The sequence below is a fragment of the Nostoc sp. TCL26-01 genome (genome assembly GCF_013393945.1).
Classification (GTDB): domain Bacteria; phylum Cyanobacteriota; class Cyanobacteriia; order Cyanobacteriales; family Nostocaceae; genus Trichormus.
In genome coordinates this window covers 576,715-634,385 of the sequence record NZ_CP040297.1, presented here as the reverse complement: position 1 = coordinate 634,385, position 57,671 = coordinate 576,715, and the positions used below count along the sequence as shown (strand labels likewise).

50 protein-coding genes and 1 pseudogene (1 of these 51 running past the window's edge) are annotated in these 57,671 nt (G+C 40.7%); 27 read left to right on the top strand and 24 right to left on the bottom strand.

Annotated features, from left to right (window positions below; all coding sequences use genetic code 11):
• Window positions 1-207: 207 nt before the first annotated feature.
• Window positions 208-1,104 (top strand): DUF2382 domain-containing protein, encoded by an 897-nt coding sequence (locus FD725_RS02640; protein WP_179046687.1) that lies wholly within the window; start codon window positions 208-210, stop codon window positions 1,102-1,104.
• Between the two features lie 94 nt (window positions 1,105-1,198).
• Complete coding sequence (locus tag FD725_RS02635; protein ID WP_179046686.1) at window positions 1,199-1,729, top strand: YsnF/AvaK domain-containing protein; 531 nt, start codon at window positions 1,199-1,201, stop codon at window positions 1,727-1,729.
• Window positions 1,730-1,731: 2 nt separating this feature from the next.
• On the opposite strand, the gene FD725_RS02630 is transcribed toward FD725_RS02635, so the two are convergent.
• On the bottom strand, window positions 1,732-2,754 hold the full coding sequence (locus FD725_RS02630; RefSeq protein WP_179046685.1) for a glutathione S-transferase family protein: 1,023 nt from the start codon (window positions 2,752-2,754) through the stop codon (window positions 1,732-1,734).
• Window positions 2,755-3,102: 348 nt separating this feature from the next.
• Here FD725_RS02630 and FD725_RS02625 point away from each other — a divergent pair, with 348 nt between their 5' ends.
• Window positions 3,103-3,318 (top strand): hypothetical protein, encoded by a 216-nt coding sequence (locus FD725_RS02625; protein ID WP_179046684.1) that lies wholly within the window; start codon window positions 3,103-3,105, stop codon window positions 3,316-3,318.
• Between the two features lie 514 nt (window positions 3,319-3,832).
• Here FD725_RS02625 and FD725_RS02620 read toward each other — a convergent pair.
• The 5 genes from FD725_RS02620 to FD725_RS02600 form a co-directional block, all read right to left on the bottom strand.
• Window positions 3,833-4,606, bottom strand: coding sequence for a HEAT repeat domain-containing protein (locus FD725_RS02620; RefSeq protein WP_179046683.1), 774 nt, complete (start codon window positions 4,604-4,606; stop codon window positions 3,833-3,835).
• 105 nt (window positions 4,607-4,711) lie between these two features.
• The gene (locus FD725_RS02615) at window positions 4,712-5,545 is read right to left on the bottom strand and encodes a phycobilisome linker polypeptide (protein WP_179046682.1); all 834 of its coding nucleotides are present in this window, start codon (window positions 5,543-5,545) and stop codon (window positions 4,712-4,714) included.
• 345 nt (window positions 5,546-5,890) lie between these two features.
• Window positions 5,891-6,379: a phycocyanin alpha subunit gene (locus FD725_RS02610; protein WP_179046681.1), complete on the bottom strand. Its 489-nt coding sequence runs from the start codon at window positions 6,377-6,379 to the stop codon at window positions 5,891-5,893.
• Window positions 6,380-6,451: 72 nt separating this feature from the next.
• Window positions 6,452-6,970, bottom strand: coding sequence for a phycocyanin subunit beta (locus tag FD725_RS02605; protein WP_179046680.1), 519 nt, complete (start codon window positions 6,968-6,970; stop codon window positions 6,452-6,454).
• A gap of 670 nt (window positions 6,971-7,640) precedes the next feature.
• On the bottom strand, window positions 7,641-8,591 hold the full coding sequence (locus FD725_RS02600; RefSeq protein WP_372726716.1) for an RluA family pseudouridine synthase: 951 nt from the start codon (window positions 8,589-8,591) through the stop codon (window positions 7,641-7,643).
• A gap of 215 nt (window positions 8,592-8,806) precedes the next feature.
• Between FD725_RS02600 and FD725_RS02595 the strand changes: the two genes are divergently transcribed.
• The 3 genes from FD725_RS02595 to FD725_RS02585 all read left to right on the top strand — a co-directional run bounded on the left by FD725_RS02595 (window position 8,807) and on the right by FD725_RS02585 (window position 11,842).
• Window positions 8,807-9,628 (top strand): Uma2 family endonuclease, encoded by an 822-nt coding sequence (locus FD725_RS02595; RefSeq protein WP_179046678.1) that lies wholly within the window; start codon window positions 8,807-8,809, stop codon window positions 9,626-9,628.
• A 605-nt stretch (window positions 9,629-10,233) separates the two neighbouring features.
• Window positions 10,234-11,379 (top strand): response regulator, encoded by a 1,146-nt coding sequence (locus FD725_RS02590; RefSeq protein ID WP_179046677.1) that lies wholly within the window; start codon window positions 10,234-10,236, stop codon window positions 11,377-11,379.
• Between the two features lie 73 nt (window positions 11,380-11,452).
• Complete coding sequence (locus FD725_RS02585) at window positions 11,453-11,842, top strand: PleD family two-component system response regulator (protein WP_179046676.1); 390 nt, start codon at window positions 11,453-11,455, stop codon at window positions 11,840-11,842.
• Window positions 11,843-12,144: 302 nt separating this feature from the next.
• Here FD725_RS02585 and cobA read toward each other — a convergent pair whose 3' ends face one another.
• Both cobA and FD725_RS02575 read right to left on the bottom strand, forming a co-directional pair.
• Window positions 12,145-12,930, bottom strand: a complete 786-nt coding sequence (gene cobA, locus FD725_RS02580; protein WP_179046675.1) for a uroporphyrinogen-III C-methyltransferase — start codon at window positions 12,928-12,930, stop codon at window positions 12,145-12,147.
• Window positions 12,927-13,640, bottom strand: a complete 714-nt coding sequence (locus tag FD725_RS02575) for a sirohydrochlorin chelatase (RefSeq protein ID WP_179051390.1) — start codon at window positions 13,638-13,640, stop codon at window positions 12,927-12,929. Before FD725_RS02575 ends, cobA begins: the two co-directional genes overlap by 4 nt.
• A gap of 594 nt (window positions 13,641-14,234) precedes the next feature.
• Between FD725_RS02575 and cysE the strand changes: the two genes are divergently transcribed.
• The 7 genes from cysE to FD725_RS02540 all read left to right on the top strand — a co-directional run bounded on the left by cysE (window position 14,235) and on the right by FD725_RS02540 (window position 18,369).
• Window positions 14,235-14,990, top strand: coding sequence for a serine O-acetyltransferase (gene cysE, locus FD725_RS02570; protein ID WP_179046674.1), 756 nt, complete (start codon window positions 14,235-14,237; stop codon window positions 14,988-14,990).
• A 2-nt stretch (window positions 14,991-14,992) separates the two neighbouring features.
• Window positions 14,993-15,232: an Asr1405/Asl0597 family protein gene (locus FD725_RS02565; protein WP_179046673.1), complete on the top strand. Its 240-nt coding sequence runs from the start codon at window positions 14,993-14,995 to the stop codon at window positions 15,230-15,232.
• A gap of 200 nt (window positions 15,233-15,432) precedes the next feature.
• Window positions 15,433-15,630 carry a DUF2949 domain-containing protein gene (locus tag FD725_RS02560; protein WP_179046672.1) on the top strand — a complete coding sequence of 66 codons (198 nt, stop codon included), beginning with the start codon at window positions 15,433-15,435 and terminating at the stop codon, window positions 15,628-15,630.
• Window positions 15,631-16,014: 384 nt separating this feature from the next.
• A complete protein-coding gene (gene nifV / locus FD725_RS02555) occupies window positions 16,015-17,148 on the top strand; it encodes a homocitrate synthase (RefSeq protein ID WP_179046671.1) in 1,134 nt (377 codons plus the stop codon).
• Window positions 17,135-17,422, top strand: a complete 288-nt coding sequence (locus FD725_RS02550; RefSeq protein ID WP_179046670.1) for a nitrogen fixation protein NifZ — start codon at window positions 17,135-17,137, stop codon at window positions 17,420-17,422. The genes nifV and FD725_RS02550 overlap by 14 nt, the downstream gene beginning before the upstream one ends.
• On the top strand, window positions 17,397-17,600 hold the full coding sequence (gene nifT, locus FD725_RS02545; RefSeq protein ID WP_179046669.1) for a putative nitrogen fixation protein NifT: 204 nt from the start codon (window positions 17,397-17,399) through the stop codon (window positions 17,598-17,600). The genes FD725_RS02550 and nifT overlap by 26 nt, the downstream gene beginning before the upstream one ends.
• Before the next feature lie 205 nt (window positions 17,601-17,805).
• Window positions 17,806-18,369 carry a (2Fe-2S) ferredoxin domain-containing protein gene (locus FD725_RS02540; protein WP_179046668.1) on the top strand — a complete coding sequence of 188 codons (564 nt, stop codon included), beginning with the start codon at window positions 17,806-17,808 and terminating at the stop codon, window positions 18,367-18,369.
• 68 nt (window positions 18,370-18,437) lie between these two features.
• Here FD725_RS02540 and FD725_RS02535 read toward each other — a convergent pair whose 3' ends face one another.
• Window positions 18,438-18,701 carry a hypothetical protein gene (locus tag FD725_RS02535; protein ID WP_179046667.1) on the bottom strand — a complete coding sequence of 88 codons (264 nt, stop codon included), beginning with the start codon at window positions 18,699-18,701 and terminating at the stop codon, window positions 18,438-18,440.
• 138 nt (window positions 18,702-18,839) lie between these two features.
• Here FD725_RS02535 and FD725_RS02530 point away from each other — a divergent pair, with 138 nt between their 5' ends.
• Window positions 18,840-19,031, top strand: a complete 192-nt coding sequence (locus FD725_RS02530; RefSeq protein ID WP_179046666.1) for an RNA-binding S4 domain-containing protein — start codon at window positions 18,840-18,842, stop codon at window positions 19,029-19,031.
• A gap of 147 nt (window positions 19,032-19,178) precedes the next feature.
• Window positions 19,179-21,389 carry an aminodeoxychorismate synthase component I gene (pabB, locus tag FD725_RS02525; RefSeq protein ID WP_256871835.1) on the top strand — a complete coding sequence of 737 codons (2,211 nt, stop codon included), beginning with the start codon at window positions 19,179-19,181 and terminating at the stop codon, window positions 21,387-21,389.
• Here the strand turns inward: pabB and FD725_RS02520 are convergent.
• Both FD725_RS02520 and FD725_RS02515 read right to left on the bottom strand, forming a co-directional pair.
• Window positions 21,360-22,742 carry an aldehyde dehydrogenase gene (locus tag FD725_RS02520; RefSeq protein WP_179046665.1) on the bottom strand — a complete coding sequence of 461 codons (1,383 nt, stop codon included), beginning with the start codon at window positions 22,740-22,742 and terminating at the stop codon, window positions 21,360-21,362. The genes pabB and FD725_RS02520 overlap by 30 nt on opposite strands.
• Window positions 22,743-22,766: 24 nt before the next feature.
• On the bottom strand, window positions 22,767-23,906 hold the full coding sequence (locus FD725_RS02515) for a hybrid sensor histidine kinase/response regulator (protein ID WP_179046664.1): 1,140 nt from the start codon (window positions 23,904-23,906) through the stop codon (window positions 22,767-22,769).
• 334 nt (window positions 23,907-24,240) lie between these two features.
• On the opposite strand from FD725_RS02515, the gene FD725_RS02510 reads away from it, so the two are divergent.
• The gene (locus FD725_RS02510; protein ID WP_179046663.1) at window positions 24,241-25,851 is read left to right on the top strand and encodes a peptidoglycan-binding protein; all 1,611 of its coding nucleotides are present in this window, start codon (window positions 24,241-24,243) and stop codon (window positions 25,849-25,851) included.
• Window positions 25,852-25,974: 123 nt separating this feature from the next.
• Here FD725_RS02510 and FD725_RS02505 read toward each other — a convergent pair whose 3' ends face one another.
• Window positions 25,975-26,712 carry a cadmium resistance transporter gene (locus FD725_RS02505; RefSeq protein WP_179046662.1) on the bottom strand — a complete coding sequence of 246 codons (738 nt, stop codon included), beginning with the start codon at window positions 26,710-26,712 and terminating at the stop codon, window positions 25,975-25,977.
• A gap of 310 nt (window positions 26,713-27,022) precedes the next feature.
• Here FD725_RS02505 and FD725_RS02500 point away from each other — a divergent pair, with 310 nt between their 5' ends.
• A complete protein-coding gene (locus tag FD725_RS02500; protein WP_179046661.1) occupies window positions 27,023-27,679 on the top strand; it encodes a cadmium resistance transporter in 657 nt (218 codons plus the stop codon).
• Window positions 27,680-27,695: 16 nt separating this feature from the next.
• On the opposite strand, the gene FD725_RS02495 is transcribed toward FD725_RS02500, so the two are convergent.
• Window positions 27,696-28,493: a sulfite exporter TauE/SafE family protein gene (locus FD725_RS02495; protein WP_179046660.1), complete on the bottom strand. Its 798-nt coding sequence runs from the start codon at window positions 28,491-28,493 to the stop codon at window positions 27,696-27,698.
• A 498-nt stretch (window positions 28,494-28,991) separates the two neighbouring features.
• Between FD725_RS02495 and FD725_RS02490 the strand changes: the two genes are divergently transcribed.
• Both FD725_RS02490 and FD725_RS02485 read left to right on the top strand, forming a co-directional pair.
• Window positions 28,992-29,543, top strand: coding sequence for an N-acetyltransferase (locus FD725_RS02490; protein ID WP_179046659.1), 552 nt, complete (start codon window positions 28,992-28,994; stop codon window positions 29,541-29,543).
• A gap of 200 nt (window positions 29,544-29,743) precedes the next feature.
• Window positions 29,744-30,493, top strand: a complete 750-nt coding sequence (locus FD725_RS02485; RefSeq protein ID WP_179046658.1) for a phosphatase PAP2 family protein — start codon at window positions 29,744-29,746, stop codon at window positions 30,491-30,493.
• Between the two features lie 211 nt (window positions 30,494-30,704).
• On the opposite strand, the gene hemH is transcribed toward FD725_RS02485, so the two are convergent.
• Window positions 30,705-31,871, bottom strand: a complete 1,167-nt coding sequence (hemH, locus tag FD725_RS02480; RefSeq protein ID WP_179046657.1) for a ferrochelatase — start codon at window positions 31,869-31,871, stop codon at window positions 30,705-30,707.
• A 93-nt stretch (window positions 31,872-31,964) separates the two neighbouring features.
• Here hemH and FD725_RS02475 point away from each other — a divergent pair, with 93 nt between their 5' ends.
• A complete protein-coding gene (locus FD725_RS02475) occupies window positions 31,965-32,588 on the top strand; it encodes a class I SAM-dependent methyltransferase (RefSeq protein ID WP_179046656.1) in 624 nt (207 codons plus the stop codon).
• A 257-nt stretch (window positions 32,589-32,845) separates the two neighbouring features.
• On the opposite strand, the gene FD725_RS02470 is transcribed toward FD725_RS02475, so the two are convergent.
• Both FD725_RS02470 and FD725_RS02465 read right to left on the bottom strand, forming a co-directional pair.
• The gene (locus FD725_RS02470; RefSeq protein WP_179046655.1) at window positions 32,846-33,247 is read right to left on the bottom strand and encodes a TIGR02588 family protein; all 402 of its coding nucleotides are present in this window, start codon (window positions 33,245-33,247) and stop codon (window positions 32,846-32,848) included.
• Window positions 33,244-34,128 (bottom strand): TIGR02587 family membrane protein, encoded by an 885-nt coding sequence (locus FD725_RS02465; RefSeq protein ID WP_179046654.1) that lies wholly within the window; start codon window positions 34,126-34,128, stop codon window positions 33,244-33,246. The genes FD725_RS02470 and FD725_RS02465 overlap by 4 nt, the downstream gene beginning before the upstream one ends.
• A 185-nt stretch (window positions 34,129-34,313) precedes the next feature.
• Between FD725_RS02465 and FD725_RS02460 the strand changes: the two genes are divergently transcribed.
• From FD725_RS02460 to FD725_RS02450, 3 genes are all read left to right on the top strand, one after another.
• Window positions 34,314-34,496 carry a CsbD family protein gene (locus tag FD725_RS02460; protein WP_179046653.1) on the top strand — a complete coding sequence of 61 codons (183 nt, stop codon included), beginning with the start codon at window positions 34,314-34,316 and terminating at the stop codon, window positions 34,494-34,496.
• Between the two features lie 629 nt (window positions 34,497-35,125).
• Entirely contained in the window at window positions 35,126-36,763 is a 1,638-nt protein-coding gene (locus FD725_RS02455) for a hypothetical protein (protein ID WP_179046652.1), read from the top strand.
• Window positions 36,764-37,152: 389 nt separating this feature from the next.
• Complete coding sequence (locus tag FD725_RS02450) at window positions 37,153-38,202, top strand: hypothetical protein (RefSeq protein ID WP_179046651.1); 1,050 nt, start codon at window positions 37,153-37,155, stop codon at window positions 38,200-38,202.
• Between the two features lie 370 nt (window positions 38,203-38,572).
• Here FD725_RS02450 and FD725_RS02445 read toward each other — a convergent pair whose 3' ends face one another.
• On the bottom strand, window positions 38,573-41,341 hold the full coding sequence (locus tag FD725_RS02445) for a TIGR02921 family PEP-CTERM protein (RefSeq protein ID WP_179046650.1): 2,769 nt from the start codon (window positions 41,339-41,341) through the stop codon (window positions 38,573-38,575).
• Window positions 41,342-41,864: 523 nt separating this feature from the next.
• Here FD725_RS02445 and FD725_RS02440 point away from each other — a divergent pair.
• On the top strand, window positions 41,865-42,395 hold the full coding sequence (locus FD725_RS02440; protein WP_179046649.1) for a pentapeptide repeat-containing protein: 531 nt from the start codon (window positions 41,865-41,867) through the stop codon (window positions 42,393-42,395).
• A 784-nt stretch (window positions 42,396-43,179) separates the two neighbouring features.
• On the top strand, window positions 43,180-44,853 hold the full coding sequence (locus tag FD725_RS02435; protein ID WP_179046648.1) for a fasciclin domain-containing protein: 1,674 nt from the start codon (window positions 43,180-43,182) through the stop codon (window positions 44,851-44,853).
• Between the two features lie 189 nt (window positions 44,854-45,042).
• Here the strand turns inward: FD725_RS02435 and FD725_RS02430 are convergent, their stop codons facing one another.
• The 5 genes from FD725_RS02430 to FD725_RS02410 form a co-directional block, all read right to left on the bottom strand.
• Window positions 45,043-45,813 (bottom strand): pentapeptide repeat-containing protein, encoded by a 771-nt coding sequence (locus FD725_RS02430; protein WP_179046647.1) that lies wholly within the window; start codon window positions 45,811-45,813, stop codon window positions 45,043-45,045.
• A gap of 113 nt (window positions 45,814-45,926) precedes the next feature.
• Window positions 45,927-46,091 (bottom strand): hypothetical protein, encoded by a 165-nt coding sequence (locus FD725_RS02425; RefSeq protein WP_179046646.1) that lies wholly within the window; start codon window positions 46,089-46,091, stop codon window positions 45,927-45,929.
• Window positions 46,092-46,344: 253 nt separating this feature from the next.
• Window positions 46,345-48,228, bottom strand: coding sequence for an ABC transporter ATP-binding protein (locus FD725_RS02420; protein ID WP_179046645.1), 1,884 nt, complete (start codon window positions 48,226-48,228; stop codon window positions 46,345-46,347).
• Window positions 48,229-48,367: 139 nt separating this feature from the next.
• The gene (locus FD725_RS02415) at window positions 48,368-48,895 is read right to left on the bottom strand and encodes a single-stranded DNA-binding protein (protein WP_179046644.1); all 528 of its coding nucleotides are present in this window, start codon (window positions 48,893-48,895) and stop codon (window positions 48,368-48,370) included.
• Between the two features lie 811 nt (window positions 48,896-49,706).
• Window positions 49,707-50,984: an FAD-dependent oxidoreductase gene (locus FD725_RS02410; protein ID WP_179046643.1), complete on the bottom strand. Its 1,278-nt coding sequence runs from the start codon at window positions 50,982-50,984 to the stop codon at window positions 49,707-49,709.
• Window positions 50,985-51,232: 248 nt separating this feature from the next.
• Between FD725_RS02410 and FD725_RS02405 the strand changes: the two are divergent.
• Window positions 51,233-52,569, top strand: a pseudogene (locus tag FD725_RS02405) (ABC transporter ATP-binding protein); the annotation flags it as partial.
• 162 nt (window positions 52,570-52,731) lie between these two features.
• Entirely contained in the window at window positions 52,732-55,350 is a 2,619-nt protein-coding gene (clpB, locus tag FD725_RS02400) for an ATP-dependent chaperone ClpB (RefSeq protein ID WP_179046642.1), read from the top strand.
• Window positions 55,351-55,560: 210 nt separating this feature from the next.
• On the opposite strand, the gene FD725_RS02395 is transcribed toward clpB, so the two are convergent.
• Together FD725_RS02395 and FD725_RS02390 are read right to left on the bottom strand one after the other, a co-directional pair.
• A complete protein-coding gene (locus FD725_RS02395; RefSeq protein ID WP_179046641.1) occupies window positions 55,561-57,132 on the bottom strand; it encodes a GMC oxidoreductase in 1,572 nt (523 codons plus the stop codon).
• A gap of 122 nt (window positions 57,133-57,254) precedes the next feature.
• Window positions 57,255-57,671, bottom strand: partial view of a DoxX family membrane protein gene (locus tag FD725_RS02390; RefSeq protein ID WP_179046640.1) — the 3' portion only. Its footprint extends 99 nt past the window's final position; the window shows 417 of its 516 coding nt (coding positions 100-516); the start codon falls outside the window, past its right edge — the gene reads right to left on this strand; its stop codon occupies window positions 57,255-57,257.

The window sequence follows — 57,671 nt, the reverse complement described above, 5'->3', positions numbered from 1 at the left end:
TTTCCAACACCCTCTTACGCTCCGCTCCAGTCAGAATGACATTTTTATACCTACTGAAACTTTTCCACACCCTCTCAACAGATTCTCATATAACTTTTGATATCTATACTAAGATGAAATCAATTCAGTCAAGAGAAAGAGTGATTTACTGCCACAAATCGTTAGCTTAATAAACAGGAAATGTTTATATATTTGAGGCGGAATCACATGGTTCTTTACAAATTAGCTGATTTTGATCCCAATTACCGCGATACATTTCAAGGTGATGATATTAAAGGGCTTGGTGTTTATACAGAAACAAGTGATGAGAAACTAGGTACAGTTCATGATGTTTTAGTAGATGATGATGGCCATTTCCGTTATTTAGTTGTTGACTTAGGTTTCTGGATTTTTGGTAAAAAAGTATTATTACCAGTTGGTCGTTCTCGCATTGATTATGGTGCTGGTCGTGTTTATTTGATTGGCTTGAATAGACAACAAGCTGAAGAATTACCCGAATTTAATGACCGTTTAGCTGTTGATTACGACTATGAAGAAAGGGTACGTGGAGTATATCGCAATCCCATTTATGCTAACCAACCTCTAGAAACTTCCACACCTCTAGAAGCCTCTATGCCTTTGGAAGCTTCCAGACCATTAGACACAAAAACACCTGCTTATACTCGTGATACTTACAGCTACGAACATGAGCCTTCTTTATTCGGAATTAATGAGCAGAATCATCAAACTCTCAGATTGTATGAAGAACGATTGATTGCGAATAAACGTCGTCAGAAAACTGGCGAAGTGACTGTTGGTAAACACATCGAGACTGAAACTGCACGGGTTGCTGTACCAGTAGAAAGAGAACGGGTTGTGATTGAGCGTGTCACACCAGAAGACGCTGGTACTGTAGTTTCTCCAGGTGTCGCTGACTTCCATGAAGGCGAAGTTGTTCGTGTGGAACTGCATGAAGAAACCCCTGATATCCGCAAAGAAACTGTTTTGCGTGAAGAAGTGAGAGTGAAAAAAGTTGTAGAGCGTGACACTATTGAATCCGAAGAAAAAATTCGTCGGGAAGAATTAGATGTGAATGCTCCTGGTCAAAGAATTGAAGAACGCTAATAGCTGATATTAAATATATCCCCGATTTCTTAAAGAATTCGGGGATCTAAAACTCTCATTTTTTACCAATCATAGAAGTTTAAAAATAGATTATATGTCAGAATATTTATCATCAAAAGCAACTGATAATATCATAATAGCTGATGAAAATAATGTTAATTCACCCATAATTGTAGAAGAACAACATATTCGCCTATTAGAAGAACAACTACGAGTTAATCTGAGAAAAGACAAGATTGGTGAGGTAATTGTTCGTAAGGTTGTTGAAACCGAAATGGTGCAAATTCCTATCCGCAGAGAAAAGCTGATTATTGAACAAATTAGCCCAGAACAAAAACACTTGGCAGAAATTGATTTAAGCCAAGGAGAAATTGCCGGAGTGGAATTAAATCAAAGTTCCAGAGACAAAATTACCAGTTGGAATGGTGGTTTAACTGTCAGTGGCAACTTTAGTTCCCCAAAGATTGCTAGTTTATTATTGAATGCGATCGCTCTAGAACGCAACCACACTTGTCAGCAGGTACAAGTTACCATTATTGTCGAAGATGCAGCACAGCAACACAAGTATCAAGAATGGTTTGATCGTTGTTCTCATGGTCAATCACTGCCAGTTCATCCTGGATGAATCTATGCTTTAGTAATGTTGTGGCGATCGCTCGACTTTAATAAATATGCCATATCAGGGCCGGAAGGAATAATCCCACCTGGATTGAGGGGAAAAAGGTTGCCATAATAATCTTGTTTCACGCTTTCTAAGTCGCAAGTATCAGCAACACCTGTTAACTGATACAAGTCACGCAAGTATGGGCCTAAATTCTCGTAATCTTGGATGCGGCGGCGGTTACATTTAAATAATCCATAGTACACAATGTCAAATCGAAACAATGTGGTAAAGAACCGCACATCGGCTAAAGTCACCGCATCGCCACAGAGGTAACGGTTATGAACTAAAGCTGCGTCAATTTCATCTAGGGTGGTAAATAATTCATCACAGGCTTTGTTGTAAGCCGCTTGTGTTTGGGCAAAACCGCAACGATACACACCATTATTGACGCTGGCGTAAATCTTCTCATTCCACCAGTCAATTTTTTGTTTTAGTGCTTCTGGATAAAGATTTAAGGTGGGATTTAAAGCAAACTCATTGAACTCTGAGTTCAGCATGACAATAATCTCTGCACTCTCATTATTAACAATAGTCTTTGTTTGCTTGTCCCACAACACCGGTACGGTAGCGCGGCCACTATAACCTGGTTGGGCTAGTGCGTACAATTGCGCTAAACTCTGACAACCTAACTCTGGAGATTTCAATACCCAACCACCTGACTCTGGTGAAGGTACAACAATCGATACAGAAATTGTCTGTGCTAATCCTTTCAGCGCTCTGACAACTAATGTTCGATGGGCCCAAGGACAACCCAAGCCAACATAAAGAGTATAACGTCCCGATGCTGGTGGGTAAATATCATCTCCAGTTTTGATAAAATTCCGGAACTGGCTACTGGGACGAATATACTCCCCTGTTTGGTTACGTGGTGCAAGCTTTGACATCATTATTTGCCAAAGTGTCGTCCAAACAAACTTACCCAATCCAATAATGAGCTGAGGAGGCAAAGATTTGCCCTGTTTCTGTGTCTTGCTGATATTGGTCATATTCGGAACTACCCATCAAATCACAGGGTAAGATTTTTTTAAACATCTATGACTATCTTAAATATATAGGAATCCGCGTTGCCCGAAATCTCTCTAGAGACGTTGCACTGCAACGTCTCTACTAATTATCTATTGACAAAAAAGCCAGAAAATTTAGTGACACTGCCTAAGTCCTATTGTTATGGCTAGGTGTTGTTGGGTATTGTTCTCAAACCGTTTTCAGCGCATACCAAAAAATAATTAATAAAAGATTGTGAAATGTATCATATTTGTTTAAGATTAGGTTATCAATACTGAACCTCGTCAGTATTAATTCATTTTTGAGAGCCAATAGCTACAGGAGTATTGTTGCCTAACCCAGATGGTGTACAAATAGGAGACAGAGTTTTGATTCTCAGTCCAGGATATATTGCTGGCGAGTTTGGCGTAGTGTGTGGTCGAGAGTCACGCTCAGATGGTCAACCAAGTAAACGCTGGTTGATTAAAATAGACTCGGAGAAAGACAATATCGTCGTATCCCTACTCTCCGGTGAGTTTCAGATCATTAGCTCAGAATTAGAGTAATTCCGCAAACATTTTCCATAGCAATGTTTTAGCATTGCCATGCAACTAAACTGACTAATGACTAATGACTAATAACTATTCCCTTTCTTAGAGGACGTTTGAAAAGTCTGTTTCTTTGTCATGTTGAATGGAGCGTAGCGGAATGAAACATCTCGGTATGTGCCACAAAACCTAGATTCTTCCTGACGCTCCGCTCCAGTCAGAATGACATTTTTATACCTACTGAAACTTTTCAAACACCCTCTTAAAGTGACAACATATTTTTAGTCAACAGAGACTACCCACATTTCTCACAAGCAGTAGGGGCGGGTTAATACAGTTATCAGTTATCAGTTAACGCTGATTCAATTATCTTGACTGATAACTGTTCACTGTTAAAGTGGGCGACTTAAACCCAATTATCTTAACTGATAACTGTTTACTGATAACTGATAACTGATTTAACCTGCCTCTATGACCTCTGGACTAGACAGGTGTACTTCATCGGCATGAAAATCTCGAAAAATTATTAGTTTTAAAGTTGAATTAATAAATCATCAATTGTTTGGAAAAGTAGTTGTGTTGTTTCTTTGGTAGATTCCTCGTTATGCAAAAGTGTTTCCAATATACGCTTTAAATTTAACAGCTTGATACTGTTAGGAACTGAAGCTGATAATATCGCTTGTATAGCTTGCTGATGACCAACTGCTCCTAAATCAAATATAGCGGCCCAACGCAAATACATATTGTCATGATGGAGATTTTTGACAATACGTTCAATATATTGCGTCTCCTGAGTTAACAAATACATATATCGAGCAGCTGCACATTGTACACGCTCAGAATAGTGTTGCAGAAATGGTTCAATTTGTGGACGAACTGACCAAACTTGTAAAGTAGCTAATGCTTCAATCAAAGCTTCATAGGGTTGCTCGTGATGAGATTGCAAAAGGTTGAGTAAAGGATTGACAGCCCTTTGATCACCGATTGTAGCTAAAGCTGCGATCGCTGCTTCTCTAAGACGCAAATCTTCATCACATTCCAACGCCATAATTAACGCGGGTACTGCTTGGGGATTTTTCAATTGTCCTAAAGCTCGTGCAGCTTGACGGCGCAGGGGATAACCTCCCGATGTCAGACGATAGCGCTCATCAAATAAGGCTGTACACAATGCTCCACAACCAGCTTGCACGTTATGTTTGCCTAGCCACCAAGCCGCATAATAACGAATTTGGTTATCATCACTAGACAACGCTGCGATCGCTGTTTCTGGTGAAAGAATGGGTTCAGTAGAGTTAGCCGTGGTCATTGTCAATGTGGGTAATGGGTAATGGGTAATAGGAAATGGAGAATAGGGTAGAAAGCAATTTCTGTCTCATCTCACCCCACTCCCTACTCCCCACTCCCTACTCTTTTACACTGGCGAAATCTTAACTATCTTACCGCCACGTTTGTGAATTTCTTGGTATGTGCTGGAAAGACGATCATAAGGGACAGTATATACTTGGCGGCTGCGACGGACTGCGACTCTTGTATCTCCACCGGCGATCGCTTCAACCACAAACATTCTACTATCTCCTCGTGCCGCCGAACTGATGAGAGTTGGAGCTGCGGATACAAAACTTGTACCTGCGGAGGTTGGTGGCAAAATCCCGTTAGCCAAATTCAAGGATATTTTGGTACGCAGGCGAGAATTTTTACCTCCCATCTGAGCATTATCACTGTTACCACGACCCCGATAAAGCTCAAATATGCGGTTAAATCCTACGGTTTTCATGCCAGGAATTGAGGCAAATCCTTGGTAATAAGGCACGATTGAGTTACCAAAAGCATTGTCATATTCTGTGCTATAGATATATGATTCTATATCAGCATCGTAGCCATGAGCAGCATACAAGTCTACATGGTAAGCAATCTCTGATTGATCGTAGGGCGCACGTCCCAGTAAGTGCTTATAGTTGAGTTCGATAAACCGCACCTGGGAGTTTTTATAAAAAAAGCATTCTTTATAAAAATCAGATTTTGCTAATGTCTCAACAAACTGCCGCACACTAATGTTACCGTTGCGCAATAAAGCTTCCGCACTGGTAAATTTTTGGCTAGCATATACACCTTGCCGACCAAAAATTTGTTCATAAGCAGCACGAAAGACTCTTTGCAATTCGTCTTCGCTCCAATTCTGGCGCAGCTCAATCTTAGTGCTGATTGCGTCTTTAATTCCTAGCCGTTCTGCGACGGAACTACTCATTTTAACAATCGCTCCTTATCTTAAATTTGTACGGAAAATGAAGAAGAATTCAGAAGTCAGAATACAGGAGTCAGAATCAATGTAATTTAAATTAGTCCTTAGCTCAGTGAGTAAACTTTCTACTCAAAAAACTAATGACTAATGACTAATGACTAATGACTAATGACCAATGACTAATGACTACTTAATAAATTTGGGTCTTCGGTAGTAGAAAAATGCTACAACTAAAGTAGATAAACCACAATTAATCCAAATCTTCTGACTAGTATTGAAGGCTTGAAGATGAAATTTTGTTTATCTATTAATTGAGCAATTATCTATTGCCAAAGACCCATGATTTTTGTCTTAGCTTAAAGCGTTAATTGCATAGTTGAGGTAGATATTAGCTTCACCACCAACATCACCGCTTAAACCATGATTGTCACGGACAAATTCTAGTGCAGCAACATACCAGCTAGGAGATAAACCAAGAGCGCTGTTAAGTTCACTCAAGCCAGCAACTACATATTCATCTAAAGGCCCAGTACCACCAACTACACAGCAGTAGCTAATAGTGCGGAGATAGTGATCAATATCTCGTACACATTTAGCTTTGCCTTCTGAGGTGGAAGCGTATTGAGGGCCACTCATTTGAGTGGTGTAGGGGAACTTTTGATATACATGATTTGCTGCTGCTTCTGCCCATTTTTTACCATTATTAGAGAAAGCTTTAGCAGCTTCTAAACCAGCGCGAGCGCGGTTGAAACGACCAAAAACCGCTTGCATTTCAGTGTTGCTGAGGTAAGAACCACGCAGATCAGCAGCAGAAATTGCTTCAGTCAAAGGTGTTTTCATGATGATCCTAATCTCCTGGATTTATGAATGAATTGTTAACAGTCAGTGGAAAAAATTAGACAGCAATATTTATTAAACAACTGCAGAAGCAGCGCGATCAAAATAGCTAGCTAATTCAGAAATTAACTGACTACAATCACCTTTGGTAATACCATTAGAATCGTTAGCGATCGCTACTGCGGCATCTTTCATTTTTTGAATTCCAGAAGCTACCGCATCACCAGGAGTACCAAGCGCTTGATATGTTTCTCTTAGACCATTTAAGCAGCGATCGTCCATTGCACTAGTATCACCAGCTAATACAGAATAGGTAACATAGCGTAGGATAAATCCTAAATCACGCAGACAAGCAGCTTGGTTACGGTTATGGAAACAAGCACCGCCAGCATTAAAAATTTGTGGGCGTTCAGCAACTAATCCACGATAAGCATTAGCCACAATAGAGGAAGCATTGCTAGTAAGTCTGTTAACGATATCTAAGCGCTTATTGCTATCAGCGACTAATGCTGATAATCCATTGATTTCATCACCACTTAGATATGTACCTTTTCTATCTGCTTGTTCAACTACTTTGGAAAAAGCGTCAAGCATTTTCTGTTCCTCACTAAAGGTTATTGCAATATTTATGAGGTTGATGGCAATCAATAATGGAAGACAAAAAGCTGTAATTTAAAACTACATCTGTTTCCAATTAAGATTGGAAATAAGCACACATTAGTGCGATTTTTTATTTTAAAAACAGCAATTTGTTTTGGTATTTTTAATTGCTTGTAAAACCTTAGTTCGTATTTTATATATGCCTTGAGTGAATTTCTTATTAAGTTTTGTAAGATAGTGTTAATCCACACAGATTTTCTCGAAAGTCTTTATTTAATCAATGTTTCAGTCAATTTCTATCTAAATAGCTTAAGAATAGTACAATTATGTTTACGCAACTTAATAAAGTCTCTCAGCTAATTTTTATATTGGTAGCAAATAAAGCTTATATAACATCTAATATTGATGGCAAGACCTATAGATATGCTCTTATTGAAAAGACTTATCAATAAATATTGTATCTTATATCACAAAAAACAATTTTTATTGGCTAAAAAAAAATTGTTTTCCGAGTAAAAGTCAAGGTAGACAATAATTCTTGATGAGTTCACAAGTACCCATATATCTTGTTCTCATCGACTATCACTGCTTCTTACTGCAAATATTATGAAAAATCTATATGTATTGATTTGTAAAGTTGAGTGACAAAAACTCAGAAAATTTTTTACGTTTTTTTCTCAGAAGACATAGCACCTCGTCGGCGGAGAACCTCCAACAGGGTTGTGAATGTTTGGGGAATGGGTGCTGTGACAGCAATCTCTTCTTCAGATACGGGATGCTGCAATTGTAGTTTCCAAGCGTGGAGTGCTTGACCAGGTAAATTAACTCCCACAGAATGACCAGAACCGTAAAGGCGATCACCGACAATGGGATGACCAATCTTAGTACTGTGGACACGGATTTGATGAGTGCGTCCAGTTTCCAGTTGGAAGTGCATCAATGTATAATTACCAAGACGTTCTTGCACTTGCCAATGAGTGATGGCTGACCTACCGCCTTGTTCTATGGGGACAATCGCCATTTTCTTGCGGTCTTGGGGATGGCGACCAATAGGTAAATCTACTATACCAGTGGGAGTTTTTGGCGCACCATAAACTACACCTAAATATTCTCGGCGTGCGGTTTTGGCTTGCAGTTGTGCTTGCAGGTGTTGATAAGCAAGATCGGTTTTAGCGATCGCAATTGCTCCTGTGGTATCTTTATCTAGACGATGGACAATTCCTGGCCTTTGTACACCACCAATACCAGGGAGATGGGGACAATGTGCTAGCAAAGCATTGACCAATGTACCATCAGGATGTCCGGGTGCAGGATGAACCACCAAACCTGCTGGTTTATTGAGAATCAACAGCTGATCATCTTCGTAGAGAATATCGAGGGGAATAGCTTCTGCTTGCAGTGCTAGCGGTTGTACTTCGGGAATTGCTAAAGTAATGCGATCGCCTACTTTCAGATTTATCTTTTTCGATGTACAGACTTTGCCGTTAACCTGAACTTGACCCTGTTCAATTAGCTGCTGAATTCGAGAACGAGAAAAATCTGGTAACTCTTCAGCTAGGTAACGGTCGATGCGTTCACTATTATCCTCAACTTGTAAAAAAAATTCGTTCAAAATTGCCGTAAGCCCCATTGCACAAGTAGCATAGTTAATTCTAACGAATTCAGACTTATATCAATTCTCAAAAACTTGGCAACAGATTAAAACTCTGAAAACTACACACAATCTGGATTTATTAATTACTAATTACGAATTACGAATTACGAATTATTAAGTACTTCTCCAGTCGGCACTCTAAAATAAAAGAGATACTCCCAGCCATCAAGACTGCTATGTACCAAACTGACCCACCACTTCCCCCTAGCGAAGTCATGCCCACAATGTATGATTTGCCTAGCGAAGATCCACAAGACCAAGATACACCTGAGCAAGTTCATCCCCGTCCACCGTGGGAAACCATGCCTACCATGTATGATCTTCCTAGTGAAGATCCAGAGGAACCAGGTTTGCCAGACGAATTCCACGACTTTCAACCTCAACTATTGCGGGAAACTTGCCAACCCCCAAGTTATCCCACTGAGGAAATGTTCATTGGCACAGATTTAAACTTATATTATGATGCTCGCAATCGGTTGTGGCAAAAAAGACCAGACTGGTTTTTAGTCTTAGGTGTAGCCCGCGCTCAACAACAACAACAAATGCGCCTCAGTTATGTTGTTTGGCAAGAGGGCATAGCGCCATTCCTCGTAGTAGAATTACTCTCACCGGGTACAGAAGCCGAAGATTTGGGGCAAACCTTAAGAGATGCTAAAAAGCCCCCGACAAAATGGCAAGTATATGAACAAAACTTACGCATTCCTTACTACATCGTATTTGACCGCTATCAAAATCAGTTGCGCGTGTTCCAATTAACAGCAACACAATATCAAGCAGTAGATGTTCCAGAACAGAAGTTTTGGTTTGAGGAATTGCAATTGGGTTTGGGAGTTTGGCAGGGGCGCTATCAGCAAATAGAGGGTTTGTGGCTACGTTGGTATGATGCTACAGGTAACTGGATTCCCACTCCAGAGGAACGGGCGGAACAAGAACACTTACGGGCGGAACTACTAGCCCAAAGATTGCGATCGCTCGGTGTAGATCCAGATACACTATAAGTTGCGTCAGGACACAATCTGATTCATCTTTTCTTTAAAAATTAATCATAAAATTTACACATTATTTTTATTCTTCCAGAGAAATTAGATTAACCTGGAATTTATTCAAGTCTTTAGTGCTAGACAAAAGCAACGATTTTGAGGGCGCACCATACTGCTGAAAAATTCATCCTGAATTCTGACGACTGACTCCTGAATTCTGTTTGATAAATCTCAGTTTCTCAGATGCAAATTTAAGTCAGATATAGCCAGTATTCAATAGTCTTAAGTATTACTAGTGTTTGCACTTATTTTTTCCTTATCCTGATTCAGACTTGATTTTTCTCTAAGTAATAAGCGTAAATCTATAATATTTAATACTGATGGGTTTGAGCCAATATACCTATATTGAGTACTTGCTGTATTGTTAGACTAGCAAGATTAATCAAAGATACAGAAAGCCAAACTCATTTTTGGCAGACTGTTTCCTAGTAATCACTGGCACTATTTTGCTTTTTAGCATGAGCTGCATAAAAAATTCCCACGAGTCAGTAATTAGTTTATTGACTCAAATCTAGATTGCTAAATTTACAAAAATATATTTTTTAAATCACAAAACCAAAATTATGAAAACCCTTCCTATTAATAGATATAGATTTTTTCAAAAATTACAACCACTATCTCTATTAAAAAAAATTACTGGTAAGACAATTACTGGTTGCTTGCAAGTATTTAGTACTACAGGCACTTGGTCATTGTATGTAGAAGAAGGCAAGCTGATTTATGCTTGTTATTCAGAGAGAATGTTTGAGCCGCTTTACAGACATTTGCAAAATTTAAGCCAACAAATTGCCACACTCCCCAGAGAAATTAATGAGCAGCTACGAGTGATTTTTGAAAATGGAATTGATAGCCAAGCAATCCCCAATCCAGATTATTTAGCTATTTGTTGGTTAGTCAACCAGAGATACATTAGTCCGTCACAAGCAGCGATGCTGATAGAAAAGCTAGCATTAGAAGTCTTAGAAACATTTCTCATGTTAGAAGAAGGAAGTTACGAATTTATTCCTGAAAGTTTTTTAGATGATTTACCCAAATTTTGTTACTTAAACTTGCGATTATTAGTAGAACAATGTCAACAACCTGGACGTGTTCAGGAAGAGTTTCCACAAGAAGCAGATCATCAAGAATCCTCACCTTATATAGAAAATTATCAATCACAAGTTAATACTCGTTCTGGTGCAACATTTACACGCCAGCCCTATCCAGATACTCAACCTAAAACTGAACCAAGACTACCAACAATTAATAATCGTAAAGCTGGAGAATACGCAAAACGCTATGTATATCAGTCTAATAACAGCAGTCCTAGCTATCAACAGACTTCTCAACCATCTACCGAGAAAAAACTTTATACAATATTTTGTATTGATGATAATCCTATTGTCTTAAATACGATAAAAAACTTTTTAGATGAGCAAGTATTTGCGGTTATCGGTGTTACCGATCCTTTAAAAGCTCTCATGGAAATACTTCACACTAAGCCAGACATAATTTTATTAGATGTTGATCTACCTCATTTAGATGGTTATGAGTTATGTTCTTTATTACGTCAACATTCTCTTTTTAAAAATACACCTGTGATTATGGTATCGGCAAAAGCTAGTCTAATTGATAAAGCTAGAGCTAAGATGGTCAGAGCCTCTGGTCATTTAACCAAACCTTTTACGCAAGGAGATTTACTAAAAGTAATTTTTAAACATATTGTTTAATATTTTTGTGTGTAGATGTTTGATGATTGGCTAATGTTTTAACAGTAAAAACTAATTTTAATGGAGCTTGAGATTGAGTATTACTTGGGCAGGCACAATTTTGATTATTAAAGATTCTTTAAGTGACTTAGATTTAATTAGTAGTTATTTAGAAGAACAAGGCTATAACATTATTAAAGCGACAACGGCTAAGGAGGGTTTAGAAATTACTTTAGAATCAAAACCAGATATCATTGTTACAGATGTGGTGATGCCAGGGAGAACGGGGTTTGAGTTGTGTCGTTTTCTCAAAAGTCATTCGACTCATCAACACATCCCAATTTTAGTTTGTAGTGCTAACAATCAGGAAAATTACCGCATTTGGGCGAGAAAACAAGGTGCTGATGCCTATTTTACTACACCCTTTAGTGCTGAAGATTTGCTGAGTGCAATTGAAGGATTTAGAGCCTATTTATCTAAATAGAATTCAGGAGTCAGGAGTCAGAATTCAGCATGAATTCTGTACGACTGGCAGATGAATAAACGGGTTTAAGCAATAAAATTGTAGGTTGGGGAGCCACTCACGTGGGCGGGTTCCCCGACTTGAGTGAAGTGGCGTTGGAGGCTTTGCGTAACCCAACATTCTGATCTCTGTTGGGTTGCGCTACGCTTAACCCAACCTACGGCCAATGCACTATTTTAGCTGTGTCAATCCACTACTATTGCACTAATATAGTGGGGGACTTAAACCCAATTATCTTGACTGATAACTGATAACTGTTAATCCTACGTCTCTACTGGACGATATCCAGATAAAATCTCGTGTAGATTCACGACTGAACCAATAACGGCGATCGCTGGCGCATCAAATCCTGTTTTCTCTACTAGTTGTACAATTGTCTCTAATTCGCCAATTAATTCTTCCTGTTCAGGACGTGTCCCCCAGCGTACCAAAGCAATGGGCGTTGCTAAACTCAATCCAGCCTGACTTAACTGTTCTACAATATAAGCTAAGTTGTGGATACCCATGTAAATCACAATTGTCTCAGAACCGTGAGCGATCGCTTGCCAATTTACCTTCGGTCTATACTTACCGGCGGATTCATGTCCAGTGACAAAAGTTACGGATGAACTATACAACCGATGGGTTAACGGTATACCTGCATAGGCTGGAGCCGCAATACCCGATGTAATCCCCGGCACAACCTCCACGGGAACACCTGCGGCAACTAAATCAGCCATCTCTTCGCCACCACGCCCAAAAATGAAGGGATCACCACCTTTGAGCCGGACGATAATGGCGTGATCTTGAGCTTTGTCAATGAGTAGCTGAGTTGTGGCTTCCTGTAATAGTGAATGTCGTCCCATGCGCTTACCAGCGTCGATTTGTTCTGCTTGGGGATTAATCATCGCCAAAATCGCTGGACTGACAAGAGCATCATAAATCACCACATCAGCACATTCTAAGATACTCTTGCCCTTGAGCGTCATCAATCCTGGATCTCCCGGCCCCGCACCCACCAAATAAACTTTACCCAAATTCTTTTGTCCCTGATTGTCTGTGCGGTTCATGTGTCAATCAAATCCCCAATCAAATCGGCTAATTCGGCATTGGCTCCCAAGGGTTGAGCTAAGTAAAAATTTACCCCAGGAAATTGTAATTTTAGCGCCTCAATTGCCTGAGCGATCGCATCAGTGATGCCACCAGGAAATATGAAGTATGGCAAAATCGCAATTTCTCTGTAGCCAGTAGCTACCAACTCTGTTATACGCGATTCTAAACTAGGAGCTACAGACCAATAAGCAGCCACTGCACCAATATTTGCGGCGATAGTTTCCACCGGCTGTTGAGAACCGGGACGACGGCTACCATGAGCGAGTAAAATCCAGGCTTGTGCTTTCATCGTAGCCATTTGCGCTGCTAAAAATTTTTGCAAGCCTGGATGACTACCTAGATATGGTTGTAATTCAATCAAGATATCTTTACCTACAGCCTGTTGTGCTTGTGAGACTTCATGGGGAATGTCATTCATCACATGAACACCCGGAAGCAAAAACAGGGGAATAACTTGCAGACGATGATAACCAAAATCTACAGCCGTTTGCGCCAAATGCCTAATCTGCTGATGTAATGGTTCAGGACTGAGTTCTAGATATCCTGTACCTACTAAATTTTGAGGCATTTGTAATTTGTCAGCTACTAAATGAGCCAGTTGTTTCATAGCAATTTGGGGACGGCGATCGCGGCTCCCGTGAGATACTAGCAGATACGCAGATAGCATGGGGGAGTGGGGAGTGAGGGAGTGAGGGAGTGAGGGAGTGCTGAGTGCTGAGTGCTGAGTGCTGAGTAATGAGTGAGGGAGTAGTGAAATAATTACCATTGCCCATTGACCATTGACTATTGACTATTGACTAATGACTATTGACCATTGACCATTGACCATTGACTAATGACTAAAACAACATAAAGAAATTGGTTTTTTAAGTTTCAAAATCATATGATAAATGTAGTAACTAGGGATACAGAAATTAAAGTTGTATTCCTGTCTACTTGATAATCCGGGGTGTATGAGTACAGCTTAATATATCGCCAAACATATTCTCAAAATCGTATCAAAGCCTTACACATTAAGTTTTTTGTAGCGAGTACAAAAACTCTCAACCCTGCGCTGAGAAATACTAGAACCCTGCATTTAAAACACTAGTACCTCCACCCCAAGAGAATTTTTTAGCTTGGTGAGGTTGGGGTTTGTAGCTATTGAGTACAAGCTTAATTAATCCAATAAATCCAATCGGCAATTAATGTACTGTCTGCTTTGGAGCAGTCTGATATAAGCATAAAAATAGCACAAGGCTCTTTTAACCAGACAGTACCGATGCAACAGTCTTTAGACAGTATCGATGAGAATCTCCAGGATTCTCCAAACACCTCCTGGCTGAAAAGTTTACTCATGGGCATTTTTTTAGAGCCATTGTTGAGTGATTTTCAGATTATTTTTGAACGTGATCCCGCCGCGCGTAATTGGTTGGAGGTGGTGTTTTGCTATCCAGGATTGCACGCCATCTGTTTGCATCGTCTTGCCCATTGGTTACACAGTCGGGGGGTAGTCTTCTTCCCGCGTTTAATTTCTCATTTGGGGCGATTTCTCACGGGAATTGAAATTCACCCAGGTGCAGAGATTGGCAAAGGTGTATTTATCGATCACGGCATGGGTGTTGTCATTGGTGAGACGGCGATTGTTGGGGATTATGCCCTGATTTATCAAGGTGTCACTTTGGGCGGTACTGGCAAGGAAAGCGGTAAACGCCATCCGACTGTTGGTAATCACGTGGTAGTGGGTTCAGGGGCCAAGGTTTTAGGCAATATTCACATAGGCGATCGCGTGCGGATTGGCGCAGGTTCGGTGGTGTTGCGTGATGTTCCTCCAGATTCCACCGTTGTGGGCATTCCGGGGCGCATTATTTCTCGTCAGCCCAAAACTGATCTCTGTCCTCTGGAACACGGTAAGTTACCGGATGTAGAGGCTAATGTGATCCGTTCTTTGCTCTCCCGGATTGAGCAATTGGAACAACAACTGCAAACCCTAACAAATCGTTCCCAGGAAAAAGAACTGTTGACGAAAGATAACTAACTATGTTACCACCTTGTAGTTCTCAAGTGTTGCAAATACCGTTGTGCGATCGCTGGCAAATTTATCACCGATTGCAAGAGTTGACGATTCCCTGTTCCTGTACCACCGATGGTTCATTACGGGTGGAAGTAAATAGTTGTGTGGCAGCAATTTTGGTTCGCAGTACTGTGATGCAATTTCTAGCATCTCGTCAAGAATTAATCGACTGGCTAGAGCGTTGTTGGTACTGCAAGTATGACTAACAAAAGTCATAACTTGCCTATATTTATCCTCAAAAAGTTATCAATGGCAGATCAGGACTTAATGGTGATGCAATTACAAATACTATGAACAGACAGCAAAACATTGTCCTGAAACTATTGATGATTAAAAATGTAAATTCATCTGCTGGATCAATCTTACATTTTTAAATTATTTCTTGATTTATTTGCAAATTTTAATTATGTCCACACGCAACAAAGAGATAGAATTACTCAATTATTTACATGATGAACTGGAGCTTTCAGATAAAGATATGGCTGTGGCTCTCAGACACCGGGAGTTTGATCAAGCCCCTTTACCAATGTTGCTCTGGCAATATGGCTTAGTAAATTTAGACCAATTAGGACAAATTTTAGATTGGTTGCATAACGATATTTAAGACCTTGATTAATCCGTAAAATAACTAGACTTCCGACTTTTTTGAAAAGCTGGAAGTCTTTAAATTTTATTTGCAAAATCATCCACTATCAGTATTTATTTTTTGAGAATTTGTTAATGATTTGTTCAACATTTTATTTCCGAATAATCGCGTAATTTTTCTTAAATTATACATCATTTCTGTTCGCTGCCATACAGATATGTTGTTATTGTTTAGCTAATATTTAAAAATCATGAAGATGAATTATTAATGATGAGAGTTGAGAGGGGTGACTATTCATTCTTCAATGTTGATTACAGGCATTTACCATTACCAGGAAATACGTACAAATCAGCTCTCAATCCAGAAAATATATTAAGAAAAATTCCGAGAAGGATGTTTGAGATGAATAGAATTCTCATTAATGACACTACATTACGTGATGGCGAACAAGCCGCAGGTGTTGCTTTTACCTTAGAAGAGAAAGTAGCGATCGCTAAATTTCTCGATACCATTGGGGTTCCCGAACTAGAAATCGGCATTCCGGCAATGGGTGAAGAAGAAATGCGTGCCATCTCAGCCATTTCTAACTTAGGTTTAAGTGCTAATCTACTCGCTTGGAACCGCGCTGTCATCTCAGATATCAAAGCTTCCATTGCCTGTGGGATGCAGCGAGTCCATATTGCGATTCCCGTTTCGGGTATCCAAATTGCCGCTAAATTTCACGGACAATGGCGGGTAAGTCTGCAAAAGCTCAAAGATTGTGTCAGCTTCGCTGTAGATCAAGGACTTTGGGTAGCTGTGGGTGGGGAAGATTCCTCCAGGGCTGATGACAACTTTCTCTTAGATGTAGCCTTATACGCTCAAGAATGGGGCGCATCACGATTCCGCTTTTGTGATACCGTCGGAGTCCTTGATCCTTTTACCACCTATGGCAAAGTTAAGCAACTTGTCTCAGCTTTAGCCATTCCCGTAGAAGTTCATACCCACAATGACTTTGGTTTAGCCACAGCCAACGCTCTAGCCGGGATTAAAGCTGGTGCAGCTTCGGTGAATACCACTGTCATCGGTTTGGGTGAGCGAGCTGGTAACGCTGCTTTAGAAGAAGTTGTCATGGCTATCAAACGCATCTATGGCGTAGATATGGGGATTGACACACCCCGGTTGTTGGAATTGTCTCAACTAGTCGCGGCGGCTTCTGGTGCTAGCGTACCACCTTGGAAGGCGATCGTTGGTGAAAATACCTTTGCTCACGAATCAGGTATTCATGCTCATGGTGTGCTGCAAAATCCTGTCACTTACGAACCATTTGCCCCAGAAGAAGTTGGTTGGGAAAGACGTTTGGTGTTAGGTAAACATTCTGGACGACATTTAGTTGCTAGTTTGTTAGAACAGCACGGTATTTTTCTCAACCCAGAAGAAACCCAGTCTGTTTTAGATGCAGTTCGTCATCAGTCAGTCAAGAAAAAACGCAGCTTGACGACTGAAGAATTATTGGACTTGGTACAAGAACAGAGGTATTCTCATGCAGCGCGATGAATACGAATTAGATGAGGAACCAACTTTTGAATTGGGGGAGAAAGTTAGACTTCGCAAACTAATTAAAAATGATGGCACATTTCCAGGTAGAGAAATTGGCGAAGTTTTAGCGAAGAAGGGGGAGATTGGTTACGTATCTAGTATTGGAACTTTTTTACAGCGTTCCTATATTTATGCTGTGCATTTCTTGGAAAAAGGAATCATTGTTGGGTGTCGGGAAAAAGAACTAGAATCTGCTGAGGAAAACCATGAGAGTGATGTTACGGGTGGATGATGCTGGTAACTTAACAGTTTATGTTGCCAAAAAAGACTTAGAAGAAGTGGTGGTGAAGCAAACAGATGGTGCTGAAGGCAAGATTCTCACTTTAGCAAATGGTTGGGAATTAGAATTTAGTGAGTTACCAGATGTGGCAAGTTTACCTAAAACTGTCGAGGCTAAACGTCTGTCTTAAAAGTTAAGAGAGGTGGGAAAGGGTAAAAATATTTTTACTTTTTCCTATTTATTTTTGAGGGGGTTTTTAACGCAGAGGGACGCGGAGGTAAGCGCGGCGAAAAGTTCTGTAGGCGGGTTTCCCGCCGTAGGAAACTTTTCAAGACAGAGGAGCGCAGAGTGTTTATTGAGTATTTGGTTTATTGAGGGATTTTGGGTGGCTGAATATGGGTGACAAGTATCTGGGTTTATCGGAGTTGAATCTGGAAGGGCAGTTTCTAGGTTTTGGTGGTGATGAATCAGGAAAACCTAAATATTTACATTTGGGAATTCCTTCGGGAAATTTGCAGATTAAATTACCGAAAGAATTACGTCGTTCTTTGGGTTTATCTTTGGTTCCTGGTGAGCAAGTTCGGGTTTGTGGTGTTAGTCAGTTAAATATTTATACAGGTGAAGTGAAACTGAAAGCTCATCATGTTTCACCAATTGATACTTGTCCCAATTCAGATTTACCATCCCTACCACCAGCGAAAATTATGGTGTGTCAAAAGTCTGGTTGTATCAAACGGGGTGGGAAGGGGTTATTGTCAGAGTTAGAAAAAACTTTGTGCGATCGCGGTTTACTCGACAAGGTACAAATAGAACAAACTGATTGTCAAAAACGCTGTAGCAGCGCTCCTAATTGTGTTTTAATGTTGGGTAAAAAGAAATACAAGAAGATTCATCCAGAAGCGATCGCCTCTTTATTAGAAAGTTACCTCAATACTGATCACCCTTGTCAAGAAGAATAATCAACAATCATTACACATCTCCAAAAAAGAATGTAGAGACGTAGCAGTGCTACGTCTTTTTTAGGTAATTAGGCAGCTTCTCTCATGGGTGTGGGGATAGTTATTTCTGTTAAAGGTAGGGAAAGTTGTTCAGTGTGGGGAACAGCAGCTTGTTCTAATACCTGAATTTCTATATTTACACTAATTAAATAACTACCTGTATCTGTACCAACTGCCTCCGCGATTAGTTTGGCAAATTCTGGGCGTTTTGCTGTCAGTGGGTCACGTAAGATACAGCGATCCCATTCGTGCTTGGCGGTTGGGTTTAAGTTCAGGATGTAATGCTTGATCATATTGCACTGCACCAGGCTGTTTGGACGCTACTCTTATATTATAGTACAAATATACTAACAAACAAGAGGCAGGTCTATCGACGACACCGGCGTAAAATTAGGATATTGTGCAGTGTAGATGACTTCCGACAGTTAGCGATGATTAAACTAGACCAGTTTTTAAAGTTTTTAGGTATAGCCCCAACGGGAGGACAAGCTAAGTTGATGATTATTGACGGCAATGTCAAAGTCAATGGTGTAGTCGAAACCCGACGAGGACGGAAATTAATAGCAACTGACGAGGTGACAGTAGAAGGGAAAACTTTTCTCGTAGGAGAGGTTATAGATTAGACATCTGGTGAAAATGAATGTAGAGACGTTGCAGTGCAACGTCTCTACAAGGATTTCGGGCAACGCAGAATTAATTTCTAGCAGATGTCTATTAGGTAGGGGATAGGGGATGGGTATTACGAATTACGAATTACGAATTAACAAAACATGGGCGAGATTAAGTCACTGATTATTGATAATTACGACTCCTACACCTACAACCTTTATCAAATGATGGCTGAAGTGAATGGAACATCGCCCCTTGTAATTCAGAACGATCGCCTAAACTGGCAACATCTGCAAGAATTAGCATTTGATAATATTGTGATTTCCCCTGGCCCCGGTCGTCCAGAGATAGCTAAAGATTTTGGTATCTGTCAACAGTTATTGCAAAATCCTCTTGATGTACCCTTACTGGGTGTTTGTCTTGGTCATCAAGGCATTGGTCACTACTATGGTGGTAAGGTCATTCATGCACCGGAAGTGAGACACGGACGCTTGAGTGCAATCTATCATCATGGTTGCGGTCTATTTGCGGATATTCCTAGTCCTTTCCAGGTGGTACGCTATCATTCGCTATTAGTAGCTGAGGAATTGCCTAGTTGTTTGGAAAAAATAGCGTGGACACAAGAAGGTCTGGTGATGGGATTGCGCCATCGACACCGTGCGTTGTGGGGGGTGCAGTTTCATCCAGAATCTATTTGTAGTGAGTATGGATATAAATTACTAGAAAACTTCAAAGCAATAACTGAGCAGTTTATCCAACAACATGGTAGAGATCGGTCAAAATTGCTCAAAGAAGAGGAGAGAAAAGTTTTACCTGTTGCTACTCAATCTTCATCCCCAACTCAAAGCCAGGAGTTTGTAGTTTGTAGTCGCAAGTTGGATGATTACCCTGATGCAGAACAAGCATTTGTTCATCTGTTTGCAGAAGATACCAATGCTTTTTGGCTAGATAGTAGCCGCGTAGAGCCTGGTTTGTCTCGTTTTTCCTTTATGGGGGGAGGTGGAGTTAACAGTTTACTGGTTAGTTACTGTACCCAATCTCAAGAACTGACTATTACTCAATCTGGTAAGGTGGTACGCTCTCAAGAAAGTATTTTTGATTATCTCAAGCGAGAGATTCACCGCCGACATTGCCAATCTGATGAGCTACCTTTTGATTTTAACTGCGGATTTGTTGGTTACTTTGGTTATGAACTCAAAGCAGAGTGCGGATCTCGACTAGTGCATTCCTCATCCTTACCTGATGCTATGTTTCTGTTGAGCGATCGCCTGATCGCTTTTGATCATCAAGAGAAATGCACATATTTAGTGTATCTCACCCTCAGAGGGGAAACAGCACCAGCGCAAGTTTGGTTTGAGGAAACAGCAAACAGACTCAGAATGCTTCCCCCTTTAACGCCCATAGATACAGAGATCAGTACAAATCCTCTGGTTTTCCGCTTGAGTCGGTCATATCAGACATATCTAGATGATATCCACAAGTGTCTACAAGAAATATATGCTGGGGAAAGTTACCAAGTCTGCTTGACAAATCACCTGCATACAGAGCCAATTCCTGATCCTCTCAAGTTTTATCGCAGATTAAGACGAATTAATCCCGCGCCTTATGCAGCTTTTGTGCGGTTCGGTGAGACGGCGATCGCTTGTTCATCTCCAGAGCGATTTTTGCGGATTGATAGTCAAGGATGGGTGGAAACTAAGCCCATCAAGGGAACTGTGCGACGGGGACAAACGCCCCAAGAAGATTTTGTCCTCCGGGAACTGTTACGCCACAGTGAAAAGGATCGGGCAGAAAACTTGATGATTGTCGATTTATTACGCAACGATTTAGGACGAGTTTGTCAAATTGGTAGTGTTCATGTGCCAAAATTGATGGATGTGGAAACTTATGCCACGCTACATCAACTGGTAACTACTGTGCGTGGTTGTTTGTCGTCTGAGATGACAGCTATAGATTGTGTACGCATGGCTTTTCCTGGTGGTTCGATGACTGGTGCGCCCAAACTCCGCACGATGGAAATTATTGATAAACTAGAGCAGGAAGCCAGAGGGGTTTACTCAGGAGCGATCGGTTTTTTGGGTTTGAACGGTGCAGCAGATTTAAATATCGTCATTCGCACCGCCGTATTCACACCAAAGACAACTTCTATCGGTATAGGTGGTGGTATTGTCGCTTTATCGGATGCGGAAACAGAATTTCAAGAGACTATCCTCAAAGCTAATGCCTTAATTCAAGCTATGCTACTCACAGTTCATGGTGAGTTTAATTCTCGGTTGTATGAGATTGTCGATATTGATAGTAGAGATGTTGCACTGCAACGTCTCTACAATGATTTTGATCTATTAACCAATGATTCGCTTGAGTGCAGATAACTTACCTTGATATGGTGCGTAACGCCAATTTAAATCTAGCCAAAATGAGTTTTTTAACACACTTTTGTAGTGGGAAAAGGTGTCAAAACTAGCTTTACCATGATAACTGCCAATACCACTATCACCGACACCGCCGAATGGTAAAGAGGAAATACCTACTTGCATGACTGTATCATTCAGACAAACTCCACCAGATGAGGTTTGTTGCAAGATGCGTTGTTGCAGATGTTGATTTTGGGAAAATAGGTATAAGGCTAGAGGTTTTGGTTGAGAATTAATCAGGGCGATCGCTTCTGTGATATCTTTGTACTCAATCACAGGTAAAATCGGCCCAAAAATTTCTTCCTGCATGACAGGATCTGATAAGGAAACCTGATCAAGTAATGTGGGAGCAATATACTTTGACTCAGAATTTGTTTCCCCACCGACGATAATTTGTCCATTGTCCAGATACTTAGTTAGACGCTCAAAATGTTTTTGACTGATAATTCTGGCGTAATCTGGACTTGTGGCTGGATGATCACCATAAAATTCTTTGATGGTTTTTTGTAGGGCAGTAATTAAGTCTTGTTTGATGTTTTGATTGACTAATAGATAATCAGGGGCGATACAAGTTTGCCCAGCATTTAAGAATTTACCCCAAACAATCCGTTTAGCTGTATGTTCAAGATTAATCTCTGTATCGACAATACAAGGACTTTTCCCACCCAACTCTAATGTTACTGGGGTGAGATGCTTGGCTGCTGCTGCCATGACAATTTTACCAATGGCTGTACCACCAGTAAAAAAGATGTGGTCAAACTTTTGGGATAAGAGTTGTTGACTAGCTTCTACCCCACCTTCTACCACAGCAATATACTCACTAGGGAAATATTTACTAATTAGTTGTGTGAGTAAACTAGAAGTATGGGGTGCAAGTTCGGAAGGTTTAATAATTGTGCAATTTCCCGCAGCGATCGCTCCTACCAATGGTGAGATAATTAATTGGAAGGGATAATTCCAAGGGCCAATAATTAAAACAACTCCTAGTGGTTCTGGATAAATCCGGGCTGAGTAAGGAAAGAATTCCCAAGAAACATCTGCTTTTTTCGGCTTACACCAATTTTGAAGATTTTTGATAGCGTAATCAATCTCTTTGATTGCTCCAATTTCTGTGGCGTAGGATTCAAATTCTGGTTTGTTTAAGTCTGCTTTTAAGGCATCAATAATTTCTGGTTTATTGTCAGTGACTAATTGCTTAAGTTTTTGCAGTTGTGCTAGGCGAAAAGCGACTTCTTTGGTTTTACCAGTTTGAAAAAAACTACGCTGTTGATGAATGATTTCGTTAATTTGTGATGTTTCAGTAGTAATCATATTCACTCACAATTAATTAAAGGTTTAATTTGTATACTCCGGTGGGGAAACTGTGGTCATTGCAGGTAAACTAACGATAAACACACTACCTTTACCCAATTCTGAATTAACTAAAATCTTACCTTGATGCGCTTCAACAATGCGCCGAGACAGATAGAGTCCTAAACCACTCCCAGAAATTTTATGACTACCTTGGCGAAATCTTTCAAACAACGTTGATTGTTCGGCTGGAGGGATACCGGGGCCTGTGTCTGCTATTTCAATATTGATGTAGTTGTTGACTGAACTAGCAAAAATCAGCGTTTTCAGGCGAATATTTATTTCTCCAGATGTTGTAAACTTGATGGCATTACCGATGAGATTGGTAAATAGACGGTGAAGTTCTAAGCGATCGCCCATGACTTGATTAGTGGTCGATACATCGCCAAAATCCCGATTGATTACCAAGCGTTTTTCTTGGGCTAAGGGTGTGAGTTCTCCTACTACCTCATCGAGTAATTGAGTCAGGTTAACTGGTTGAAACGCTAAAGTTTTCCGCCCAGCTTCAAAACGGTAAACTTCTAGTAAGGTATTCACCATCGACAGCAGGTTGATGTTGCTACGCGCCATAATGGTGATTACTTCCTGCATTTGTGGGGATAAATCACCCAAAGCCCCTTGTTGAAATAAAGCCAGCATTCGATCCGCCGCCACTAGCGGGGTACGTAAATCATGAGTGAGGCGAGAGACAAAATCCTCACGCTGACGGGCAATCTCATCGCGCTCATCCATGCTATGCTTCAAACGTAAAAGCGATCGCACTCGTGCTAGCAATTCATCCACTGTGACAGGTTTGCGGATAAAATCGTCAGCACCCAAGTCTAATCCCTGAGCTACATTGGGTGCATCATGAGCAGTAATCAGTAATATCGGAATATACTGCGGCAACTTCATCTCACCACGGACTCGCCGAGTAACTTCATAACCATCCATACCAGGCATCATCAGATCCAATAATACCAAGTCGCAAGGAGATGCTTGCAGTTCTGCCAAGGCGGAAATGCCATTTTCTGCGGTGCTAACTGTGTAGCCTTCTTCTTCCAAAATAGTTTTAATCAAAAACACATTATCGGGAGAATCATCGACAACCAGAATTTTGTCAGAACGAGATGATTGTAAACTCATGTGAGACGTATAGAACTAGTCCTTCCGTAGAGTAGGATAACTCGTTACTTATAATCTAACAATTTACAAGCTTAAGAGGTTGTTTGAAAAGTCGAAAAGTATACTAGTAACCCCTCTCCGAAACGGGGAGAGACTTTGAAACCCTCATTCCCTTGTAGGGAACCTACCAAAGTCAAATCTTTTTTGTATAAGGTTTTGCCAAAATTTACATAAATTTACTACCTAAATCCTACTTTTTCCTGACCTTTTCCTACCTCCAAATTTTATACCACGGATTAGATTATTCCATATAGGAGCAGCGATCGCTCAATTATTATTCATTGGAGCAGATAAAATGCCACTCAATGCCCAGCTAAAAGCAAAATATCAACAACTTTATCAGGACTGTGCTATTAAATCAGATAAAATCAGTCAAGTTGATACCACTATTAACCGGATTATAGAAAATCGTACTCGTTATAAAAAAGTAGAAAGAGTGACTGATGTTCCGTGGTTTATTATTGCTGTGCTTCATCACTTGGAAGGTAGTGGTAATTTCAATACTCATTTACATAACGGAGATCCGTTAAGTACTAAAACAACTCATGTTCCGAAAAATCGTCCATTAGGAGAACCACCATTTACATGGGAAGAGTCAGCACAAGATGCTTTGACATTTGATGGTTTAAATAATTGGCGTGATTGGAGTATACCAGGAATATGCTACACCCTCGAAAACTTTAACGGTACTGGTTATCGACGATATCATTCAAACGTAAAATCTCCTTATTTATGGAGCTTTTCTGATCATTATACCCAGGGTAAATATCGCTCCGATGGTCAATTTGACCCTAATTTAGTTAGCCAGCAATGTGGTGGGATGGTCATTCTCAAAAGAATGGAAGAAAAAAACCTAATTTCTTTATCACCACAAGATAATATTGGTGACAACATTGATACAACAACACCGGAAGAACAAGTTACTTGGTTTGCGCTTTATCGCCAGGAAAAAGATGGCACATCTTATCCAGTCATTGCGGCTAATGCAGGTTCAAAAACTATTGAGGTTGTCGAATTTACCAACAAACTAACTGATGATTTGGTGGATTTTTTAGGTAAATATCCTACTGCTAAAACTTTTTTAGTGGCTGCATCTTCTAGCAGTATTCCTGCTGCTACTGCGGCAGATATTACTATCACTCCTAATCCTACTTTACCAAAATTAACTCGTATTCTGCGTTGGGGTACTAAGGGAGATGATGTTAAAGCTTTGCAACAGGTACTGAATAATTTAGGTTTTAATGCTGGAGATATAGATGGAGAATTTGAAAATGATACGGAAGAAGCAGTGAAAGCTTTTCAACTAAAAGCAGGTTTAATGGTCGATGGAGAAGTTGGCCCAATGACATGGGGTAAACTGGGTGGTGACTATGATCCAGACTTTTCTACCGATCCATCTGATTCAATTAACTTGCAATTAGCTAGTTTTGCAGAAATTGAAGCCGCTAAGGGACTTACTTGGGTAAATGCAAGTAGTGAAGCGGAAAAATATCTTGCTCCTTTTCGTCAACCAATGCAGCTTCTAGACCATATAGGAACAGCACCAGATTTTTATAACTGGTGTGCAGCTTTTGTGGCATATTGTTGTCGTCAAGTAGGAATTGATATCCCTGATCAACCTCAAGGATTTTGGGCAACAATGGCTTTAGTTGAGACTTGGCAATTTTGGGCAAAACAAAATGGTTATTGGTATTCTCAAGGTTCTGTGATTCCGATGCGTGGCGATATTGTTACCTTTGACTGGCCTGATAGTGATGCTCCTGGAGACTTTAATCATATTGGCATTATTAGAGCGCATTCTCAAGGAAGTACCGTAATTAAAACTTCTGAAGGTAATAGAAGAAATACTAGTGGTAACTTTACGCGCTATTTATCTAGTGTGTCAGGAATTATCCGCATCCGTTAACTCTTAGCAAAGAAACAGTAGAGACGTTGCAATGCAATGTCTCTACATAATTTATGTGTATCATGATTAATGTGAAATGAGATCACCCCCAATACGGTTCGATATCTTAAGTGTGTCTGAGGATCACTCATCATGTTCACCAATGGTTTGATTGTAGCGATCGCCTAATTCAGATTTTGATTCAGCAACGCTATTATTTTTCAGTAAAATCATTAGACATAGACAGCTAGCCACTAATTTTACTAAGCTTAAAGCACTACTTTTTAAAACAATAAAAGTTCCTATTCCTATCAGTACAAAAGGCACAAGATAATTACTATAACGAGTTAAAATATCAGCGATATTTTTCTGGTAAGTTAATCTATAAGCGGCATAACACCAAATACCCAACAGAATTATAAATGAGCAAATAATGATAAAAAATACTGTTAAATTGCTGTTGGCAAATAAGGGTACATACACACTAATATTATCACCACCATTAGCAAGGGTTATAGCTGCTATACTATAAACTTGAGGTGTAAATAAATCAGTAATTGTTGTAGTTGTTGATGGCGTTGATTCTGGGGAAACATCTTCTGTGATGCTTTCTTTATTAACTAAACTATTAATACCCATAACTATAGGTATTAACCCTAGTAATCCAATCACTTTTGGCGGTAAAATCATGCCACCAAAGAAACCAGGAAGACTGAGAATTATTAATGTAGTAAAACCCAGATATTGACCAGCGACTATTTGCCAAGGATTTAAATTAGCATTTACTTGTGAAAAAAATAGCAATAAAATGACAATATCATCAATGTTGGTAGCAATGAACGCAATTATCCCTGTACTAAATGCAGTAAATAACTCATTCATTTATGTGTCCTCATTTATACATTGATATTTTATCGCACAGAATTCAGGAGTCAGGAGTCAGAATTCAGCATTTTAGTCTTACCACGCCACTACTTTTTCTTAATACACAACTTTAGCTTTGCACGCCATTAATTAAGATTTACTTTATAAATAATCTGTAAGGATACATCCGTCAGAATACAGGAGTCAGAATAGTTGAAATTCTCATATTTGATGAGTAAGCTAATATTCCTAAACCCTGATTGATTCTGACTTCTGACTCCTGGGTGCTGAATTCTTACAATAATCTCTTATTTTATCCGACTCTGGTATGAATCAATTAATCACAGCTTTCGCCGCAGGAATAGTCGCATTTGTAGCCACCAATATTGATGACACAATTATTTTACTATTACTTTTCTCACAGAGAGATGCTAATTTCCGACGACGGCATATTTGGCTTGGTCAATATCTGGGTTTTGCTATTATCATCTTAGCCAGCTTGCCAGGATTTTTTGGTGGTTTAGTTGTCCGGCGAGAATTAATCGGATTACTGGGCATATTACCTATAGTGATTGGTGTCAAACAATTAATGAATCGAGAAGTAGAAAATTTAGAAATTCAAGCAGTCACTGATGATTTACAAAAATCAACACCAACTAATTCTCTGTTATATTTTATAGTAAGTATTTTACACCCTCAAACATATAAAGTGGCAGCAGTAACTATTGCCAATGGTGGGGATAACATTAGCATTTATATTCCTTTATTTGCTGGTCAAAATCTTGCTGGCTTGGGAGTGATTTTAGGGGTATTTTTTGTCATGATAGGTGTCTGGTGTGCTATGACTGACTGGTTAAGCCGTCAAGCTCCAATTACTTATGTACTGAGTCGTTATGGGAAAGCTATTGTGCCTTTTGTCTTGATTGGTTTGGGTTTATTTATCATGTATGAAAGAGGAACATTCAGCTTATTACGGGGAATGTAATTGATAATAAGCCGCTTCAAACTTGATAAACCAATTTCCAACTTACCATCATCAAAATAGTGTAAATGACAAATTTTAATGGGCGTTGAGGAGTGATTTGGCATATTTTTGCACCTAGTAAGACTCCAGGAACTGAACCTAACCATATAGGTAAAACCAAGCTCCAATCTACTGTGCCTAAACTCAGATGTCCGAGAGAAGTAAACATTAATAAAATAGCTGCTTGGGAAATGTCTGTTCCCACTAACTTACGAGCATCAAGACGAAAAAAGCCAATTAAAACTAAGGCAAATACTGAGCCGGAAGCAATGCTAGTTAAACCAACTAAATAACCTAAAATTGCTCCGATAGCAACAGTCAAAAACCGCCCCCAATGAGTTGTTAAATCAAACTTTGGTAGTTCAGGTAAGCTAAATTTGGGGAAGAAAGTTATTAGTAGCAATTGCACTAAAGCTAACAATGTGATTAACAGAATTGTTATCCCCAGTAACCGGAGCAAAATGTTATCTAAATTATGCTCACTGGTCTGCCTAATCAAGTGTAGTGTTCCTACTCCAAAAAGTGAACCGGGTACGCTTCCCAAGGCTAGCCATTTAACTACTTCTTGATCTAGAGTTTGTTGTTGCCAGTGCTTAACACTACCAACTACCTTCATTAAAGTGGCAGATACAACATCTGAGCTAACTGCAATGGCAGGGGGTACTTGAAAGATAAAAATTAGCATTGGGGTAATCAAAGAGGCTCCACCAATTCCTGTTAACCCAACAATTATGCCAACTAAAAAGCTTAGAAAAGGTAACAAGAAATAGTGCATAGAGACTAGAAGCTAAAAGTTAGAGGTTAGACACGATAGATATCTATTGACTCGTGTGCCAATCGAGTATGGATTTCTATCTTGTACAGGAAGCACGGTAAGTACATCGGCTTACCGTATTTTATCTGTATTTGCGCTCAAATGCTAGGGTATTTCTATCAAATAGCGACTTATTGTCGGTAGAATATGTAAAAAATGGGATTAGCAATGAGTCCTGAGTGGTGGTTTCGGGATTTTCCCTCATCTCTCAACCCCATTGAGGTATTGAGCATCTTTCCTACAGACAGTTCATGGAAACCAGCAGCATTTGCTAGCTCAAACTGAGTCAAGTTGAGTTCTTTTCTAATTCGCACTACGTAGCTAGCAAGGGATTCTCCGGACTTTGGAGTTTTTATAGTATCCATGAAATGCTGTTAATATCCTCTTAAAAAGATTGCTTGTTATGTAATATTTTGTAGTATATTGGGGAAAGCTCACAGATTTTTGTTGGTATTACCTATGAGTCAGCAAACTTATCTAAAAGTCCCCTTTGTTTGGGAAGAGCCTAAACCGTTGATTGAAGTTCCACAGAGGTTGACTTTTGAGCCAGTCCACACAATGCGTGGCTCATTATTAATCTCAATCGTTGCCCGTGTAATGGCTTCATCAATGGATGCAAGTCATCTAAAAAAAGTTTCAGAACATGAGCCTTATGAGGCGGTTGAGAAATTTCTGAATTCGGCAAGCGATGGCTTCTCGTATACTGATGACTGGTGGCAGTTTGGGATTAACGAAAATGGGGACATTGTAGGGTTTGTGCTTCCGGTTATATTTTCTGGATGTGCCAAAGAAGGCTTGGAGGAAGGAACAATCTACGATATCGGAGTTTTACCAGAGTATCGAGGGCTTGGTTTTGCAAACGATCTTCTGTCCCAAGGAACACGTACATTACAAGACATAGGAGTTTGGCGAGTATTTTGTGATACGTCTGTGAGTAACGTGCGCATGATTTCTGCATTCAAGCGGGTTGGGTATCGACAGTATAGCGAACCTTGTGAGCGTCCCATTTGAGCATTCTGTATCTCGCATCACCATACATACTCAAAATTTGCGTTGAAGTGTTAATTGTACTGGATTATTTCTGAAACCTAGATATAGTGAGAGTTTCCAGACCATCTTGCAGGTTTTTACACGTATCTCGGCTCAACCCCATTGAGATGATGGGCTTGTATGAGTACATTAATTATTGTTTAGCTAGATAATTGATAAATATGGGAAGTTGGAAAGAAACTGGGAAACAGCGTCAGTCATCTGTTTCATTTATCCAAAATCTATTGCTTGCCCATTGGCGATCGCTCCTACTCTTATTTGTGGGAGTATATTTACCATTGCAAGTATTTGAGTTACTAGCAGTGAAGCTATGGCAGTATGAAGCGGGTTTTCCCTGGGATTTACCAATTCTGCTGGCAGTTCACTCGACAGCACAACCACAATTAGATATTGTCGCTGTAGTGCTGACTAAGTTAGGTTCATTTTGGACAGCATTACCAATTCTCAGTGCGATCGCTGTAATATTATGGCAGCAAAAACGCTGGCGATCGCTAGTTTATCTAGTCACCACTGCTATAGGCAGCACTGTTATTAACCGCACAGCTAAAGAATTAATGCACCGAGTTCGTCCTCATTTATGGGAATCTGGTGCGCCGGAATTTGATTTTGCCTTTCCCAGTGGTCATGCTATGACCAGTATGACACTGGTGGTAATCTTGCTAATTTTAACTTGGGCTACCTCGTGGCGGTGGTTAGTATTGGTTAGTGGTAGCTTGTTTATCATGCTCATTGCTTGGACACGTCTTTACCTGGGTGTGCATTTTCCCAGTGATATACTTGCAGGTTGGATGGTAGCGATCGCTTGGACAATTGGTGTGAGTATAATTATCAAACCAAACTTAACCCAAGCTACCGCATTAGGTAATCAAACTCAAGCAGAAACTTCTTTGCTACCGGAAGAAAGTCAATAGTCAATAGTCAATGGTCAATGGTCAATGGTCAATAGTCAATAGTCAATAGTCAATAGTCAATGGTTAGCACTCCCTCACTCCCTCACTCAGCACTCATCACTCATCACTCAGCACTCATCACTCAGCACTCATCACTCAGCACTCAGCACTCAGCACTCAGCACTCATCACTCATCACTCAGCACTCAGCACTCATCACTCCCTCACTCCTTTCATTGCAAAAGACCAATCATGTGTAGCAGTCCATGACCGGTAATCAGCTCGATAATTAGAGCAATGAAACCTAACATGGCTATGCGTCCATTCCAAACTTCTGCGCTGGTAGTTAGACCCCATTCCCAGTTTTCTTGGGGGTACATCTTGACCTTTTTCTTCATCTGGGTAACTTGCGATAGTTTGAGACTGGGTTTGTCCAGAGACTCAATTACCAAGTCTGCCAAAGCGCGAATAAATACTGGATGAGTGTTGGGTGCAGGGACACGGCGGAAGTTGTGAATTCCTGCTTCTTCAGCTATTTCTCGATACTCAATGTCAATTTCTTGTAATGTTTCGATGTGTTCGGAAACGAAACTGATGGGTACAACCACTAAATCTTGAATACCTTGTCCGCCTAGTTCTTTGAGTGCGTCTTCAGTATAAGGTTGTAGCCATTCTACAGGGCCAACACGACTCTGGTAAGCGAGGGTGTAAGGATTGGGGCGATTGAGTGTCTGCATAATTAATGCAGTACATTCTTCAATTTCTTGCTGATAGGGATCGCCTGCTTCGTCCACGTAGCTTTTCGGGACACCGTGGGCGCTAAAGAAGACATGAACTTGTTCAGGATGGGGAAATTGGTCTAATTCTTGGCTGATGAGTTGTGCCATTGCTTGCAGGTAACCAGGCTGTTTGTACCAAGAGGGAATAACTGTATATTCAATCCGTTGCAGCTTGGGGTCTTCTTGCCATAGTCTCTCTAATAAGCGGAAACTAGAACCACTGGTACTGATGGAAAATTGGGGGTATAGAGGTAGGATTACTAGGTTATCGATATTATCTTGAGTTAAGAGGGCGATCGCTTCCTCAGTGTAAGGATGCCAATAACGCATTCCTACATAGATATTGGTTTCCTTGCCCATCTCCTCTAATTGTTCTCTGAGGGCTTCCCCTTGGGCTTCTGTAATCCGCCGCAGTGGAGAGCCACCACCAATTTGCTTATAATTCGCTTGAGACGTTCCCGTACGCCGAGTAGCGATAAACCAAGCCAGGGGTTTCTGCAACCATCGGAATGGTAAGCGTATGATCTCTGGATCGGAGAATAGATTATACAAAAATGGCCCTACATCCTCCAGCTTATCAGGCCCACCGAGATTGAGTAATAATACGCCTACACGACCCATAGCAGTTATTTTCCCCCAACCTTTTCAGATTTTTTACTAATGTTAACAATATATCTTTATTAAATATAAAGCTTAACAGTTAAGGATGGTGTAATGGCAACAATTTTCCGAGATTTAAGTTACCGTTATCAGTGGCTATACGATGCTATATCCCGTGTAGCCGCCATTAGTGTGGGTGGAGAAGCCCGTTTTCGGCAATTAGCTTTACAAGAGTTAACGATTCATCCAGATACTGCGGTTTTAGATGTGTGTTGTGGCAGTGGACAAGGGACGCAATTTTTAGTGAAATATTCACAAAACGTAACAGGGCTAGATGCGTCACCCTTATCTTTGCGTCGGGCAAAGCAAAATGTTCCTCAAGCCACTTATGTAGAAGCTTTTGCCCAGAAAATGCCCTTTGCCAACAACCAGTTTGATGTGGTGCATACTAGCGCTGCTTTACATGAAATGGAACCAAAACAATTACAAGAAATTCTTCAAGAGGTTTATCGAGTCCTCAAGCCAGGAGGTGTGTTTACCTTAGTAGATTTTCACAGTCCCACAAATCCCATATTTTGGCCTGGTTTATCGCTATTTTTACTCCTGTTTGAAACAGAGACAGCTTGGCAGTTATTAAAAACTGATTTACCCCAATTATTAACTGAAATTGGCTTTGAGGTATTGAAATCAACCTTGTATGCAGGAGGTAGTTTACAGGTAATTCAAGCACGGAAATAAACTGAAAAAATATTCACCTATCTTGTATGCGTAGTAGGGCGGCAAGTCTAATTTATTGGGTTGAGTAATCATAGAATGATCTCTTTTTCGGTTTTCTAGATTTTTGGAAACCAATATTTTAAGCTTACCACGCTAGTAGGTTGGGTTGACGTAAGGAAACCCAACACTAAGATCCATACTCAGTTTCTGCGATCCATGTTGGGTTGCGCTACGCTTAACCCAACCTACATTTTTTATAACATTTTGATAAATACTTTTTAAGGTAACTTATAACTAGCAATCCTGACAGTTAATTTACCTTCATTGGGATTTTTGCTAAAGATAAATGCTCCTTCTTCCTGTTCGCTATCTGATAAAAAATCAATATGTTGCTCACCTGTTTCGATCACTTTACCACCAATCTCTAACTCAGCAATAATTTGTACAGATTCAGCAGTTTGTCCACCAGTATTAACAACTTCAAAGGGAATATAAAATTGTCCGTTAATTTCCCGAATCATTTGCTGCTTTTTAGTCACTGCTAGGATAGGCGGTTGATTTTTATCATTAAACCAAACATAGCCCACTAAAGTAATAATCACTCCCAAGATAAATAAAGCGATGCTGAATGCTACCCATTCCGCGAGTGAACGTTCCGGTTTTTGTTCTGTGGACATCATATTGCTAACCTACCAGCTGCACCACCGATAGTTGCTGGTAATCCCAAGACTAATGTGTGTTCTAACCATATCCTCCAAGGATCATCAAAAGTTAATTTTTGGAAGAATAGCAACATCAGAGTACTGGCTAATAGGGAGACTAAATAAGAAATAGTAGTTTCACTTAACGGTCGTTGAAAAATCCCCTTTTGCTGTCTACGTTTTTGTTGGTCTGAAAAACCTGCTTGAAAAACAATAGCATAGGAGATGAGCAAAGATGCAGCCATAATACCCCAAAGCCAAGGCGGTGATATGGCAGCTGCTAACATTGACACTTCATCCGTGGGAGCAATATTAAAGGCAATGACAATAGCACCAATGAGAGTTGCACCTAAATCAGCTAATGTCCCGTGCAATTCATCAGATTGATTTTTATTAGTGTCGCTTGCTTGATTCATACTTGCGGGAGAATTATTCTCTCTTGTATCTCCCAAAAATTGGTTAGCTAATGCTACACCTAAAGTAAATGGTACACCTTCAAAAACAATTTTGCCTAAAGTTTCTTTCAAGGATGTTTCTAGTGTAATCTCTCGCAACAACCACAGCATAAAGGCAGAACAAACAAATCCCAGGGCCATTGCCTCTATGGTATCTATGACTGATTCACGAGTCCGCCAACTATGTCTGCGCTTACGAAAGCCTTCTGTATGATTGAGTAAAAAAACGACAATAAACATCAAGGCGATCGCTACCATCATTAACGGTGGTTTGACTAACGACCCTACCCACCACACTTCCATAGTGTATAGCAAAGGGATACCAAAAAGGAAGCCTCCACAAATACCCCGGACAATATCATTTATCTCTCTTTTCCACCCATTTTTTTGCTGTTTTATTTTCACCTCTGTATTTTCCTGTTATGGGATGCTATTTTGAGCGTAAATCAATATCTCATAAGATATATTTTTATGTATCTATCTCAGGTAATTTAAATATTTCCAACTATATCTTTCTTGGGGAGGACAATAAAAAATTGCATTTCTGATAGTTTTTATCATGTTGGTATTTTAAATCATTTGAGAAAAATATGAGTACTGAAAGAAGAATTGAAGCAACTGCTAAAAACATTGAAGGCAAAATCCAAGAGGTTATTGGTGAAGCAACTGGTAATCCATCAGATAAAGCAGAAGGCAAAGCTAAACAAGCTGAAGCTCAAGTGATTCACACAACAGAAAACATCAAAGATGAGTTGAAAAAAGCAATCGACTAAATAAGTAGCTGCTGAAGTCATTCAGTTTTTACATACCCTATTCTTGACAGGCTAGATACTATAGGACTCACTCATATTTGATTTCTGAAAATTGCGTAGGCGTGGCAAGGCTAAAATGTGGCAATAAAATTGTAGGTTGGGGAGCCACTCACGTGGGCGGGTTCCCCGACTTGAGTAAAGTGGCGTTGGAGGCTTTGCGTAACCCAACATTCTGATCTGTGTTGGGTTGCGCTACGCTTAATCCAACCTATGCCTAATGCACTATTTTAGCTGTTTCGATCCACTACAATTTCAATGCAACATTTTAGGCTTGCCACGCCAGTATTGGTACGGCAAGCCTAAATTTGTGTATTAGACCTAGTGGCGTGTCTAGACTAAAATAGGGTATTATCATCTGCGTCCATCTGCAGTTAATTTTATCTAATCCATTGCCACATTTTAATCTAGATATGCCACTACCTCAGATTTGATGTTTAGCCTTAACTAAACTGTATGGCTGGATAATGCAGTAAAATTTAACTATCTGGAATCAAAAAACTTGTACAGACGTTGCCATGCAATGTCTCAATTGTTATTTCATGCGTAATTCCTATCGATATTAATTCGCCACTAAATATTGAGAATTGCTCATGAAATACAGAATAATATCTATCTTGCTGTCGGCAATTATTATTGCTCATCCAATTTCTGTGAGAGCTGCTGCCAATATATTAGTAGATGCTAGTGATAAATCTATTAATATTACTGGTTGGTTAGGTGAAGAAAGTGCTTTAGTGGGCAACTTACGATTAACTGCTGAGGGAGAAAATATCGAGCAAATCGTCTTTTTAACATCTGATTTACGGCGTAAAGAAGGCGGTGAAATTATTAACCGTCAGCAAGTAGTTGTGGTGGGTGAACCAGAACTTTTCATGGGAGTTCCTAGAGATTTTCAACTGAAAGTTACCGATATTCGTCTACCGGGAACTTATGAAGGTACACTCCAAATACTGCTACCAAATCAGCATCAGCAGCAGATACAAACTATTCCCATTAAAGTAGTGGCCAAAGCGAAACCAACCCTCATACCCTTAGCTGGTACTGAGCAAATTCAATTGCGCTTAGTTAACTGTGATGGTTTCTTAGGATGGTTTGACTACTTAATTGCTAAAGGGTTGCTACCTGCGAGTGCATTTTTAAATCAATGGCAACTCCAGTTTGATAACCCGACTCAAGCACCTGTTACCATTATCGATGCCAAAGTTATTGTTAAAGGTGAACAAACAGGATATCAGTTAACAGATACAGCTTTGAGTTTACCTCAAGGAGCGATAACTTTAGCGAGCGATCGCATCATTACTTTACCCTTAAATTTAAATCGTGATGCTATTCCTCCAGATCGCTACACTGGTGCTATCTATTTTACTTTATCTGGGCAAACTCAACGATTAGCCATCCCTGTAGATTTAAAAATGCGCTCTGGACCAATTTTACCTCTGATGGTGTTGATATTTGGTGTAATTTTAGGTCGATTATTTAAGTATATGCAAGAGTCTGGTGGTAGCCTGACAAGAGCCATTAAAGCCGTTTATCGACTCAAAGCCAGAATTCAACAAGAAATTAGCCATCCTGAAGATCAGCAGATACTCAATCACATGATTGAATGGGTAGAACAATTAATTCGCTGGGACAAAATAGATAAAGCTTTAGCAGAAATAGATGCTATTGAATCTCGATTAGAAGCTTTAACTAAACTCCGCAACATAGAAAATCAACTCTTAGAAATAAAAGGACAAGAAACATTAGAAAAAACTGCTCAAGAGTTGCAAACAAATATTAATAAAACTCGAACATCGTTAGCACAGAGGAATGATATTGCGGCGAAAAAGTTTATGCAAGAAGTGATGAGATGTTTAATTAATCTCAACCAAAAACGACAGGTAGATAATAAGTTGAGTTTTATAGCCAATGATTTCCCGATTATCCCTGATGAAGCTACTCCAAAAAAGTTGCTATTGTGTCAAGATTTCTTAGTTTTACTCTCTGGTGTTTCTGATGAAGTGCGGATTGGTGCTACATTTTGGATTATCCGACCGTTTTTATCCCTGACTTTGCTAGTTGGCTTATCTTTAGTCGGTATTGGTTCACTGTATGTAGACAACGGTTTAACTTTTGGTGCTAAACCATTTTCTGATTATTTGGGTTTAATTCTCTGGGGAATTAGTGCAGATGTAGCTAGTCGCAACCTCAGCAGTTTGCAAAACAAAAATAATGGAGACAGCCAGTAGGTTTGTAGCTACATATTATCAATATAATTAAATTGGCTGTGATACCTCTAAATCTTTAGTTAATCTCAGCTTAATATTTACTTATCACCCATAACTTAAATATAATCAATTTTTTAATAGTAATTAATATATTAGTCGAAAAAACAGAATGCGATCGCTATCGTCAACATAGAGAAATATCTCTCTAATGGATAGCTATTTATGATTAAAAATCATTCAAATGTTAGAGGATAAAAGTCAAATATTGTGGTAAAAATAGTTGGCTGTAACCAAATCAAAACTAAATCACGGGAGTGATATCAAAATTTCTCCTAACCACTTCCCCTACTTGATTTTCCCGAAAAGGTGCAGTTTCTTTAGATGAGTGCGTTTCGCTAGAGGTAGCATTTATGACTAGTTATGAGCAAATTTTCAATTCACAACAGAATATAGAAGAATCTCTTAGTCCAGAAGAAGCCGTAGCCGCTATAGCTGTAGTTACCGCCATTGCAGATACTTCCATAGAACAAGTAGATGCAGAGGGTTTAGCGGGTATCCTTTGGGAATTTGAGGTTTTTGCTGAATACTCAGAAGATGAAATCGTAGAAATTGTTGATGAACTGATAGCGATCGCAGAAGACGCAAGTGTGGGAGCATTGTTTAATGCTGCGAGTCAAGCGCTTTCTGATGAACTAGTTTGGGATGGTTTTGCGGCTGGGGTAATTATCCTCTTAGACGAAGAAGAACTAGCAATTCCCCAAAAGAAACAGCCTTACTTGCAAAAGCTGCGGGAAGCGTTGGAACTAGAAGAGGAAGAAGCACAGGAAATCATCCAAGAGGTAACTGCGGCTTTTCAAGAATTAGACAGTGAAATTTACTCAGACGAAGATGAAATAGTCATCATTGAAGATGATTTTGAGGAAGTTTACGAATCACCATTGGGCAATTTTACCGTGCCAATTCCAGTGGATGCCGAACAAGGGGGAAAAATTCAAAGCCAAGAAGGTGTAGTGGGTTTTTCTGATGATTTTGGGACTTTGTTGCGAATTGATTATTATTCCCTACCGCCAGAACAGCTAGAGGAACTTGACTCTGGTGAAAAACAAGCGTATCTACGAGATATTGTGGTAGAAAAATACGTGCCGCAAGCAATTTTAAATAATTTACCAGAAGCGCAAATCAAGCATACAGAATATCAAGAAAATGGCACATTAGACTATTATTTTGTCTTAGTCGATATGCCTCAAGGTTCAACATTTTCTCAACAAGACAATAATGGAACTCTCACAAAGTTGGATGCTTATAGAGGGTTGATTTCGTTTATTAAAGATGACTTTTTGTATGTAATTAGTAGTCAACGCAGTTTTTTAGATGATGAAACTCCTGGATCTATTGAAGAAGAAGTAGCCAATATCAAGGAAAGTCTGTTAGAGTTTGTGGAGACTATAGAGTTTAGTTAGTAACACAAGCTGATATAGCTGTTCTCAATTAAGTGAGGTACAGAATTAATTTTTTAAACGCAGAGGGACGCAGAGGAAAACGCAGAGGAGCGCGGAGATTGCCCAATTTCATTAGCGATGTACTCAGTACTTCAGTAGATTAGGAAACGCTATAAAAATCTCTTTTATCAACTTTAAGTCTCACCATATAAGACTCACATTTGATTTTTGTTAGCGTAGCCATATTTTCTGCTAGCACAATTATCAGTGCTTTTTTTGTATAGAAATAATTGGTTGAATAGCAATCATATATTATGCTTAATAAATAAGCAACCCGGCTTGCTAAAGAAGTCGGGTTGCTAAGATTCTACGTCTTATTTTCTATGCAGAATTAACGCCGACGTTTTACAAAGAGAAAGATAGCGATCGCACTCAAGCCCAAAATCCAGCCCCCCGATGGTTCGGGTGAACTAACTTTAAAAGGATTACTAGGTTTGGAGAGATTTTCTTTGCCATTTTCTACTTTACGTTCAAAGCGATCGCTTTGGGCTTCTGCGGCTTTTAGTAACTGTCTTTGTTCATCATTTACTAACACCAACATTGAAGAATATGGACTGACAATTGCATAATTTTTGGCTATGGTGTGAATAGCATCTAAACTTTTGAGATTATCTAGTTTGATTTGTTTACTCAAACCTAAAATCAATTGTCTAGCTGCTAATGCTGCTAAACCTTCCTGTGGCTGAGAATTAGTAGCTGCTGTATCTAATGTTTGTAGATACCAAGCATAACCATTAACCACACTAACCACCGATTCACCCAAAACAGATTTAGTCGCAATTCGTTGCAACACCTCGGCAATATCAACAGCAACTCCACCACCACTATCTTGAATAGATTTAATGATGCCATCATTGTAAGCTCCAGGCAAGCCACCTAAATGTACCATCCATAAAGGTGCTGGTGTGGCGGGGACATTTTTCTTATCAGTTGATAGTTCATAACTCCCCTCATCAGTCAACAATAAAACAGCATCATAGGTTGTATCTTGACGCAATTGATTGAACTGGGAGAGCATTTCTTGGGGTTGAATTGTGCCGTAGAAAGTGACTTTTTCTGGTTGGAATTGTTGGATATCATCTATTCGTTTGGGTTTAGCACCGACAGAAGCACTGATGTACAAATCAGCATCATTATTCTGCAAGTTATTATCAGCAAATCCGTGTTGTTTCAACCAAGATAAAGTAGGCGATAATTCCTTGATATGGTTAGCCATACTGCGCGAAGTATCCAGCACTAAAGCAACTCGCTGTCCTTTTGGTAAAGAGTAATCTTGATTAGATAGAGGTTTGGCTAAGATTTTGTAGCCATTTTCTAAATTCACTTCATGTAATCTAGGTTGAATTTTGCTGCTGCTGGGAATGAATTCTTCCAACCACTCATCTTGTTTCCCGCCGATTTCTTTACTGTTACGAATTCGCTTAGTTTGATTAGTCCAGAATATATTACGCTTTTCTCCTAAATCTGGCATTGCCCAACCTTTATCTTGCCCCATCACCTTATAAGTTAACCACAAGTGCATTTCTGTAGGACGGGGTGCGGCATTTTCTACTTGTACTACGTTGTTAGGAGGAATTGGAAATGCCCTCAAGCGATAATGTCTAGGCCCCACTTGTTCCAATAAAGCTGGATCTATAGGACGTTCTCTCACTACTTGGGAATTATAAACTTTTTGGGCAGCCCCACGAGGAGAAACCACAAAAGAGAAACGTTTGGCTAAATTATTCGTATCTCCTAACCATAAGCCAGTAATAACTGCACTTTCTGGTAAAGAGAAAGAGTAAAAAACTTCTTGAACTTCTGATGTTTGGTTTTTATAAACTTCGTACAACTCAACATCAGCCCAGTCATTATGTTCTTTAACTGTGACTTGTTGAGATGCTAACCAAACCTTTTTCTCGTTGATATTTAATAACCCAGCTTTAACTTCTTGCTGGTTAAAAGTAGATTGCACTGCATGAGTGACAGCATTTTTCTCGGCTTTTTGTAGTGGCTGATCAAAAAATTCGGCGTAAAGTTTTTCTGCCTGATCATCATCTTTTTCTGTACCATTGTACAAAAATGGTGACATCAAGAAATTGTAACTATCTTGTACTTTATCTGCTGCTGATTTGTCCAAGCCCAAGAGATCACGATACATGGCGCTGATGTGATTGTTGTCTTGGCGAGTGCTGAGATAGCGGTAAGAAGATAGATAAGCGTTGACTAAGCCTGTACGAATTTCATTTGATTTGGCGAGTAGAGTTTGGCGATCGCTATCATTTGTGGGAGACTTAGCTAATAGTGCAAAAGCTTGTGTTTGGGGCTGTTGTTGTAAAGAAAGAAAAGAAACAGCAAAAGCTATCACCACCGCACTTGCACCAGCCAGGGTGCGTTTTTTGCCATGTTCTGAAGCGAAATTGCGTAAAATTCTCACGCCCGAACTGACATACATCGCGGATAGTGCCGAAGGCATGAAAATAAATAAAGTGGCACTAAAAGTAGACAGAACAAACCAGATCAGGAGAATCCAAAACCCGCCAAAGAAAAATGTATTTTTTAATACATACCAGAGAAATGATAGCCATTGAAATTTGATAAATTCTTGTAGCAAGAATACCACTATAGGCAGGGCATAAAATAGCAAAATTGCCCCAGCATAAATGCCAAATAGCAGCATTAAAGTATGAGCTAGCATTTGCACCCACTGCAAAGCATTCTTCCTTCGAGAAGCATAGCCCCAAAATAATTCACCGGTGAAAGCTGCTATACAAACACCAATTGTCATGAGAATTTGACTGCTAGCAGGTGTCAGTTCACGGATGAGAAACAACCGCAATAAACACAAGATAAATAGGGGTGCTTCTACACCATAAAATAGGCGGATTAATTGCAATGGTTGTTGGGTAAATCGCCAGCCACCAACAATACTAGAAATGGTGGGAATGGCAATTAAGGTAACAAGAGTTAAAGAAAATTCAATCGGGATATCACCCCTCAAAGTAGCGAGAAATAACGGCACACCTACCAGTGGCAAGATCCCAAAATAAACTAGCCCCAAAAATGTCAGATTCCACAACCAAAAAATAGTATAAAAACTTACATCCCAAAATAATTTCACAACTTTACCCCTCCTCGCATTTATGTGGCTATGGTTGGTTTTGAGAGTACTGTATTTAGTGTTCCCAGAAGATTAGGCGATCGCCTAATATCTTCATACAGAAAGCCAAGCAATAGTATTTTTTACTTATTTGCTTAATTTCACCGCAATAATACTTAAACACTAACATCCAACACTCAAGAGACTTTCCAGAATTTGTTCACAAGACAATTCCACAATGCAGCAGCAAAATGTCTTCCTCCTAAAGCATGAGAAAGAATTTTATTTTGATACAACTCATCAACCTGTCTTTCCTGATTAAAAATCAAGAAAATGAGAATAATTTGGGAGTAAAGACACTTATCAGTGCATTCTGAATCAACATCCCCAAGAAGGATGAAATTAGTTCATAACTACAGATAGTAGTAACCTTAGTCAAAACTCAGTATTTTTATTACAGAACTGACTAAATACTAAAAATGCTCCCCTGTGGCGCGTATAGGGCATCTTTTATTTGCCTAAGTAGCAGGAAATTACTTTAACTATGAAAGCAACCGAACTTCTCAAAAGCTATGCGGCTGGTGTAAGAAACTTTACAGGTGTTAATCTGAGTGAGGCTGACTTAAGAGGATCTGACTTGAGTGGAGCAATTTTTGATCAAGCCATTTTAGATGGAGCTAATTTGAGTCATGCTAACTTAACAAACACTAGTTTAATTGAAGCGGACTTAAATGGAGCAGATTTGAGCAATGCTAACTTGACAGGAAGTAATCTATTTGCGGCGATTTTGGATGGAGCAATTTTAGCAGGCACTATATTAGACAGTGCTAATTTGAGTCATGCTGATTTGACTGTTGCCAAACTAATCCAAGCCAACTTGAGTGAAGCAGAGTTACACGAAGCCAATTTGCAAGCTGCTAATTTAGATAGAGCAGATTTAAGTCATGCAGATTTAACTATAGCCGATTTGACTCAAGCAAATCTTACTCAAGCAGATTTAAGTCAGGCAAATCTCAGTGGTGCAAATTTAGCAGACGCTAATTTAGAAGGCACAATTTTGGATGAGAATGTCTAGGGAATAGGGGACAGGGGATAGGTGATAGGGGATAGGGGATAAGTAATTAGTAGTAAATATTAAGGTAGGGGAGGCAAAAAGCGGCGTGGATGTTCCTCCCGCTTTATTGCCGTTGTGTTACGGCTGTGTAAGGATTTGGGCATTTGAGAAAGTAAAAATGAGCCGTAACCAAATCAGTTATCAGTTATCAGTAAAGAATAATTTACGCCTTGATAACTGATAACTGTTTACTGTTCACTGTTCACTGTTTTAAGGTTTACTGGCTTTTCCTTATTGCCGATCGCCTTTCATAAACTTAGATTTTCCAGCGTTTATTTAGGCATTCTTGGTAATAAAAAACCAGTCTAAAGGATGAAATAATATCTAAAATATGTCACTTTTGGCTAATTGTTAAATATCAGAAAATCTTGAAAAATAAAAGTATAAAATGCAATGAGAAAGAGCATTTTTTCTTACTAGTAAATGAGTTGTACTTTAGATTTGAGTACATTCTATTTCAGGGTTATTGGTGTAAAAGTTTGGTCTTTTAGACAAATAAATTGCGCCTTTGTGTGAGAGGAAGTTTGAAAAGTCTATTTCTTTGTCATGTTGAATGCAGCGTAGCGGAATGAAACATCTCGGTATGTGCCACAAAACCTAGATTCTTCCTGACGCTCCGCTCCAGTCAGAATGACATTTTTATACCTACTGAAACTTTTCCAACACCCTTTGAGTGTATTGCTGCTTCCTATAGTCAATTTCTGTATTTTTGCCATCTTGCTATGTTCTTTTGGAGGAAATTTTCATGTTTAGTACGGTGCGTTTGTCATTAACAACATTACTGGCTTTGGGGGTGAGTGCGATCGCCATCAATCCTGTGACATTTTCATCTCCGGTTTTAGCTCAAACACCAGTTCCATCAACTACCCCTTCTACTACTACCACCGCTAATTTTACCGATGTTAGTTCCGATTATTGGGCGCAACCATTTATTCAAGCTTTAGCAGCAAGAAATATTATTTCCGGCTTTCCCGATGGTACTTTTAAACCTAATCAACCAGTCAGTCGAGCTGAATTTGCGACATTAATTCAAAAAGCTTTTAACCAACAACCAGTACGGCAAATAGGTGCAAGCGGATTTACCGATGTCCCAACGAATTTTTGGGCATCTGCGGCAATTCGAGAAGCTTACGAAACAGGATTTTTATCTGGTTATCCTGGAAACGTATTTCGCCCCAATCAACAAATTCCTAGAGTACAGGCGATCGTGGCTTTGAGTAATGGTTTAAACTTGGCTAGTAGTGATGCTGCATCTAGTGTTTTAAGTAACTCCTATACAGACGCAGCCACCATTCCTAACTACGCAGTCAACGGTGTCGCCGGAGCTACACAAGCCAATGTAGTTGTTAACTACCCAAATGTGAAACAACTTAATCCCAGCGTCTCTCTGACTCGTGCAGAAGCAGCAGCACTGTTGTATCAAGCTTTAGTTAAACAAGGACAAGCACAACCTCTAGCCAGCAATGTTGCAGCTACTAACTATATAGTTTCTAGTACGACTGGAGGTAATCAAACAACCCCAGGCGCTAACGATATTGTTTCCCTAGCGGCTTCTAACAGTTCTTTTAGTACTTTAGCTTCTCTATTGAAAACAGCAGGTTTAACAGAAACTCTCCAACAACCAGGCCCTTACACAGTTTTTGCACCCACCAACGAAGCATTTGCAGCTTTACCAGCCGGGACTTTAGAACAGTTGCAGCAACCACAAAACAAAGAGTTGTTAGTAAAAATTCTCCGCTATCATGTGGTTCCTGGTCAATTAACCTCTAGTCAACTCTCTTCTGGGCAATTAAAAACTGCTGAGGAAGGATCTATCAATATCAAAGTTGACAGCGCTAACAATCAAATTGCTGTCAACGAAGCTAGAGTTGTCCAACCAAATATCCAAGCTAGTAATGGTGTTATCCATGCCATCAACGAAGTATTGATTCCACCTAACTTGACAAGTCAGCAACCCCAAGGGGAAACTAATCAAGCTCAGACTCCTGATGTTACACCAGGTAGAGCTACTCGTGGTGGCTCCAGTTATGTTGGCGTGGCTGGTAACATTGGTTTGGGTGGTGATTCAGCCCTAAGTGATGGCAACATTGCAGTGATCAGCAAAATTGGGCTAACACGGACAATATCTGTGCGCCCATCAGCAGTGTTTGGTGACGATACAGTAGTTCTGGTTCCTGTAACTTTAGATTTCGTTCCGCGTACAGTAGAACCTACAAGTCAAACAAGATTCCCTGTTTCACCTTACATTGGTGCTGGTGTAGCCATTGAAACAAGCGATGATGCAGATGTTGGTTTGCTGTTAACTGGCGGTATTGATATTCCTTTAGGCTCTAGATTTACCGCTACTGGTGCTGTCAACGCTGCCTTTTTAGATGAAACTGATGTTGGTTTGCTATTAGGTGTTGGCTATAATTTCTAAATGACATTAGTCATTGGTCATTGGTCATTGGTCATTAGTCATTGGTTGTAGGTTGGTTTCCCTGTGGTTCATCCAACCTACTTACTTTTCTACTTTTCCCACATTCCCACACTCCCACATTCCCACACTCCCACACTCCCACACTCCCACACTCTCTTACTCAGCACTCAGCACTCATAACTCTCACGGTCAAAACGGCAGGAACTGTAGCAAAACTGAACCCAGACTGCCTAAAAAGTCAAAAAAGCTGGGTTTGCCGGCACTGACTTTTTCTGTGTATGGTGTTTGTAACTCTTTGATAAAAGCTTGAGCAGTTTGGATGCCGGTGGTGTTGTTTTGGGATGTGAAGAGTTTTTCTGCTGTTTGGGCATCTTCAAAGGCATTTTTTCGGTCAAGAATTTGGTAGCGGGCAACACCACGGGCTAAGTATGCACCAGCATACTCTGGTTTAGCAGCGATCGCTTGATTAAAATAATTGATAGCCTGTTGTTGGTTGCCTTTTTGGGCTTCGGCTACACCCCAGGCATAAAATTCTTCGGGAGTGGCAATTTGTAATGGTATGCCAACTGCACCTTGAAAGTTAGTACCCTGCAAATATGCGCTGGTGAATTCTGCATTGGCTAGATATGTATTGCGTAAATCAGCACCGACTAAATTTGCTCCACCCAGTTTAGCTTCACTCAAATTTGCGCCAAATAAGCCAGCACCGGCTAAATTTGCCCCCCGTAAATCAGCACCAGTTAAATTTGCTCGACTCAGATTAGCACCTGTGAGATTAGCACCAGTTAAATTTGCTCCTGACAAGTCAGCCATCACTAAACCCGCACTAGTCAAGTCACAGTTTTGACATTGTTTAGTTGCTAATAACTGTCTGATATGCTCTTGGTTGGCTGCTTGAGCAATGCTGGTTAGACTAAGTGTGGTGAAAAATGTCGATATGGCTATAGTTAAACTTTTCATAGTCAGGCTCAAAAATTTTCTACTGAGTACTCAAAAAAACTCAAACAAATTTATACTTCAGCTTATGATATGAGTCCTTTGAGCAGTTTGCCCTCAGTAGATACTGACCTAAATTAATTCTCTAAATTACCTACCAGTCTAGTAAGCACAGCAACTTCTGGTGATTTTTCCTGAAAGTTCATTTTCTTAAACGTGTCAAAAGAAGACCACTTCACTTGTGTAAATAAACTCAAAGTCAATGTGAGGATGGCAGCCAGCAAAAGTTTTTCTAGCATCATCTTTACTCCCCATCAAGATCCAGATAATAACCTAAGCTTATATAAGTGTTAAGCTTAACTTATTTTAGACTTAGACTAGATGATGACTGACAGAAGATCAGCGATCGCTATCAAAATTTTGGGTGATATTCGTCACAGATTATTTTCTCTCTGTGTCTTTGTGATTGAATTATTTTTCACCACAGAGGCACGTTCGCAAAGCGTCTCGCAGAGAAGACACAGAGTTAAAAAGGAACTTTTAGGTCAAGCGATATCAAGAAGTTCGTAGATGATGGCTACGTACTCTTTCGGGGCTACCTGTAGGAATTGAAGCGATTAATTTTTGTGTATAAGCTTCTTTAGGTTCGCGGTAAATACTTTCGGCTGTACCTTCTTCGACTATTTGACCACGATTCATGACGAGAATGCGATCGCTCATAAATTTCACCACGCTTAAGTCATGGGAAATAAATATGTAAGTTAGCTGAAAATCTGATTGCAATTCTTTAAGCAAATTCAAAACTTGGGCTTGTACCGACACATCTAAAGCCGAAACCGATTCATCACAGATAATAAATTTAGGATTGAGAGCCAAAGAACGAGCTATACAAATCCGTTGACGTTGACCACCAGAAAATTGATGAGGATAGCGGTTGATAGCATCTGCATTCAAACCGACTCGTTCTAATAGTTCCACTACTCGTTCTCGCCGTTGTCGTTGTGACTTCCCGACAGCGTGAATTAGCAACGGTTCCATCACTGCATCTCCCACTTTCATTCGGGGATCAAGGGAACTGAAAGGATTTTGAAAGACGATTTGCATCTCTCGCCTTAATTTTTGTAACGGTTCGCCTTTGAGATTGGTAATATCTTGTCCATCAAAGATAATTTGACCACCCATCGGTTCGATTAACCGTAACAAAGTCCTTCCCAAAGTAGTTTTACCACAACCCGATTCTCCCACTAACCCCACAGTTTCCCCTGGCTTGACATCAAAGGAAACATCATTCACCGCCATGTGATAACGCTTGACTCCACCAAACCAGCCCTTGACGGGAAAACCTACTTTCAGGTTACGAATTTGCAGTAAAGCTTTCTGTTGTGCTAAATTTTCCCAGCGAGTAGAGATTTCTTCCCAGGAAATTTCCGCAGGTTGCAAGGGTGCTTTTTCTTGGATAATTAATTGTCCAGTTGGTGTTTCTTCTACACTCATGTAGTCAGAAACAGTGAGTAATTTGTGAGGACGGTGATTAAGTGTGGGGCGACAAGCTACCAAACCTTTAGTGTATGGGTGTTGGGGATGACTAAAAATTTGCTCGGCTGCACCATATTCGACAATTTTACCTTTGTACATCACCGCTACTTGGTCAGCAATTTCCGAAATTAACCCCAAATCATGGGTGATAAAAATCAATGACATCTGACGGCGTTGTTGCAATTCCCGCAACAACTCAATGATTGTAGCTTGTACCGTCACATCCAAAGCTGTTGTAGGTTCATCGGCAATCAATAGCAACGGGTTACAAGAAATAGCCATTGCAATCATTACCCGTTGCAACTGTCCCCCAGATAGTTGATGAGGGTAACGTTCCAGCATGGTTTCTTTATGCTGTTTCACCAACTGGGCTAACTTAAACTCATCTAGTTGAGAGTTCGGGTTAGTTTGTAGCCACGTTTCTTGATGTTGTTCTTTGATTAACTCATCACTAGGTAAAAGTTTTACCTCTTGCAGTCCAGCGATCGCAATTCTTTGCGCTTCAGCTAAGGTAACATTCTGATGGCGCATAATTGCTTCCGTCAGCTGAAACCCAATTGTATAGACTGGGTTAAGCGAACTCATCGGTTCTTGAAAAATCATAGCGATGTCGCCACCCCGATATAGTTGCATTTGCTCAGGTGGTAACTCTGCTAAATTAATCGGATTAGCATTCGCCTGCTGACGGAACCAAATTTCGCCACCGCTAACTCTACCGGGATGCTGCAACAAACCCATAACCGCCAAGGAAGTGACTGATTTCCCACTCCCTGATTCACCCACTATTCCTAGAGTTTCGCCTCGATTTAGCTGAAAAGAAATACCATCCACAGCTTTGACAGGATTGCCATCACTGGAAAATTCAACTTGGAGATTACGAACCTCTAGGACATTTTCGCTCATAGGAGTACGGGGTGAAAATTATTTGGATTTTAGCAGTAGTTTTGCAGAATGGGGAATAGGGAGTAAGGAAGCATGGACAGATAGGTAAAAAATTATTCCCTTGTCCCATTCCCAGTCCCCAGTCCCCCATCCCCAATCCCTAAAATGGAATATCGTCTGGGTCTGGTTCTTCTACTGGCTGGTATTTACTAGGTTGGGGTTCGTAGTTTTTGGCTGGGGGCGGAGTGTTAACTGTACTCGTGGCTGGGGTCGGTGTTGGGCGTGGTGGTTCGTAGGTGGGTAGTTCGTTTTGGGGAGTTGGGGGACGAGAGGGGGTTTCTGTGGCTACTGGTGTTCTGGGTGTTGATGACGAAGAGATGAAACTGCCGTTAACAGACTGAATTTGTTGTACTGTCAACTCGGCACGTTTTTCTTTAAAACCTTCTTGACGCTCAACGGTTTGCATACCCAAGCGTCCTGCTATAATCACGCGATCGCCTTGGTGATAATTTTGCTGAATTTCTGTAGCCAAATTCCCCCAACCGACAACTTTTAATGTGGCTGGTGGATCTTCTGGCTTCTGGGAGTTGGGAAATTGCACCAACATTTCTGTGACTGCTAAATTATCGGATGTATAGCGTAGTTGCGGTTCTTGAATGATTTCTGCCATTAATACACAGCTGTTCATTAAATTCTCCTCAGTGTTTGGAAAATAGGGGTAAGAAGTCAGGAGTCAGGAGTCAGGAGTTATGAGTCAGAATTCAAAATAGAATTAGCGTCACCGGTTAGTAAATTACTAACCTGCTGCTCGTCTAAACTCAGAGGTAAGCTCATAGATTTCTGTTTTAGGATTTTTTGTAATTAGTCTCTATCCGTTATCTCTAAATAAATAATCTCTCTGATTAAAGTTATTTCTAGCATAAAAGCCAAGCGATAGTGTTGAACAGCATACAAGACGCTACTCTCTACCTTCGCCTGACTGAAACGAGCATTGATTTCTGCATGAGTAGTATAATTGTACCATTAAGTTGTCAACTCAACACAATTTCTCACTGAGAATTTACTGAGAATTTTCTGATCGTTTTTTAGTGTTATGGCAGTTCTCGTTCACGTGAGGTACATCCGTAGGGGCAATATCTTGCACATTGGTGTCAACGTTTTTCCCTCACCCCCAACCCCTCTCTCCCACATTTGGGAGAGGGGAGTCAGGAATTCTTGTTCCCCTTCTCCCAAACATGGGAGTCAAATACTCACAGTATCGGTTTAAAATCGTTGCTGTCAGGAATTCTTGTTCCCCTTCTCCCAAACATGGGAGAAGGGGTGAGGGGATGAGGGCGAAATCATCTGGATTCAACGCCAACTTCATCTAACTTTTTCCTGAAGTTGACACCAATGTACCCTGCCTTCAGCCTTCGGCTACATGAATTGCTTCTACACCTTGCAATAGAATCTTGTACCTCATCTGAGTGGGAACCGCTATATCTGGCTGTGCAAATTCCCTACACTTTTACATGAACTGGGAACACACCTAAAGCGATTAGTCTAGCTGGTAAGTCGCGCAAAATTGGCAAGCGTAGCAATATGGGTGGTACAGGGGATTGAAAGGGACTATCAGCAGCCAGTACAGGAGCAAAAATTCGCTTCTGGATCAAGGTTTGAAATGCTTGGATGATACGTGTTGGTAATTCTCGTTGACGCTGGACTTTGGCTAAGTCGCTAATTTCTACATGGTGATTTTGCAGTGGTTTAGTCAAGACATTTGCTGCTACTACTGCATCTTGAATGGCGTAATTAATCCCGACTCCGCCAACTGGGGACATGACATGGGCTGCATCACCAATTAGCAGCAATCCTGGACGACACCAATGCTTCACCAAACTAGATTCCACCGAGAGAAAAGCTACCTGTGACCAATCATGTAAACTGTGAATGCGATCAGCTACGCTGGGCGGAACGCCATCGCTCAATTCTGGTACAACTTCCACCACAGACTGTTTTAATGCTGCTAAACCAGTAGCCCGTAACTTTTGATAGCCTCCCTTAGGAATCACATACGCAATTTGCCATTCATCCCCACGGTCAAGCATAGCGATAATCCGACCCGGTGCAAAACGGCCCATCCCTCCTGCCTCATCTTCTGGTTGACGAGGTAAGCGAAACCAGAGAATATCCATTGGTGGCGAAGTTTCCACCGCTACAAAATTCCCCAACTGTCGTAACCGTGAATGACGACCATCTGCACCCACTGTCAACATTGCCCGAATTTCGTGCCAACCACCAGCCCCTCGATAGCGCACACCATGAATTACCCCATCTTCCTCAATTAATTCCTGTACATTCGCCCCCATCACTAGTTGAAAACACGGATATTGTTGTGCTTCCTGGGTAATAAACTCCAAGAATTTCACTTGAGGCAGCATTGTAATATATGGGTAGCGAGTTTTTAGGTGACTAAAGTCAGCCATTGTAAACGTATTTTCTGGCGTTTTTACCCGAATTTGCCGCATCTTGCTATGAGGTAATTGTAAAAGGCGATCGCTCAAACCCAACTCTTCCATAATTTGCATCACCGATGGGTGAATCGTATCGCCGCGAAAATCCCGATCAAAATCTTTATGGGCTTCCAGCAACATCACAGAAATCCCTTGACGCGCCAACAGCAAAGCCAACACAGCCCCAGCCGGGCCGCCACCGACAATGCAACAATCGGTAGTCTGTACATCTAAAATCTCATGGGCAGAACTGATACTCACGTCTTGCGGTACATTGGTAATCATGACAACACCTCCAGACAGCCCTAAAATTAAGCTTAGTGTGCTTTCGAGAATGCCAGCAATTTTTTTAATTTTTTGTATTCATCCAGAACGTGTATCATGAACGCTAAAATGTCCTTCGTCATTAGTTTATAGTCCAGGACTTCTTTGACTAATGACCATTGACTAATGACTCTTACGAGTTCGCTAGTCGCTCATGGGGGAAACCCCCAAGACCGCGCTAGCTCACTAATGACTAATAATTAACACCCGTGGCGCAAGTTGTTTTAGAAAACATTTACAAAAGCTTTCCCCCGCGTAAAGGGGAAAGCACAGCAACCCCATCTAGCCAGAAAACTGGTGCAGCCGCAGAAGTAAACGACAATATCAATGTCTTGCGGCGGATTAACCTGACTATTCCCAATGGGGAATTTATGGTGCTAGTGGGGCCTTCTGGCTGTGGTAAAAGCACCCTACTGCGGTTAATTGCTGGCTTGGAAGTCATGACAGGCGGTAATATTTGGGTAGGCGATCGCTTAGTTAATGATTTGCCCCCAAAAGAAAGAGACATTGCGATGGTGTTTCAAAATTACGCCCTCTATCCCCACATGAGTGTATATGACAACATCGCTTTCGGCTTGCGTCGCCGTTCTGGAACAGGAGGGACAAGGGGACAAGGGGACAAATCTTTCACCCCATCCCCCCATCCCCCCTCTCCCCCTCCTCCCCTCTCCCCCCCTGGGCAGAAAATCTCCTCGTAGGTGTGACAAGAAAGTTACCGAAAGGACTGCGTTACATTTCTGACAAAGAACGAGAAGTAGATGAGCAAGTACGTGCTGTGGCTCAGTTGTTACAAATGGAAACCCTGCTGCATCGCTTACCGAAACAACTATCGGGTGGACAAAGACAGAGGGTAGCATTAGGAAGAGCGATCGCTCGCAATCCCCAAGTATTCTTAATGGATGAGCCACTGTCTAACTTAGATGCCAAATTAAGAGCCGAAACCCGCGCCCAAATTGTCAAATTACAGCGTCATTTAGGGACAACAACGATCTATGTTACCCATGATCAAACAGAAGCGATGACAATGGGCGATCGCATTGCCATCATGAATCAAGGGCAAATTCAACAAGTTGCATCCCCTTTAGAACTTTACAATCATCCTGCTAATCGCTTTGTCGCTGAATTTATTGGCACACCCCCAATGAATTTTATTCCCGTGGAGTTTCATGCACCACTATTAATTACCCATTCCCAGTTCCGTTTTACTCTCCCAGAAGTCTGGGGAACCGCGCTACAAAAATATGATGGACAAACCATTATTTTAGGCATTCGTCCAGAACACTTAACTTTAAGCGTACCTGCTACTAAAAATCTGCCCGTCCAAGTAGATTTGGTGGAAAACCTCGGTAATGATTCTTACATTACTGTCACCTTAGCTCAAACTGAATCTCGGTTTACATACACAACCAATTCTCTCCAAGTCCGCATTCCACCAGAACGTTTAGTCAGTATTGGTGAGCAACTATGGCTATCACTCACTCCAGACAAAATTCACTTTTTTGATCCAGTAACGGAGTCAGCTATATTTCCCAGTAATCTCATTTAAAAATAAAATTCCTACTGTGAGAGGGTGGGCAAATAGGGAAGTAATACTACTGTAGAAAGACGTGAAGACCGATCCTGGTAATGGTGCGCTTCTCTTTAAAATGACCATATAAGAACAAATTGTTCTATCTGCACTTGAGCTTCTAAAGTGGTAGCCTAACCTATGCAACCAACTAATCCAAACCAATTTACCGAAAAAGCCTGGGAAGCGATCGCCCATACGCCTGAAGTTGCCAAACAGCATCAACAGCAGCAGATAGAAAGTGAACACTTGATGAAAGCCCTACTGGAACAGGACGGTTTAGCCAGTGGGATTTTGACAAAAGCAGGTGTAAACTTACAAAAAGTCAGCGATCGCACAGAACAATATATCCAACGTCAACCCAAAGTTTCCGGTAGCAGCACATCGGTATACTTGGGGCGGAGTTTAGATACACTCCTAGACAGGGCGGAAGGATATCGGAAAGATTTTCAAGACGAATTTATCTCTATTGAACATTTATTATTGGCTTACGCCAAGGATGACCGTTTCGGCAAAGGATTATTCCAAGAATTCGGTTTAGATGAAAATAAACTCAAGCATATTATTAAAGAAGTTCGTGGGAGTCAAAAAGTGACCGACCAAAATCCCGAAGGCAAATATCAATCACTAGAAAAATACGGACGTGATCTGACAGAAGCCGCCCGTAAAGGTCAACTTGATCCGGTGATTGGCCGGGATGATGAAATTCGCCGCACCATTCAAATTCTTTCTCGCCGCACCAAGAATAACCCAGTGCTGATTGGTGAACCGGGTGTGGGGAAAACAGCGATCGCCGAAGGACTAGCACAGCGCATCGTCGCCGGTGATGTTCCCCAATCCTTGAAAGACCGCAAGCTGATTTCTTTAGATATGGGGGCAATGATTGCGGGGGCTAAATTTCGGGGAGAATTTGAAGAACGTCTCAAAGCCGTATTAAAAGAAGTCACCGAATCTGGTGGCAATATAGTTCTATTTATTGATGAGATTCATACCGTTGTCGGTGCGGGTGCAACTCAAGGGGCAATGGATGCTGGTAACTTGTTAAAACCCATGCTAGCGCGGGGTGAGTTGCGTTGCATTGGGGCAACAACTTTAGATGAATATCGTAAATATATTGAAAAAGATGCAGCACTGGAAAGACGCTTCCAACAAGTTTATGTAGATCAGCCCAGCGTGGAAGATACAATCTCCATCTTGCGGGGGTTGCGGGAACGCTACGAAAACCATCATGGGGTGAAGATTTCTGATAGTGCCTTAGTAGCAGCCGCTACATTGTCTAGCCGTTATATTAGCGATCGCTTCCTCCCAGATAAGGCGATCGATTTGGTAGACGAAGCCGCCGCTAGGTTGAAAATGGAGATTACTTCCAAGCCAGAGGAACTCGACGAAATTGATCGCAAGATTCTGCAATTGGAAATGGAGAAGCTATCTTTGCAAAAAGAAAGTGATGCCGCTTCCCGCGAACGCTTGGAAAGACTAGAAAGAGAAATTGCTGATCTCAAAGAAGAACAAAGAACTTTGAGCGCCCAATGGCAATCGGAAAAAGATATTATTGACAAAATTCAGTCGATTAAAAAAGAGATTGAACGAGTTAATCTAGAAATTCAGCAGGCGGAACGTAATTATGACCTGGAAACGGCAGCTAAGTTAAAATTTGGCACGTTAACAGACTTACAACGCCAATTGGAAATAGCAGAAAGAGAATTATCTCAAGCCCAAGGTACAGGTAAATCCTTGTTGCGAGAAGAAGTAACTGAAGGTGATATTGCCGAAGTTATTTCTAAATGGACAGGTATCCCCATCAGTAAGTTGGTGGAATCGGAGAAAGAAAAACTCCTACACCTAGAAGATGAACTCCATCATCGCGTCATTGGACAAGCTGAAGCCGTCACAGCCGTTGCCGATGCCATTCAGCGATCGCGGGCTGGTTTGGCTGATCCCAATCGTCCCACAGCTAGCTTTGTTTTCCTCGGCCCCACAGGTGTCGGTAAAACCGAGTTAGCCAAGGCACTCGCAGCTTATATGTTCGACACCGAAGAAGCACTGGTGCGGATTGATATGTCCGAGTATATGGAGAAACACGCTGTTTCCCGGTTAATTGGTGCGCCTCCCGGATATGTAGGTTACGAAGAAGGGGGACAACTCACAGAAGCTATTCGTCGTCGTCCTTATGCCGTGATTCTCTTTGACGAAATTGAGAAAGCCCATCCCGATGTGTTTAATATTTTCCTACAAATTCTGGATGATGGACGTGTCACCGATGCCCAAGGTCATACAGTGGACTTTAAGAACACGATCATTATTATGACCAGTAATATCGGTTCTCAGTTCATCCTCGATATCGCCGGAGATAACTCCCGCTACGATGAAATGCGCCATCGGGTCATGGAAGCAATGCGAAATAGCTTCCGTCCAGAATTTCTCAACCGCATTGACGAAATCATCATCTTCCACGGCTTAGATAAGAGAGAATTGCGACAAATTGTCCAGTTGCAGGTTGAGAGATTAAGACAGAGATTGAGCGATCGCAAAATTTCCCTCCGACTCTCCGATGCGGCTCTTGACTTTTTAGCAGAAGTAGGCTATGACCCTGTATTTGGGGCGCGTCCACTCAAACGAGCAATTCAGCGCGAATTAGAAACACAAATTGCTAAAGCTATTTTGCGCGGTGAATTCAACGATGGGGACACAATTTTTGTTGATGTACAGAATGAAAGATTGTCCTTTAGTCGTTTACCTGTGGAGATATTTAGTAGTTAAACTATTAAACCATCCAAATACATAGGTAATAACAATTTCCCTTAAATGTGAAACAGTAGAGACGTTGCAAACAGCACACAGTAGAGACGTTGCATTGCAACGTCTCTACATAATTTATGTGTATCATGATTAACGTGAAATGGTATAAGGACTTACGCAGTAAGCCCCTACTAAAAACTCTATCCCCTATCCCCTATCCCCTATTCCCTGTTACCTGTCACCTGTTCCCATCATCCGTTCCATCAGGCGATCGCCTACACGTAGAGCATTAGCAATAATTGTGAGAGTGGGGTTAACGGCAGCACTAGAACGGAAAAAACTACCATCTACGACATATAAATTATCAACATCGTGGGTACGACAATTAAGGTCTAAAACTGAAGTCTGGGGATCTTCACCAAAGCGACAAGTCCCGCACTGATGAGCCACACCTTGCAACGGAATTTTTTTGCGGAAATAAAAGGAAGCGGGAATAATTCGTTCACCACAACCAATGGCTTTGAGGACTTGTGTCCAGCGATTCACCAGTCGATTGTAAGCACTGGTGTTATTTTCAGTGTAATGTAGCTGGATAGAATCACCCCGGAGTGTGACGCGGTTGTTGGGGTCTGGCAAATCTTCAGATGTGAGCCACCAGTCTACCGAATGATTAGCGATCGCCTCAAATGTATGTCTTTCCTGAAAAGATAAACCTAACACTGAGGGAGACTCTTGAGCAATCATATCTGCATTTACTTTACCCAATAACTGTACATGACCCATTGGGTAATCAAAATCCTCATCACCCCAGTAAAAATCGTTAATTGCTAGGGTTTTTTGAAATGTCGTGGGATTAGCTTTTAAACTGACTCCAATAATCGCTCCATTTTGATGCTTCATTAAATTGCGTCCTACCTGATCCGAACTATTCGCCAGTCCATTGGGATGCTGTGCATTAGCCGAACGCAACAATAAAGCAGCAGAATTAATTGACCCACAGGCAACAACTACAATATCACCAGAAAACAAATAGATTTCTCCATCAATTTCCGTTTCCACCGCCGTTACTTCTCGTCCAGAAGCACTTGTATGTAGACGTTTTACCCTGGCTTCAGTAATGAGTGTCACATGATCATACTGCTCTGCTGGACGGATGCAATTCACATCGGCATCAGCTTTAGCATCAACTAGACAAGGAAACCCATCACAGGTGTTACAACGAATGCAAGCACTCAGACGACGATTTACTTCATTTAACTTAATCGCCAGTGGTAAATAAAACGGATGAAAACCTTCTGTTGTCAGCGAGTCATGAATCTCTTGGATACGCGGTTCGTGGTGAATAGCCGGATAAAAATATTCTGCCGTCTCAGATGCCTCAGTTGGGTCTAAACCCCGTTTACCATGCACTTCATAAAGCTTTTCCGCCTCAGTGTAATAAGGTTGAAAATCCTTGTACTTGAGAGGCCAAGCCGGGGAAATACCATCCTTGTGAATCACTTGATCAAAATCTTGTTCTCGCCAGCGAAATAGCGCACCACCATAGACTTTAGTATTACCACCAACAAAATAGCCCGTACCAGGATAAATAACCTGTGCTTTGTCGTCATACCAAGCTTCTTGAGTATGATAGCGGTCTTTCTGGACTACTTGCACTGTGTCCCAGTTTGCTTTTTCACGGGGTAAAAAAGCACCACGTTCCAGAATCAGAATTTTTTTCCCAGTGGGAGCTAGACGATAAGCAAGTGTACCGCCCCCGGCTCCAGTACCAATAATTATGACATCGTAATGTACAGTGGTCATAAATTTTTTGCAAGTAAAGTTATGCTAATTCACACCTGATGTGAATTAGATGTAATTGGTAATACTCGCCAAGAGCGAGAAACAAGCTATGTAATTGAAGAAGTTTTACCTATTGCCTCTGATTACATATCATTAGTAGAGGATGTCATAGTATATTCGGCAGCTGCTTGAGCGCGACGACGACTCATTTTTTGTTCATGTGCTTCGTAAGCAATGCACATCCAGATTAAAGTCATAAATAAGATAACTTTGTTAAAGCTCTCTACTCCATTAGCAAAAACACTACCACCAGGTACGATGCCAAATGCGAGGACGATGCTAAATGTCATTAAAATCAGCAGTAATCCTGTCCACCGTAACCAAAAGTTGAGAGCAAACAAAGCACCTAGCGTCATCTCTGCTAAAGGTAGCAACCAAGCATAGGGAATGGCGAAGAACCCAGGTAGCGGCCCTATACCTTCCCATCCTGGGGGAATTCCTGGCCCAATTATTTGCAGTTTTAGCGTCAAGACCGTCTGGTAGAAACCGTTGGGAATGCT

Coding starts and splice junctions, on each gene's coding strand:
- FD725_RS02640 (WP_179046687.1), top strand. CDS start 208: ATGGTTCTTTACAAATTAGCTGATTTTGATCCCAATTACCGCGATACA.
- FD725_RS02635 (WP_179046686.1), top strand. CDS start 1,199: ATGTCAGAATATTTATCATCAAAAGCAACTGATAATATCATAATAGCT.
- FD725_RS02630 (WP_179046685.1), bottom strand. CDS start 2,754: ATGACCAATATCAGCAAGACACAGAAACAGGGCAAATCTTTGCCTCCT.
- FD725_RS02620 (WP_179046683.1), bottom strand. CDS start 4,606: ATGACCACGGCTAACTCTACTGAACCCATTCTTTCACCAGAAACAGCG.
- FD725_RS02615 (WP_179046682.1), bottom strand. CDS start 5,545: ATGAGTAGTTCCGTCGCAGAACGGCTAGGAATTAAAGACGCAATCAGC.
- FD725_RS02610 (WP_179046681.1), bottom strand. CDS start 6,379: ATGAAAACACCTTTGACTGAAGCAATTTCTGCTGCTGATCTGCGTGGT.
- FD725_RS02605 (WP_179046680.1), bottom strand. CDS start 6,970: ATGCTTGACGCTTTTTCCAAAGTAGTTGAACAAGCAGATAGAAAAGGT.
- FD725_RS02595 (WP_179046678.1), top strand. CDS start 8,807: ATGTACCAAACTGACCCACCACTTCCCCCTAGCGAAGTCATGCCCACA.
- FD725_RS02590 (WP_179046677.1), top strand. CDS start 10,234: ATGAAAACCCTTCCTATTAATAGATATAGATTTTTTCAAAAATTACAA.
- cobA (WP_179046675.1), bottom strand. CDS start 12,930: ATGAACCGCACAGACAATCAGGGACAAAAGAATTTGGGTAAAGTTTAT.
- FD725_RS02575 (WP_179051390.1), bottom strand. CDS start 13,640: ATGCTATCTGCGTATCTGCTAGTATCTCACGGGAGCCGCGATCGCCGT.
- cysE (WP_179046674.1), top strand. CDS start 14,235: ATGCAACAGTCTTTAGACAGTATCGATGAGAATCTCCAGGATTCTCCA.
- FD725_RS02565 (WP_179046673.1), top strand. CDS start 14,993: ATGTTACCACCTTGTAGTTCTCAAGTGTTGCAAATACCGTTGTGCGAT.
- FD725_RS02560 (WP_179046672.1), top strand. CDS start 15,433: ATGTCCACACGCAACAAAGAGATAGAATTACTCAATTATTTACATGAT.
- nifV (WP_179046671.1), top strand. CDS start 16,015: ATGAATAGAATTCTCATTAATGACACTACATTACGTGATGGCGAACAA.
- FD725_RS02550 (WP_179046670.1), top strand. CDS start 17,135: ATGCAGCGCGATGAATACGAATTAGATGAGGAACCAACTTTTGAATTG.
- nifT (WP_179046669.1), top strand. CDS start 17,397: ATGAGAGTGATGTTACGGGTGGATGATGCTGGTAACTTAACAGTTTAT.
- FD725_RS02540 (WP_179046668.1), top strand. CDS start 17,806: ATGGGTGACAAGTATCTGGGTTTATCGGAGTTGAATCTGGAAGGGCAG.
- FD725_RS02535 (WP_179046667.1), bottom strand. CDS start 18,701: ATGATCAAGCATTACATCCTGAACTTAAACCCAACCGCCAAGCACGAA.
- FD725_RS02530 (WP_179046666.1), top strand. CDS start 18,840: ATGATTAAACTAGACCAGTTTTTAAAGTTTTTAGGTATAGCCCCAACG.
- pabB (WP_256871835.1), top strand. CDS start 19,179: ATGGGCGAGATTAAGTCACTGATTATTGATAATTACGACTCCTACACC.
- FD725_RS02520 (WP_179046665.1), bottom strand. CDS start 22,742: ATGATTACTACTGAAACATCACAAATTAACGAAATCATTCATCAACAG.
- FD725_RS02515 (WP_179046664.1), bottom strand. CDS start 23,906: ATGAGTTTACAATCATCTCGTTCTGACAAAATTCTGGTTGTCGATGAT.
- FD725_RS02510 (WP_179046663.1), top strand. CDS start 24,241: ATGCCACTCAATGCCCAGCTAAAAGCAAAATATCAACAACTTTATCAG.
- FD725_RS02505 (WP_179046662.1), bottom strand. CDS start 26,712: ATGAATGAGTTATTTACTGCATTTAGTACAGGGATAATTGCGTTCATT.
- FD725_RS02500 (WP_179046661.1), top strand. CDS start 27,023: ATGAATCAATTAATCACAGCTTTCGCCGCAGGAATAGTCGCATTTGTA.
- FD725_RS02495 (WP_179046660.1), bottom strand. CDS start 28,493: ATGCACTATTTCTTGTTACCTTTTCTAAGCTTTTTAGTTGGCATAATT.
- FD725_RS02490 (WP_179046659.1), top strand. CDS start 28,992: ATGAGTCAGCAAACTTATCTAAAAGTCCCCTTTGTTTGGGAAGAGCCT.
- FD725_RS02485 (WP_179046658.1), top strand. CDS start 29,744: ATGGGAAGTTGGAAAGAAACTGGGAAACAGCGTCAGTCATCTGTTTCA.
- hemH (WP_179046657.1), bottom strand. CDS start 31,871: ATGGGTCGTGTAGGCGTATTATTACTCAATCTCGGTGGGCCTGATAAG.
- FD725_RS02475 (WP_179046656.1), top strand. CDS start 31,965: ATGGCAACAATTTTCCGAGATTTAAGTTACCGTTATCAGTGGCTATAC.
- FD725_RS02470 (WP_179046655.1), bottom strand. CDS start 33,247: ATGATGTCCACAGAACAAAAACCGGAACGTTCACTCGCGGAATGGGTA.
- FD725_RS02460 (WP_179046653.1), top strand. CDS start 34,314: ATGAGTACTGAAAGAAGAATTGAAGCAACTGCTAAAAACATTGAAGGC.
- FD725_RS02455 (WP_179046652.1), top strand. CDS start 35,126: ATGAAATACAGAATAATATCTATCTTGCTGTCGGCAATTATTATTGCT.
- FD725_RS02450 (WP_179046651.1), top strand. CDS start 37,153: ATGACTAGTTATGAGCAAATTTTCAATTCACAACAGAATATAGAAGAA.
- FD725_RS02440 (WP_179046649.1), top strand. CDS start 41,865: ATGAAAGCAACCGAACTTCTCAAAAGCTATGCGGCTGGTGTAAGAAAC.
- FD725_RS02435 (WP_179046648.1), top strand. CDS start 43,180: ATGTTTAGTACGGTGCGTTTGTCATTAACAACATTACTGGCTTTGGGG.
- FD725_RS02430 (WP_179046647.1), bottom strand. CDS start 45,813: ATGAAAAGTTTAACTATAGCCATATCGACATTTTTCACCACACTTAGT.
- FD725_RS02425 (WP_179046646.1), bottom strand. CDS start 46,091: ATGATGCTAGAAAAACTTTTGCTGGCTGCCATCCTCACATTGACTTTG.
- FD725_RS02420 (WP_179046645.1), bottom strand. CDS start 48,228: ATGAGCGAAAATGTCCTAGAGGTTCGTAATCTCCAAGTTGAATTTTCC.
- FD725_RS02415 (WP_179046644.1), bottom strand. CDS start 48,895: ATGAACAGCTGTGTATTAATGGCAGAAATCATTCAAGAACCGCAACTA.
- FD725_RS02410 (WP_179046643.1), bottom strand. CDS start 50,984: ATGATTACCAATGTACCGCAAGACGTGAGTATCAGTTCTGCCCATGAG.
- clpB (WP_179046642.1), top strand. CDS start 52,732: ATGCAACCAACTAATCCAAACCAATTTACCGAAAAAGCCTGGGAAGCG.
- FD725_RS02395 (WP_179046641.1), bottom strand. CDS start 57,132: ATGACCACTGTACATTACGATGTCATAATTATTGGTACTGGAGCCGGG.